The following is a 57,671-nucleotide window of genomic DNA, read 5'->3' on the forward strand; positions in this document are numbered from 1 at the left end:
TGCAACATACCACCCGCTATGTCCCTGTGGCGAGCGGGCCTGCCTTTGATGCCACGGTAAAGTGGTTCAATCGCGGCAAGGGCTATGGCTTCCTGTCGCGCGGGCCGGATACCCCCGATATCTTCGTGCATATGGAAACCTTGCGCCGCAGTGGCATTCGCGAGCTGCGTCAGGGCCAGAATGTGCGGGTGCGGGTGGGGGATGGCCCCAAGGGCGAAATGGCGGCAGAGGTCATCGTTCTGGATTCTTAAAACGGGCGCGTCTATGGTCGGCGATGGAAATCTTCCGTCGGTAGGGTAACTATGCGTCCGTTTTTGGCTGTTTGTTTTGCTTTTTTGTTCCTTTGTGCCTGTTCTCACGGTGGTTCGCATACGAACCTGCCGGTCGAGCAGATACAAATCATAGCAGCCAACAGCGCGCATAGCTTCTCGGTTGAAATTGCCGCTGACCCGGCTTCGCGGGCGCGTGGCCTGATGGAACGGACAGACCTGCCGCCCGACTCCGGCATGTTATTTGACTATCATAAGTCGCAGGACGTGGCGTTCTGGATGAAGAACACCCCGCTGCCGCTCGATATGCTGTTCATTCGGGCTGATGGCACCATTGCCGCCATCGTTGCCAGTGCCACACCCTATTCAGAAACCCCGATTCCTTCGGTAGAGCCGGTTCAGGCCGTGCTGGAGCTGAATGGCGGTCGGGCCGGCGAGCTTGGAATTAAGCCGGGTGACAAGGTTCTGTCGTCAATATTTGCAAAGAAGAAATGATACGGGTTGATGCGGGTACCGGCTTTCGTGTACCTGTTGCCTAACGTCGGGGCGTAGCGCAGTCTGGTAGCGCATCTGCTTTGGGAGCAGAGGGTCGGAGGTTCGAATCCTCTCGCCCCGACCATAAAATCAATAGGTTAGACCTCGCTGGCAGACCAAACCACGCGTCGTTCGCCCAGTTGATAGGGCTGAGGGAAGCCATATGCCTGAATGGCGTGCTGCAACGTGTGGCGATTCGAGAACAGGCCGCGCTGCACGAGATCCTTAAAGGTCAGGTACTGGTCGATCATGGTGCATCTCCATCCGGTCTGTGTATCGTATGGCTGTGTGGCATGATCCAGTAATGCGGGGCGTTCGCCCCATAGAATGGGCATATGTTTAAGGCATATTCTATGGGAGCATAACGCTGTGATACGTGTTTAGAAGGCAATATTGAGCTGGATTTTCCCGCAGTGGTCGATATAGCCAGCACGGAAATCACCGTCATAATTCGTTTTGAGGCTCAGCATACCACCGTGGAATAAGACCTGCCCGGCGTCGACCCTTGCGCCATTTGGTGCTAGGCGCTTAGTCGTGGATGTGAAGTTGTCGCCACTGAAAGCTTTGACATGCAGATTGTCCACTCCCGCGCCGTGTTCGCTGTAGGACCCATTATCCAGATGCAGCCAGTTGATGGTGGTCTGTGGCGTCTCGGTATCATTGGCGTAGCTGCTCGCCGCACCAGCATCGACAATAGTATAGCTCGTCCCTGCTGAGGTCTCGATTAGTGCCATTAATGCTTATTAAAAACGGGGTTTCTAAAATCTCGGGTCTGTCATTTTCTGGTTATAACGGTTTTTTCGGTACGAGATGAGATGCAATCCAGGCAATGGGTCTTATCGAAACGCGGGCTGAATGTGCGCAGCGTTGTCCGACAAATGCCGTTCTGTTCTGATACAATACTTCTGGTGTCATGCTGACACACGACTCGATTTGATATGGAACATAGTATTCGGGCTGTAATAACGGAGCTTAACTTCAAATTGATTGTTTGTCCCTATATCTCTTTGCGGGAAATATTGGATAAAACAAAATGGCCCGTCTTGAAGATAGCTTGCCGCCCTGGCAGCCGGAAAAATGCGCTACAGGCGAGATCGTTTTTAAGTGCATCGGGCGAGGCGTGGATGATGCCTTGCTGGATGCCTATCAGGCGGCCGATGCCACGTTGACCGCGTTACCGCCGGACGTTCTGGCGCGCGAACAGCGCAAATTCCAGCACATCGCCACGGGCGATTTGTCGGCGAACTACTTCAAGATCCAGGAAGAGATCACTAAGGATATCAGCGCTCGCACAACGCTGACGAATTATCTCGCCAACGTTTATCCGAATTATGCGGCGGGGCTGGTCAATTCTCTACTGGACAGCGATGCGCTGGACGAGGGGCGTCGTCCGGAATTCGTCAAAAGTTTGATGTATTCAGTGTTCACCGATGTCGCCGTTGTGGTGTATCACTTTGTGCAGGCCGAGCTGACTGAATTGACCATCAAGAGCATTGGTGAAGGTCTCTCTCTTCTGGCCAACGGCGATCTCACGCATCGCGTTGATGCCAATCTGACCGGCTCCTTCGCCAAGCTGAAGGAAGACTTCAACGCTGCTCTGGATCGCTTGCAGGACACCATGAGTAACGTGATGTCGACGACAAACCAGATAACCCGCGGTTCATCGGAAATCTCACGGTCGGCTAACGAACTTGCGCAACGCACGGAACAGCAAGCCGCCAGTCTGGAAGAAACTGCTGCGGCGCTTGAGGAAATCACCGCAACTGTAAAAAAGACGGCAGGTAATGCCCGCGAAGCGTCCAAGGGCGTGGCAACAGCCAAGCAGACCGCGGAAACGGGCGAGCAGGTGGTACAGACCGCGATCAAAGCGATGGATACGATTTCCAATTCGTCTAAGCAAATCACCGATATTATCGGTGTTATCGACGAAATCGCTTTCCAGACCAACCTGCTGGCGCTGAACGCTGGCGTTGAAGCGGCCCGCGCTGGCGATGCGGGCCGTGGCTTTGCGGTCGTGGCGCAGGAGGTTCGTGCGTTGGCACAACGTTCCTCGCAAGCGGCCAAGGAAATCAAGACGCTGATCAAAGCCTCAAGCGATCAGGTCACGCAGGGTGTCCGTTTCGTCGATGAAACCGGGCAGGCCCTCAAACGTATTGTCGAGCAGGTCGTCAATATCAACACGTTGGTCGGCGAAATGGCGCAAGCTGCCGAGCAGCAGGCTACAGGTATCGAAGAAGTCAATCAGGCCGTGACGCAGATGGATCAGGCGACCCAGAAAAATGCCGCCATGGTTCAGGAAACCACGTCTTCTGCGCGTGAACTGGCCAAGGAAGCCAATACCCTCGACAAGATGATGTCGTTCTTCTCGGTCGGTAACTAATGTCGGGGCATGTCCTGCGATAAGATGGGATGCCGATTGCAAAAAAACGCCTGCCCGGAAGTATAATCTCCGGGCAGGCGTTTTCATTCTCAGCGGTTACAGTCCGATCGAAACCCGCATGTAATAGGACCCGCCGTTAATACCGAACGGTGAGATGTGGGAATATTTGTCGTAATTGAGGTTCTGATAAACTGACGCGGCAATCTTGTCGGGATAGATGTTGAACAGATTGTTGGCACCCGCATCGAGCCGGATATGATCCGTCAACTGATAACCGACATCCAGATCGGTGATGACACGGCTACCGGTCCTCAGCATGTAATAGGGTTCCGACCAACCCTGCGCCTGTGTGGTGTTGGCGTACCAGGTGTTCCGCAGCGTCACATCCCATTGCCCCAGATGCCAGTTGGCCGCCAGCGACGCCTTGAACTTGGGTGTCGCTGTGGTGAGGTTGGTGCGCTGCACGGAATCGACCAGCGTCAGCCCGGCCTCGGTCAGCGCGGCTGACGCGGCATGAATATGGCTGATTGTGGTTTCGACATAGCTGAACGTGGCGTCCCAACGGATCTCGCCCCACTGTTCCAGCGGGGTGATGGTATTGGCGGTTACGTCCACCCCTTGTGTCCGGGTATCGACGCCGTTGGTAAAGAATACCGCGGCCGCATTGTCCGACGATACACCAACCGGGATCGACGCCCCGTTGGCCGTAATCGCCGCCAGTGCCAGATCACCATAGAGATACGCCGATTCAATGATGCGGTTATCGACATCAATGCGATAGGCGTCTGCCGTCAGATAGACCCCGGACAGCGGCTCTGCCACCACACCGGCGCTGTAGCTTACCGATGTTTCGGGTTTTAGATTGGGCGCGCCGAGGATTTTTGCGCCCGGGGTGCCGAGCGGTAACTGGATCGATGCTGCCCCTGTGGTCACCAGTGTGGCCGAGTAATATTGCTGGGCCAGTGTGGGCGCGTGGAAACCCGTGCTGGCGCTGGCGCGGAAGGCCAGTTCGGGGCTGATGTCATAGCGGGTGGCAAGCTTGCCGTTGATGCGATTACCAACCTGCTCATACTGTTCCGCGCGGCCTGCTGCGGATACTTCCCAGCTTTCGGTCGGGTGGATCGTCACATCGATATATTCGGCCGCACTGTTGCGGTTGGCGGTGACGGCGTCGGTAGGGCGGAAGCCGGGGAATGCCTGTGGCCCGCCTTCGTAATAGGAATTGGCTTCACCGGCCTTGATCTCATAGGTCTGGTAGCGGTCTTCAACCCCAAAGGACAGCGACAGCGGCGCGGCCAGCCCGATATTAAAGCCACGATGGATATCAAGATTGGTGGTCCATTCGCTGCTGTTAAAGCCACCGACAGAGAAGGCGCTTTGTGCATTGCCGGTATCGGCCAACAGGTCGGGGTTCACCGTGTGAATGTTATGCAGCGAGGAATTATCCCGCCCATAGGTGCTCGATAAGTCCCAGTTCCAGTCACCCTCACCGCGCAGGCCAACCGTGATGCTGAAATCATGTTCGTTGACAGTTTCCTGTGGCGAGAATCCGTCGGGGTACAGCGCATCGACGTCATCAGAAATCGTGCCCGGCTCCCGCGGATTTTCATAGGCGCGAGCCTGACGGGCGGCATAGGTGGCGAAGCTGTAGAGCGTTATGTCGGCCCCCAGCGGCTGGGTATAGTCGTAGCTGGTTGTAATCAGCACCGAATGCGGGTCGCCCTGCACCTTGGCAGGTTGCACGCCGCCGCTGTCTCCACTGCGGTTGGAAAAGCCATGTGAACGATAGCCGACGCTGACATGCAGCTGCCCATCGGTGCCGATGGCAAAACCATTATCGGCATCGGCCTGAAAAGTGGCCCCGTCGCCCTTGTAATAGGTGCCGCCCTGCACCGATACCGAGCCGGCATCAACATCATCCTTCAGGATGATGTTGACCACACCGGCAATAGCATCCGAGCCGTACTGGGCCGACGCGCCATCGCGTAATACTTCAATGTGCGAAATGGCATTCAGCGGGATCAGGTCCAGATCAACCGCATTGGAGCCCTGTGCCGGATCGGAGTCGGCGTAAATGCTTGCCGACAAATGACGGCGTTTGCCGTCCACCAGCACCAGCGTGTGGCTGGGGCTGAGCCCGCGCAACTGAAACGTCCGTGCCAGGGCACCAACGTCATAGCCAACTGCCGGGGCATTGACCGCGGGCAGGGTGTTCTTGAGTGCGTCGAGCACATTCCCGGTGCCGGTCGCGGCCAGTGTACCGACGCTGACAACGTCAATCGGGGTTGCGCTTTCGCGGGCATGACGGCCTTCTTCGCGCGTCCCGGTAACGACGACCACCTCGTTGGCAGCATCTTCGCCCGCGGCGGCTTCTGCAAGGGCGGGGATGGTGAATGCGCCAAGCGATGCCCCAACGAGCAAAGCCGTACGAAGGCGATTTAAACGAAGTTTAGTCATGGATGTCCTCAAACGTAAAACACATAAATCACTTAAAACGTGCATGAACCGGGCAGGGGGTAAGAAAATGCTGAAAGATACGAAGTGTGCGGACTTTTATCTGGTGACTATTTTTGCGGGTGTTGATGTGTGATGCGATCTGCGGATGATTGCCGCGGATGGCTATGCACAAGCCCCCAAAATGTCGTATCTGGCAGATATGCCCCCATGAACGTTCTGCATTTTCCTGTTAGGTCTTGGCGCGGATCGCAACGCACCCCGCGCGCTTAAAATGCACGACAGCAGCGCAGGTATAGTAACGCAAGCAAAAAAAGGCATATAAGATGCGGTTTATAAATATAATACAATGATGTTGTAGTTATACAACTTTATTTACGATAATTAATGGTCCAATTGGTATGGAATATTCCGCACTATGATGCCATACGGCAATGAGCGATAGGGCCTTGGTCTGCCAACCCCTGCCGGCAACCATCGCCAAATCAGAATTACCATCAATACCCACCGGTCTATGTCAAAGAGGGTTCCTAATATGAAATGCAAAACAGTATTGACCGTCGCTTGTCTGCTAATGTTGCCGGTAAGCGTCGCCACTGTGGCCGAGGCTGCCCCCGCCATCGCCACACACGCCACGGCACCGCTGGTTCTGATGACTGACTTTGGCCTTAAGGATGGCGCGGTCTCCGAGATGAAGGGGGTGTCTTATGGAGTTTCGCGCGATTTGCTGATTGCGGATCTGACCCACGAAATTCCTGCAGGCAACATCTGGGAAGGCGCCTATCGTCTGTATCAGACGGCACCGTACTGGCCCAAGGGGACGGTTTTCGTTGGTGTGATCGATCCCGGTGTCGGTACGACGCGCCGTTCGATTGTCGCCCATACTAAGGCCGGGCACTATTATGTGTTACCCGATAACGGCCTTTTGACGCTGATTGACGAAATCGAAGGCGTCGATGCGGTTCGCGTTATCAACGAGAAGGTGAACCGTCTGCCCGGTTCGGAGCAGAGCAACACGTTTTATGGTCGTGACGTTTTTGGTTACACCGGTGCGCGCCTGGCCTCGGGACGCATTACGTTCGAGCAGGTTGGTCCCCTGATGCCGGTCAGTCAGCTGGTTCGCCTCGACTATCAGCACCCGGTCAAAGACGGTGACAGTGTAAAAGGTATGATCCCGGCTCTGGATATTCAGTTCGGCAATATCTGGACTAACATTCCGCAAAATCTGTTTACGCAGTTCGGCTTCAAGCCGGGCGATCAGGTGAAATTCGAAATCTTCCATGACGGCAAGTTGGTTGACGCCGTTACGGCACCATTCACCAGAACCTTTGGCGATGTGCCGGTTGGGGCCCCGATGGTCTATATCAACAGCCTGCTGAATGTGTCTCTGGCTCTCAATCAGGGTAACTATGCGCACGATCACAACATCGCCTATGGCGCAGGCTGGTCGGTTCGTATCAGTCGCCCCTGATCTGGTTCTTACGATTTTATAAAGAAAACGGCTCATTCCCGGCGTGGAATGGGCCGTTTCTTTACTGCGGTGGTTGCGTGGCGACAAAATGTTCGGATTGCCCGTTATGCTGCCCGTTTTAACGCCAGCCTGCAGGCGCAGGATGGGCCAACCTGTCGAGCCGGTTCGTTGATCCTTCAATTGGCTGCATAAATTTTCTGTTTGTGACAATACGTGCATGTGTTTGTGGGTGTGGTTGGTGCAACACGTGCAAAAATCTTTCAGGTGGCGCTGTGCTCTGGTCTGTCAAGCTGATGGTGCGCGGTGCGTATGGGCGGCATCCTATTTGCAAGTGGTTTAGACTATGCCATCGTTACGCCCTGCCGGTTGAAGCGCGTCATCGGCATACGGAGAAAAAAGTATGATACGTTTGTTTTTATCCAGTCTGGCGTTGCTTTTTCTCGCCTTACCGGCCCAGGCTGCGGATAGTGCGGCGACAACCCACCATGACGGTACGTTTAACGGTCACGCCATCGGCTACAGTGCGACAGTTGCCTTAACCGGGGTTGCAGGTGCAGATGGTGCCGCCGCTGCCAGCCTCGGTTCGATCAGCTATGTCAAAGACGGTCATGATGCCGGGCGGCCGGTGATCTTCTTCTTCAATGGCGGTCCCGGCGCGTCTTCTTCGCCGTTGCACATGGCGCTAGGTCCGCGCCATATCGTTGGTGGTGAAGCGGGCCAGCATCTGGTTGATAACCCGGATAGTCCACTCGATTGCGCGGATCTGGTGTTTATTGATCCGGTTGGTACAGGCTTTGCGCGTCCGCTGCCCGGCAAGGATGGTGCAGCCTTCTGGCGGGTGTCTGCCGATGCAGCGGCGGTCAGCCATTTCATTGCTGACTGGCTGAAAAGTCACCAGCGCGAGGCCTCGCCGGTCTTTATCGCCGGTGAAAGCTATGGCACCAACCGTGCCGCCCAGATTGTTGCCACCCACAGTGGTTATACTATTCGTGGTGTGCTGCTGATTTCGCTCTATGCCGATCCGCAGGATGCCGATTTGCAGTCGATGACCTTACTGCCGAGCCTGGCATCGGTTGCGGCCTTTCATGGTCACAATGCATTGACCAAAGATCCGCAAGGTGCATTTGACGAGGCGGTAGAGTTTTCTCGCACGGTCTATCTGCCTGCACTGGTCGAAGGCAGTGCGATCCCAGCCGCTGAGAAACAGAAAATCGCAACAGAGGTTGCCAAACGTATTGGCCTTACGCCCGAGCTGATTGCACAAAAGGATCTGCGCCTAGATCCCTATGATCAGATGCTCAATATGCTGAAGGGGCAGGGGCTACGCACCGGGCAAAGTGATGCCCGCATCATCGGTAAGATCGCCGATTATGCCGACAAGAAGCCGCCCTTCGATGATCCGTCGATGTTTTCGCTTAAACCCGGCAGTTCGACCAAGGATATCGTGCAGGCCTATCTTACCGGGGAGCTGGGCTTCAAGACGACGGAAAGCTACACCACGCTCAATATGGAGGTGAACAGCAAGTGGCAATATGATGTCGATGACGCCATCAAAATGCCTGCCGCTCTGATCGGTACCGCCATGAAAAAGGATAAGGCGCTGCGACTGTTCTGGGCTGGCGGCTTGTTTGATTTAAGAACGCCACTGTATGGCGGTATCTATGCCCTGCGCCACGCCGGGATCCCGGCTAATCGCCTGACGATCCTGACACAGCCATCGGGGCATGGCGTTTACGAGGGCGATGAAAACCTCAAAGGCTTTACCAGAGCTGTGCGCCAGTTTGTAACTCAAAAATAAGCCTTTATTACATGAAAATAAAAACGACGCACCGCAAGATCTGCGATGCGTCGTTTTTATATACTACCCTTAAAGTTTGCAGGCGCTGTCAGCAACGTTTGCATTACGCACCCACTGATAGCCCGGTACATTGGCTCCATGGGGGGCATACGCGATGGTGATATCTTTGCCGGCACGGCGCACCGTCATTTGCATATGCTGGTGCCAGTGGAATAACAAATCGCTGACATTCGAGTACAGCAACACTTCATCGCCGTTTCTCAGGCCGGCTTTTTCTGCCGCAGATCCAGCCACCAGTCCGCTGACGATCTTCTTGTCACCCTGAAGGGAGCTTTCGCTGAAGCCCAGTTCAAATACCGGCAGTTGGGTTGGCTTGGCACTGAAGCAGGGACCAAGCATTCCTGGCGGCGGAATAATGGTTTTTCCGGCCACCATATCATCGTAATCACGCAGTGCTTCCGGGCCTAGTTTGGCGGCAATCATGTTGCGCCAGGTCGCAATGTCATAGGACTGCCCGGTTCTGTCCCGTTTGCTTAAAGCCTTGACGATACTGTCAAGACTGTCTTTCCCGCCGCTTGTACTACGGATTTTTGCATCAGTCACCGCAAGATACATTAGGCCGCGCCCATAGGGTACGCGTTGTGCCAGTGTTTCCTGCCAATAGTGTTTGGCCGCTTCACGGTTGGTCAGCTGCTGTAAGGGGTTGGTGTAATAAGCGGCGGCACGGTCGTTGAAGAAGGTCAAGAAATCATCGGCGCTCAACAGACCCGCGCGATAAGACAGTATCAGCGAATAATATTCCGCAGTTCCCTCGCTATACCAGGAAATGTCGCCATGGCTGCCGCTGAGCTCGGGCCAATTATGGGTCATCTCGTGGGCAAGCAGTTCTTTCAGGCCGAGATCGGTCAGTGCGATGCCGTCGCTGTAGCTGAACATGAAGGATTTGGTCAGTGCCGTGCCGTTCGATCCGCGATAGTGATTTTTGCGAATAATGATGCGGTAGGATTCGTTTTCATCATCGAAATATTTCGCCATATAGGTATAAAGCGCGTCGATAAACCCACCTATTTTGGCAACATCAAAGGAGGGGGTGCCCAGCCAGTACATGCCGAAATGGTTGCCCCCCATCGCCGGATAACTGCTTAGTGGCCCGGCAGTATAAAAGCTGTTGGCCAGAACATCTGCCGGGGCGGTTTTGCTAACGTCTCCTTCGCCAAAGCTCCAAACCCCGCGGCTGCCCGCTGGCATGGCGGAAAGATCCCAGTGCAGCGTGATATGATAAGCCATGTCGTTTTGCGGCAAGGCCAGAAATGTAAGCCCTGCACCGTTTAAGCCACCACTTTCCGCATGTAGATCAAATAGTGGTCCGGGCCGTGTGGTGGCGGATATTTTCCGCGGCAAGGCGCGGTAGTGGTAGGTGACGTCGCCAACACTGGCGCGGCTTGCATACCAACGCCGGCCATTGACGGATGGGGCAAAGGCGGAATCCTTATAGGATAGGGGTAGTGCGCCCTTGCTATCGATGGCCGAAAGCGTGTCGCCATCATAGTGCATGGCGGGAACTGAAACGATGTCGAGCGGCATGGCGAGAGCGGCGTCCCCCACTTTCAGGCTGGGCTGCTCAACGTTTAGTGTGACATCGATATAATCTACCGTCCCGTTGCTACTGTGGGGCTTTAAATTCAGATGCAAAAATGGCTCAGCCGCGGCGGGGGCCGCCATCAGCCCGGCCATCAGTGCCAACACAATTTTTATGCGCCATGGCAGCATGTCAGGCTCCTTCACGTTCAGGTTACTCTACCTCAAAATGCGAACGGGGCAGAAGCTGTATGCTTGCTGCCCCATTCATTATAAGCCCTCCGGCCGATCAGAAGTGTCGGCTGACAGAAATGCCGATTGTACGCGGTGTGATCGTTGCCGCGTTATAATCCCCCGTGCGGGTAACAACGTCACGTGAGGACGCCTGCATCAGCCCCTTCTGATCAAACAGGTTCTTGCTGTAGAGCGTGAATTCCCAATTGCCGGTATCAAAACCTGCGTGCAGATCAACTGTTCCATAGGCCGGCATGAAGAAGCGTTCGCCACCGGATGTCTTTGGGAACAGGCTGTAGCGCGAACCGATATAATTGAAGGTTGCTCCAACTATACCATCAATGCCTGTCATGATCGGAAATTTCTGGTCAGCCGACAGACTGCCAGACGTTTTGCTCGAATAAGGCAGGCGTTGTCCTTTGAGGCCGTACAGGCTCGAATTGTCGACATTCTGGGTCAGAATGGCGTCAGCATAAGAGAAGTTAGCCGTAATTGTCAGCCCGTCGGATGGTGTCAGGGTGCTGGAGAATTCGAAGCCACGGCTGCGGGCAGCGCCACCGTTCTGAACGTAGGAATAGCCGTCTGCCGTTGCCGCCTGAAGTTGGATGTTGCGCCATTCGATATTAAACAGCGAGACATCCAGCGTGAGCAGATCGGGCAGGATCACGCCTTTAAAGCCCACTTCGTAATTGGCCGTGCGGTCAGGCCCATAGCTGACTGGGGCATCGGGGGCAGAGTTTGGTCCGCCGGGGCGATAGCCGGTAGCAATGCGGGCATAGACCATCATGTCTTCGCTGATGTGATAGCGCGGCGTGATGGCATAGGTGAAGACGTTCGAGGAAGATGAACCTTGTTCATCGTCATCTGCCATCAGGCCGCCGTCGACCTCATGAAAATACTGATGTAGTGCGGCAATGCGGCCGCCAAGCTGCAGGTCAAAAGCCGGCGAGAAATGATAGGTGGCAGAAGCAAAGCCGGCATATTCCGTGTAGGAACTGGGGGCGTAGGCTGTGTCGAGCGACGGAAAACCAATGTCGGCCCCTGTTTTTGCGTCGACCGCATAAATCGTCTGATTGGACAGATAGGCTTCATGGGTGAAGAAGCCGCCGACCATCCATTCCAGATCGTCGCCCGGTTTAGAGGCTAGGCGGATTTCCTGAGAGAATTTGTTCGACTGAGAATAGTTCTTGATCGCCGTGCCGTAATCATCCGTCGATAAGCCAAACAATGGCAGATAATGACCAAAGGTCGCCGAAACGTCCTGCGGGCCATTAAATGCGGTACGGTTGAAGGCTGTGATGGCGGTAAAATAGGCAAAGCCGAGATTGGCCTTTAATGTGCCGCTATAAACTCCAAGATTCATATAGCCAAGGCCTGTGCCTGGAATGCGGCTCTGGGAGTAATAATCGCTGTTTACTTGCGAGCGGTCATAGTTGAGGTCGATACCATTGGTACCGCCGGATTTGCGCGTTTCAATAATGGCGGCCAGCTCATAACTGACATCTGGTGTAATCTGCCACAACAAGGCTGCACGGCCGCCAGTAGTTCGCGCGGTGTTGACGTTATGTTTGCCGCTTGTAATGTTATCGATATAACCGGGGTCAACGCGGTAGAAACTGCTGACTTGCAAGCCCAGTGTGTCTTCGATGATTGGCGTGGTGATGTAGCCGTGCATGCCATAACCGTAATTGCCATGGGCAACGGTATCAGCGGATACGCCCACTTCCCCCGACATCTCTGTCAGGCTGGGTTCTGTCGTAACATACCGGATCAGGCCGCCCATGCTTGATGCGCCGTAAAGTGAACCTTGCGGTCCACGCAGGACTTCGACGCCACTCAGGATGGCAGGATCAAGATCGGGGACTACGGTATCGTCAAGATTGGAGCCAATCGGAACGTCGTTGATAGTAATGCCAACGGTCGGATTGTTGCCGTTGCCGGTGGTGATGCCGCGGATAACCACGCCTGTGCGGCCATTGCCCTGCGATGAAATGCTGAGGCCCGGAATTGAGGACGCGTAATCTTCAAGATGTACACTGTTGGTCTGTGTCAGCTTATCAGCGGTTACCACAGAAATCGGAATCGCGACATCAATCTGGCGTTCGTTGGTTTTGGCGCCGGTAACAATAACCGTTTCCATCGTTTCAGAGCTGTCACTACCGGCAGCCTGTGCCATCTGTGGCAATAACAGTAAGGCGCTTGCCAGTGCCGTAGAAGCCAACAACGCTGCACTGGCCGAGCGATACGTAGCGGTTGTGGTAATGTGTTGTTTTATACGCACAGGGTACCCCCATCAAAAGACACGCCGATGGCAATCGGTATTATCGCGCTGACGCGCGGACCGTCTTTGCCGACACACAGCTATGGAAGTAGGCAAGTTGTGTGCCAGAATTAAAATGCATGGATACCCGGCAGAAATGAAAGCATCATGCGTCATCTGGCTCAGTGCGCAATAAAATGTGCTTTGTTTTGCCTAAAGTGCCAGCAGGTAAGCTTTGTGGCTGCCTTGTGAAAGGCAATGCCAGTTACTGGCTAGAAGGTTTATGCATAAAAACACGTATTGGGTGTTTTTTATCAGTGTAATTTATTGGGTGTGTTTAATCTTGTGGCAGCATACCTATTTTAGGTGTGCATATTTTTTGCGTTAAATGGCGGTAGGTGGAATATTTACGCTGCATACTGAGAAAAATATAAGGGCGGGGAGTTGTTTCATTCGCTCCCCGCAAAAGCTATGCATCGGCGCAACATTGATAAATATAAAATTCTCTCATTTGGTGTGTTGTTGCTGGCGTTTCAACAGAGCAAAAAAAAACGGCAACTCAGGTCAAAGCTTCGATTAATCGCTCGATATCGTCCATGCTGTTATAGACTGATGGCGAGACGCGCAGACGGTTGGGATAGAGTTGCGCGTTGATACCAGCCTTCTTAAGCGCGGGCGCAAATCGTTCTGCGGCATCTTTATAGGCGAAGGTCACAATCGGTGCGGTGGAATTGGCTGGGGTCATTGGTTGGAAGCCTTTTGCAGGCAGGGCTTGCTGCAATCGGCGGATCATCGGCACACGATGGGCCTGAATGCGTTCGACGCTGAGGTCGAGGATCAACCCAAGGGATTCTGCCAGCGCGATGATCAAACCATTGGCTACGGTGGCAACACCGAAATGACCCGACATGCCGCCAGCCTGAACATAATCGAACAGTTTTTGGCCTGGTGGGTCATAAGGAAAGGCATGATAGTTGAGATCGTCAAGCTGCATATAACCATAAAGTGTGCGCTGCATCCGTTCGACATGCTCGGACTTAACATAAAGAAAACCGGCACCTTGTTCGGCCATCATCCATTTGAAACCGGATGCGGCACAGAAATCGAGCCCGGTTGCCTTGACATCCAGCGGTACTGATCCTGCGGCTTGTACAATGTCGGCATAGACCAGTGCACCGCGCGAATGAGCCAGATCGCATAGTGCCTTCAAGTCGTGCTGAAAACCATTAATGTAGGAAACATAAGAGACCGACACCAAGGTCGTGTCGCGGCTAATCGCCTTTTCCATATCGTTTAGGTCAATGCGCCCGTCGCGCGCCGCTACGGTAACATGCGCCATGCCGCCTTTGGTCAGGCTCTCATATAAATAAAGTGAGCCTTCGAAATGCAGAATATCGCTCACCACTTTGGTGCCGGGCTTGCCCAACCCGAGTCCGCGGGCGACATAGTTTTCGCCATAGGTTGTGCTCGGCACCAAGATGACTTCATCCACATTGGCATTGATCAGTTTGGCAAAGCGTTCTGAGGCCAGCTTGCGCCCCGCTGGTGCTTCAGGCAGTGTCGATGGCGTTGTGATATAGGTACGCCGTTTGAGATAGGCCTCAATCACTTTGGCCGAGCGCACGGGTAGTGGATGTGTGTAAGCGCCATTGAGGTAAACGCCATCAAGGGGAAATTCATCCCGCCCCACCAGCGCCCCACCCGCTGGTACTTTTGTTCCTGCACCTGCGGCCTCAAGCAGCGGCAACGCACTCATAACACCCAACCACGACCGTCTGTTCAGATCCATTGCTGCCTCTAGCGTTGTTCTGAAGGAAAGCTTAGCCGCACAATGCAGCGGCATGCAACGGCGTAAGCTTTAGGCAGTGTAAAATCCCCCAGCATAAACCCTTCGCCTGATCGATGTTTATCACAAGCTTTATGCGTGACACACCGCAGGGTTGTTATCACATTTCTATATTAGGCTAGCATGCAGCGTATTTTGTCATAGAGTGTGCTTCGTCTTCATGTTCAGGGTTGGCTTATGCTTTTGAGGAAATTGACGACGTTTGGTGTGGCGTCATTTATGCTGGCGGCACTGATCGGCATCCCGCCGCTGCTGGCCGCCGAGCCGGTACCGCAAACTGTCAGTACACAGCATAATGCTGTCTTCGCTGGCAAACGCATTGCGTATGACGCTGTTGTCGAGCCCTTTGATATCGCTGGAAGGGCCGGGCACCCGGACCTGCGTTTGGTCGGGATATCTTACCTTGCGCATAAAGCCGGTAACCGGCCTGTTCTGTTTGCCTTCAATGGTGGGCCCATCTATGCCTCTTACGGGGTCCATATGGGGGCGTTGGGACCGAAGCGTGTCGTTATCGCCGAGGGCAAAGCGGATCCGGCAAATGCCCGTCTGGCAGACAATCCTGACAGTCCACTCGATTGTGCCGATATTGTGCTGTTCGATCCGGCAGGCACCGGCTTCAGCCGCACCCAAAATGGCAGTCCTGTGGATGGATATTTCTCGGTTGATGCTGATGCACAGCAGTTTGCCGACTTTGTTGCTGCATGGTTGGCCCGCCATCATCGTGACGGATCGCCGGTCTATATTCTGGGGGAAAGTTACGGCACCATTCGCGCCCCGGTCGCCGCAGCGCTGCTGCAGAAGCGCGGTATTACCCCGGCGGGCGTGATCCTGCTTGGTCAGGCGGTGAACATTATCGAATATTCGCAGCGGCCGGCCAATATCCTCAGCTATGTTGTTTCGTTGCCCACACTTGCGGCACTGGCGGTGCATTATGGTAAAGCGAGCACGAACGGCAAATCGTTGGCGGATTTCCTTGACGAGGTTTATCGTTTCGCTGGTGACAGCTATCTGCCTGCGCTCTATCAAGGTAAGGCCCTGGCGACAGAACGTCGTAAGGCTATTGCCGCGCAGCTTGCTGCCTATACCGGTATTCCCGCTGAGTTTTATCTGGCAAGCGGACTGACCATCACCAAAAATCAATTTCGCCGCGAGCTGCTGAAAGACAGCCATCAGGTGCTTGCCATGAGCGATGGTCGCTATAGTGCGCCAGCAGATCAAAAGACTGATCCGGCCGAAGGGATCGATGCGTCGTATTTCCGACTTGTCCGGCAGTATTTGCATCAGGATCTCGCCATTGCCGATAGTGACAGCTACACCGCCATGACGGTTGGCTCCGGTCATACCGACTGGTCATACGGGGCGGCGGCAACGCCATTTGACGATTGGCCCTATGACAAGCCGATCAGCGAACTGTTCGTTGCAAACCCGGCTTTCAGGCTGATGGTCGCCGGTGGTTATTATGATCTGCAAACCAGCATGGGGGCGGCGCGCTATCTTGTTGAACGCGCCAATTGGCCTGCAGACCGTGTTGCGCTGCATTTTTATCCCGGTGGCCACATGGTGTATTCGGTGCCAGAAAGTCAGCGGGCCTTTGGTGCCGATCTGCGACGTTTTATAACCTCGCCAGTCAAAGTCGCCCACACGGGGCGTGAGGGCTAGGGCGGTCATGATATGGGGCCCCACATGGCAGCTAATTGCTAACCTAGATCATTCTAATCGGGCGCAAGGGTAGATATTTTTTGGCCAACCCATTAAAACTGGTATCTCTAGGTTTACATGGCCCACTTGCTGGGTTGCCTCTTTCCGTGTGGCCCGTTTCTGTTCGCTTTTATAGGAAAATGACATGCACGCGATCATCGTTCGTCAGGAACCGAGTGTCACCCAGTCCGGTAAGGCCGCTGAGGCGCGCTGGCGCCTGAATTTCTCGGCCGATGCGCCCAAGACGACCGACCCGTTGATGGGCTGGACCGGTTCGTCCGACACCGTAACCCAGGTTGTGCTGCATTTTGCAACGCTGGAGGAGGCTAAGGCCTATGCGGACAGGCGCGGGCTGGCCTATGAGGTCCGGAATGCTGTGCCGGTAGCGCCCAAGCATAAGGCTTATGCTGATAATTTCCGCAGTGACCGTAAAATCGCCTGGTCGCATTAAAAAAACTATCGAATTTCTGACAAAATCCCCTTATTCAGGGGGGATTCGCCAGCCATGCGTGATTGGCAGCCAAACGTCTGGCTTTGGCCCCGTAGCTCAACTGGATAGAGCACCTGCCTTCTAAGCAGGTTGTTGCGTGTTCGAGCCACGCCGGGGTCACCAATGAAATCAATGGCTTAGGTTTATTTTTGTTGGGACTTGTATTGGTTGGAAATGCTCAGGGCCCCAATTGGGGCCCCAAAGCGTCAGCTTAGCCTGTTGGATACTGAGCTTGTTCTATGCTCATCCCCTTGCGACTCTGTATCCAAGTGTCGACTTCGTCAGCGTCCCACGTCACACGTCGTGCACCTAGCCGGTATGGTCTGGGGAAGCCATATTTATCGATTGCACGCTGTAGTGTAACGCGGTTGTTGAACAATCCTCGTGCAACTAGTGCTGAGTAAGTCAAGAAACGTCGCGGTATATCAGGCAAATTTCTCATTTGGTGCATGGTGGTGTGTCGTGTCGGTTGCTTTTTTTATAGAGGGCTAAGTTTTGTGTCTCCTCAATGGCGGGCACTTGGTGTGGCGCAGTCTCCAAGTGGGTTGGGCGTTGTCTCTAAATTCACGTGCCATTTAATGTTTGCGCGGGACCTCATTCTGCGCGCTTTTCCCCCCGCCTCGCCCGCGCGCTTTTCATGTCGGTTTTGTTGCACCCAAAACGCCCATCCGGGCAGGGGATAAAATTAGGTAATCCGTGCCTGATCAGGTGTCCCACTGGGGCTAAATCCGCGTTGCAGTTTGTTGCAGCATGATGGGTATTCAGGAATGTGTGTTTTGGTAGATTGTGTGTCGCGCAATTGATCTGGCTAGGTCGAAAAACAGATACGCGATTGCAGTGACGACCGTGAAGCGCAGTTTTTTTGTCGTGACCTTCAAATACGACATCTCCGCCTTGTTGTACCTGCTGCGTTTCGCTGTTGGCTGCATTTTGCTAAAGGTATCAAACAACTCGCATCTACAACCTTGAGTTTGCACTTATTGATGGTGTGCAACTTTGTGGCTTGTCATAGTTGCAATCCTGTCCATTTCATGTACTTTTAGTATAATAAAAGTGTGGGGTGGGGGATGCTGCGTAATTGCTATGTGTTTAGCTGCGCTGTGCTTGGGCAAAAGATACTTAAAAACACGAACGTAATTAGGCCGCGCACAATCCGGCTTAATAGATCCATAGCTGTGCGGTTTGCCGTCAGCGTGATGGCTGTGTTTGGGGTGTCTCTTTTGTCGCTGGCGGCTAGTGGCGCGGCGTTTGCTGCGAGCGCTCCACCGATGTCGGTTCCTGGAAAATTTAGCGTCAATTCCAGAGGGGCTGCAACATACTCAATTCCGATTACGACACCGCCAGGGACGGCCGGAATAGCTCCGGTGCTCTCGTTGGATTATTCGAGCCAAAGCGGCGATGGCATCGTTGGTCTTGGCTGGATGCTATCGGGGCTGGAAAGTATTGAGCGCTGCCCGCGGACCTTGGCACAAGATGGTGTGCATGGCGGGGTTAATTATGATGCCAACGATCGGTTTTGTTTCGAGGGGCAAAGGCTTGTTGCGGTAAGCGGTACATACGGCGCATCCGGCACAGAGTATCGTACGGAGCTCGAAAGTTTCTCCAAGATTGTATCTTACGGAACGTCCGGCACGGGGCCGACCTATTTTAAGGTCTGGACGAAGTCTGGCCAAATTATGGAGTTTGGCAATAGTTCAGATTCCCGGATTCTCACAACCTCGGGGTCGGGTACCGCCCGGTCCTGGGCGCTAAACAAAGTATCAGACGTAAAAGGCAATTATTATAGCGTTACATACATAAACGATACGACAAACGGTCAAACATATCCGTCAAGAATTGATTATACCGGAAACTCTAATACCAGCCTGTCGGCCTATAATTCGATACGTTTTGTGTACAACACTGCGCGTCCCGATAGTGCAACGCTTTACCATGGCGGGTCATATACAAAAACGACGGTGCTTTTAAGCAACGTGCAGGCCTATGCGGGCTCGTCACTGGTTTATGATTATCAGCTGACCTATGAGCTCGGTACGTCGACCAGGCATTCTCGGTTGACCACTGTGACTTTATGCGATGGTTCCGGAAACTGCCTCGCACCAACCACATTAGGATGGCAAGGAACCAGAGATGCTATATCCATTGCGGTCAATACATATGACTATAACTTGCCCAATGCGGTTTTGGGCGACTTCAATGGTGACGGGCTTGCAGACGTAATTTATACATCATCTACGGCGACAACGGATACATCCCCGGCAATTGCAACATTTGGAATGCATTTTGGAGCTGCGGATAGTGTATTTTCTCCGAATTTCTCATCACTTACAACATTTTCACCGACAGCGTCTTTTATAAAATCGTGTCCATATTCAGGTTGTACTCTATCCGGAGCGGCGCAGACTATGACTGCCATAGACGACACTGGGAGTGGCGTCCTAGATTTGATGTATGGTCAATTATATAAACGCTATGTGTATGAATATGCTGGCGGGATGGACGTCAGTATCGATGTGCTTGTTACACACCTGACCCAGAACGCTTTAGCAAATACGAATTCATTTAGCGGTGATAATATAGTCGGGTCACAGACATCATCTACCGATTTTAATTTGCCGTATAGCTATGCCGGTGATTTTAATGGGGACGGTCGTACAGAGTATGTTGGTGTTTTAAGTAGTGGAGATGGTACGTTTACAACGGATAGTAATCACCCATTACCATCTAACTTTTATACTTCTGGGTTTGATATGTTTTCGGGTGATTTCGACGGAGATGGTTGCTCAGATCTTCTGACGCAAAGTTCCAGTGATCATCTTATACGATATTATTGCAGCCCGAATGCAACATCGGCATCTGTGCCTTATTGGTCCGGCTCTCAGATTATTACTGGTGATTTTAACGGGGACGGTTTGACTGATGTTTTGGTTGTCCCGTCGAGTGGTTCTGGAACGTTATATTTTTCTACAGGGGCCGGATTGACGGACTCTGGTTTTACAGTGCCTAGCAGTTGGGCCGGAGCCTATAGTTATTTGCAAATGACGTTTAAAACAACTGGTGCCCATGAGCTACTGGCTGGTGATGTAAACGGAGATGGTAAGACTGATATTGTTGAAGTTTCGACTACGTCTATAAATATCTATCTGTCTACAGGAAATGGTTTCGTTCTTTCTTATACGCTCGCGGCCCCATCTTCTATTTCCGGGGTTGTTTTAGGTGATACCAATAATGATGGCATTCCCGATCTAAAAGTAGGTTTTACTGTTTACACCTTTTCGTATACGCCAGAGTTGCTGACGTCGATATCGAATGGGCTTGGTGCGACGACAACGATCACATATGATCGCCTGAACACGAATGGCAGCTTTTATACGAAGTGCCCAAACAATTCGAGTTCGTATATCTGTGGAGACAGCTACCCGACGCAGTCTGTCGACGGTCCGATCTATGCGGTCAGTCAGATCGCGACATCTAATGGTATCGGTGGTGTTTATAAAACATCCTATAGCTATGCTGGTTATAAAACGGATCTGAAGGGGCGCGGAAGCCTTGGTTTTGCGCGCGTTGTCGCAACGGATCAGCAGACCGGTATTGTACAAACAACGAACTACCATCAGGATTTTCCATATACGGGTATGGTCTCGTCGCAGACCAAGGTGGTGAACAGTGTCACACTGAGTTCTGTAACCAGTTCTTATGCAGATAATGGCCTTGGTAATGGCAGTGAGGGTGTTACACGACATTATGTGTCGCTATCGCAAAGTGCAGCGGTCAGTAATGATCTTGATGGCACCACCTTACCGACGGAGACTACAAGCTATACCTATGACAGTTATGGTAACGCACTCACGGTCAATGATGCGGTCTCTGATGGATCATCGAAAGTTACCACCAATAGTTACAGCAACGATGCAACGAATTGGCTCCTGGGTCGTCTAACGGGCACGAGTGTATCTCGTACAGTCCCGAGTGGTAACAGTGCGCTCAGTAACAGTGCACCGGCTGCCGCTAATGATAGTGTTTCGGCTGATACTAATATTGCAAAGACCTTCGATCCCCGAAGTAATGACAGTGATCCCAATGGTGATGCGCTGTCGATCATCGCTGTGAGTGCCGCCAGCCATGGCACCGTAGTCATTAATAACGGTGCCTCGCTAACCTATAAATCCGCGGCGCAATATGCTGGAAGTGATAGCTTTACCTATACGATTTCTGATGGGCATGGTCATATCGCGACAGCCAGCGTATCGGTAACGGTTACGGATTCTCCTCCTGTCGCGGCCGACGATGTTGTAGCAACGGATGAGAATACGGCGGTAACTTTTGATCCGCGCAAGAATGACAGTGATATTAATAATGATCCGCTGACTATAACGGCGGTTGGAACGCCGAGCCACGGCACGGTTTCGTATAGCGGTACATCGATAACGTATACGCCGACGACATATTATAGCGGGTCTGATAGCTTCTCCTATACGATCTCCGACGGTATGGGCCATACAGAATCGGCAACGATAACTATGCATGTTGCCATGGTGAACCAGGCACCTTCCGCTGCAAATGATAGTGTCACGACGAACGAAAATACGGCTGTGACGTTTAATCCGCTTAGTAATGACTCTGACCCAGATGCGGATACCCTGACCATTAGTGCTGTTGGTTCACCCAGCCATGGTGCCGTTACCAATAACGGTACGACCCTGACCTATACACCAAAGACCTACTACTATGGCACCGACAGCTTCACCTACACGATATCGGATGGTAATGGTCATACCGCGACAGCGACGGTGACGGTTACGATTGTAAATCGTGCACCAAGTGCGGCTAACGATACGGCTTCGACCAATAAGAATATTGCGGTGACCATATATCCGCTCAGCAATGACAGTGACCCTGATGGGGACACGCTTTCGATATCTGCGGTCGGATCACCCAGCCATGGCTCAGTCTCCAACAATGGTACGTCTCTGACCTACACCCCGGTGACGAACTATTCGGGAACGGATAGTTTCTCGTATACGGCGTCGGACGGGCAGGGGCATACGGCTTCGGCTTCGGTGACGGTGACGGTCAATTACACAAATGCAGCACCGTCAGCGGCAAATGACAGCGTTACGGTGAATGAGAATTCATCAGTAACGTTTGATCCGCGGTCGAATGATAGTGACGGGGACGGTGATACGCTGACCATATCGGCGGTTGGATCCGCGAGCCACGGTTCCGTTGTGAACAACGGTACTTCGATAACGTATACGCCGACGACGAACTACTATGGCTCAGACAGCTTTACCTACACCATATCTGACGGCAACGGCGGCTCGTCGAGCGCGACTGTTTCGGTAACAATATCCCGCGTCAACATTGCTCCAGTCGCTGTTAATGATAGTTGTTCGGCGAAACAGCAGGTTCCGAGTAATACGTATTATGGGACCTGCAACGTATTGGCTAACGACACTGATGCTGATGGGGACACTCTGACAATTGTATCTGTAACGCAGCCGTCAAAAGGGTCCGTTGGGTTCAGTGGGAATCTAATTGTATATGTAAATTCTAATGGCAGCTCGGGGTTTCCAGCAAAATTTACTTACACGATCTCTGACGGGAATGGTCATACCTCAACCGCTACAGTAACGGTCAATTAATAAAGAATGGCCTCGTTTTTTATTCTGATAATTGCATATGGGGGCGAGATGTTGTGTGAGGCTAGCAGAAGGGTTGTCCACTATCTGATAACTCTTAGTATGTTTTGTCTGTGCCTGGTTACGATGCAGGCCACATATGCCGACACCCAGTCTCGGTCATCGAGTTTTGCGTATGATACATCGTCTGGATTGTTGACGCAGGAAGTGCTGCAGCCTGACGACAGCAGTCACCGGGTTCAGACCGATTATACTTATGATGCCTATGGGCATCGTGTTACGGCCACGGTAAGCGCCTCTGGCGTTACGACGCGCAACACAGCCGCTGGCTATGACGGCCAGGGGCAGTTTCAGACATCGTCCACCAACGCGCTGTCGCAAAGCGAGAGCTGGACCTATGATGCCCGCTTTGGGCTTCCCCTGACCCATACAGACCTCAACGGTTTGGTCACACAGTGGAGCTACGATGGTTTTGGCCGTGTCACGCAGGAGACGAGGCCGGACGGTTCTAAAACCCTGTACACCTATATCAACTGTGCCAGTACCAGCTGCACACTCACGGCGGCGGCAACGGCGGTTTCGGCAATATCTTACGGTGCTGATGGCAGCACGATTACCAGCCCGCGAACGACCGTTTATTACGATATGCTTTCGCGGCAGATCGGCACCGAAACGCAAGGTTTTGATGGCTCGTCGATTTTAACCCAAACCGCCTATGATGCGAATGGTAATGTGGCGCAAACCAGTCGGCCATACTTTGCGTCGGGTGGTTCACCCAAATGGACCGTCAATACTTATGACGTGCTTGGCCGTGTCACGAAGAATGTTACGCCCAACGGTGGCTATGCTGCGGTCACCTATCACGGTCTGACGGTCACATCGACCAATGATCAGGGTCAAACCACCACAAAGATTGTGAATGCGCAGGGGCAGACAGCGGCCATGCTGGATGCGGGCGGCCATGCCACGACCTATATCTATGATGCGTATAACAACCTGACGTCCGTTACGGATCCAAACGGGAACACCATTACCAACGGGTATGATGTTCTTGGCCACAAGACCTCTATGTCTGACCCGGATATGGGCTCGTGGAGCTATGGTTACGATGCCCTTGGTCAGATGGTCAGCCAGACCGATGCCAAGGGGCAGACCACATCGCTGGCTTACGATGTGCAGGGCCGGGTAACCGCCCGTTCTGAAAGTGGTCAGTACTCAAGCTGGACCTATGGGGCATCCAGTGGCAGCCATAATGTCGGCAAACTTGTCGATGCCAGGTCGTGCACGGATTCCGGCTGCTCGTCGGTTATCTCCGACAAATCGGTCGCCTATGATGGGGTGGGGCGACCGGGCTCTACCGCCACAACGGTGGACGGCACGGGGTACAGTTACACTTTAAGCTACGATTCCGCTGGCCGCGTCTCAACGGTGACCTATCCGTCGGGTTTTGTGGCGCAGTATGTCTATAACAGCTATGGCTATCTGGCCCAGATCAAGGACAGTTCCAGTGGCACCACCTTGTGGACGGCGAACAGCCGTGATGCGGAACTGCATCTGGTATCGCAGACGGCGGGTAACGGTGTCACGACCAGCCAGACGTTTGATGCGACGACGGGGCTGCTGACCAATCAGCGTGCCGGTACGAACAATGCGGTTGCCGCGTATGACTATACGTGGGACACGCTGGGTAACCTGACCTACCGGTCTGATGATTTTAACGGCGTGTTCGAATATGCCTGCTACGACAGCCAGAACCGGCTGACGAACTATGCCTCAGGCACCGGGGTGAGCAGCTGCACATCATCGGGTGCCAAATCGGCGACATATGATGCGATCGGCAATATCACCTACAAATCGGATGTTGGCTATTACGGCTATCTGGTGACTGGCAGCCGCCCGCATGCGCTGGCGTCGGTAACGGGGACTGTGAACGGCACCGTGAATCCGTCCTACAGCTATGACGCCAACGGGAACATGACATCGGGTGCTGGCCGGTCGGTGAGCTACACCGCCTTCAATATGGCGGCCACCATCACGCAAGGCTCGGCCACGGTAAGCTTAAGCTATGATGCCGACCATGTGCGGGTGAAGATGGTCGCATCATCGGGCACGACGTACTACCTGAACGATCCGGCCAGCGGTGCGATGAGCGAGAAGCAGGTCTCCGGCAGCACGGTGACCTGGCACGACTATGTGCAGGCCGATGGTAAGATGGTGGCGGTAAAGTTCTCGGGCGGGATGGCGGCGGTGCGCTACTTCACCACCGACCATCTCGGCTCGGTGTCCGTGGTAACGGACGAGAGCGGTACGGTGGTCGAGCGTGATGCCTATGACGCCTGGGGCAAGCGGCGTGTGGCGGCGACGGGTGCGGATGATACCGCCTGCAGCCTGACCAGTCTGACGACGCGTGGCTACACCGGGCATGAACAGATGGACAGTGTGTGCCTGATCAACGCCAATGCCCGCATTTATGATGCGGCGCTGGGCAAGTTCCTGTCACCGGACAGCATGATCCCGGATCCGTACGACAGCCAGAGCTATAACCGATACACCTATGTCAACAATCGCCCACTCTCTGCGACGGATCCAACGGGGCATAATACTGATCCAATACCTTATGGGGATGTGCCTACTTGTACTTCATGTCAACAAGCGGCTCTAAACGAAGCGTTTATCGCGCAATTAACGCATGATTTTAGTGGGAGTGTAAGTGTTTTGGGATCAACGAGAACACTTGATACGTCCGGGGGGATCTCGACGCCTTCTGTAACTCAGCAAGCTACTGGGCAACTTCGTGTCATTACAGGTAACACAAATGCAGGGTTAGCGAAGTTTAATACAAAAAACATGAGTAAAATGTCCGCAGGTGGTTCTGCGGTGAAAAATTCTGATGGAAATGTAACAGAAACTGCAGCGATGGTATCCGGCAAGGAGAATAGGCTTACAAATGTTGTGTATAATGAGACCGCTAGCTTAAAGCCTGATCCTGACGCAAATGCAGGTGAAAAGGGTAGTGCAGAAGATTTAGCTGCCGGGCGTCTTGCAGTAGCCGAAATTGCAAACCGTGTAATTGATGATGGGTATCCTAACCGTGTGGCATCTTCAGTCCTTACAGATAGAGAGGCTGCTGCGTTGCAAAGTGGTAATCCCGGGGCTGTTAGTGCTTTCACGTCCTCGAAATTTGCTGCCGACCAGGCCCTTGCTGGATCTGACACCACTGATGGTGCTACCCAGTATAGGACCAGAGTTGGATCTGATGTTACGACCCCGGTTGGTAGGTCTTCTATTAATCCGGGAACCCCAGTTTCTCTGTATTTCGGCCCATTTGTTGAACAAAATCACAAAGTCGTTATTGTAATCGCTCATTAAGGAGGTGGGTTATGAAAAAAATCGTACATTTTGTTTTGTTTTATTTTGTTTTTTATTCGTCATTTTGTTTTTCTTATGGTGCAGGGGTGTTAAATATAAATGATAAGCAAGTTAAATTAATAACGGAGTCTGTAGAGGATGAGATATATGATTATGGATATTATAAAATGTTTTCCAATGTTGGAAATAATGTTGGATCTTTAAATGATTTTGTGGTTCGCGTTCAAATATATGTAAATCCATTATACAATTTATCAGATGGGTATGGTGAGGTAATTTATAACTATATGCCTTTTGGTGAGGTGTATCGTTTGTATTACTTAGATGAAAAAAAAGGAGTGGTGCTTGATGGTAACCCGCAAAATAATTTTCCACTGTCTCAACCAAGCCATAAAACCGTTTTTATGGAATCTTCCGAGGTATATAATATGAAATCGAAATGGTATAAAAAATATTTTTTTGTACATGTAAATCCTAGCAATGAAATCATAAATGAATCCATTGAAAGGCAAAAAAAACGCGTAGGATTTTCTGATTCTGAATATAAAATAAAAAAATAGATTTGTATTATTACATGCTAATATATTCTTTCATTAGTGGTTGCCGCGTATGACTATACGTGGGACACGCTGGGTAACCTGACCTACCGGTCTGATGATTATAATGGCGTGTTCGAATATGCCTGCTACGACAGCCAGAACCGTCTGACGAACTATGCCTCGGGCACCGGGGTGAGCAGCTGCACATCATCGGGTGCCAAGTCGGCGACATATGATGCGATCGGCAATATCACCTACAAATCGGATACAGGCTATTACGGCTATCTGGTGACTGGCAGCCGCCCGCATGCGCTGGCGTCGGTAACGGGGACTGTGAACGGCACCGTGAATCCGTCCTACAGCTATGACGCCAACGGGAACATGACATCGGGTGCTGGCCGGTCGGTGAGCTATACCGCTTTCAATATGGCGGCCACCATCACGCAAGGCTCGGCCACGGTAAGCTTAAGCTATGATGCCGACCATGTGCGGGTGAAGATGGTCGCGTCATCGGGCACGACGTACTACCTGAACGATCCGGCCAGCGGCGCGATGAGCGAGAAGCAGGTCTCCGGCAGCACGGTGACCTGGCACGACTATGTGCAGGCCGATGGTAAGATGGTGGCGGTGAAGTTCTCGGGCGGGATGGCGGCGGTGCGCTACTTCACCACCGACCATCTCGGCTCGGTGTCTGTGGTAACGGACGAGAGCGGTACGGTGGTCGAGCGTGATGCCTATGACGCCTGGGGTAAGCGGCGTGTGGCGGCGACGGGGGCGGATGATACCGCCTGCAGCCTGACCAGTCTGACGACGCGCGGCTTCACCGGGCACGAGCAACTGGACAGTGTCTGCCTGATCAACGCCAATGCCCGCATTTATGATGCGGCGCTGGGCAAGTTCCTGTCACCGGACAGCATGATCCCGGATCCGTACGACAGTCAGAGCTATAACCGCTACACCTATGTCCGTAACAGGCCACTCTCTGCAACAGATCCAACCGGGCATACGGATGTAATTAATGAAATTGTTCCAGGTGATGGTTATCGGGATAGCCCATCGATTACGGGTCTGTTTGCACAATATTTCTTAAGCGACATGGCAGTTGCTTCTGCAGGGGCGTCGCTCGCGTTAAATGGGGTGCTAACAGCATCTGGGTATGGGCCTACACCAACAGCGGCACAGGTGGCAGGCAGTGTTATTGCTGTCCGCGCAGGTCATGCTGCCAGTGGTGGGTGGCTATACAAGGTTACCTGGACGATCAATAACAGTGACGGTACAACCTCAGAGGCCAGCATGATTGTCGCTGGTGACGTTGATGCCGGTGGCTATGCGCACGTCTTACCATTAGGCAATCCTGATTTCGGTGGTGGTGAAATTGGGAGCCAGGATAGTTCGACTGGTGACACAAATGGGGGGCTACAAGACGCTGTTTTCCGAGGTGGAAACTCAGCACAAGTCACGCGCTTCTTCAATCTGTCCTATCGTCAACTGAGCGCAGAAGCGAAGAAACGGAAAGTTCCAGAAACGTGGATGGTCGGATTGGGGGCGTTCGAAAGCGGTTATTTGGACGATCACAATGTACGTCTGAACAATCCTCTTGGTCACACTGAAGCTGGAGGAAACAATATTAGGTTTCGATCTATCGACAGTGCCGTGGATTTATTTGATAGCCTATACGGCGAGCAGATAGAAGGTGCACGTAGCCCGCAAGATTTTGCGCGTCGTCTAGAAGGGGTTTTGAATGGCGTAAAAATGGATGGGTGGAATAAGTACAATTCTGTTAATCCCGTCTGGGAGCAACGCTTGATCGGTGTGATAAACTCGGTCGGCGCCCACCTAGATGCGTGGAAAATCGAATTTCTTCGTGAACTTTGAACGGGGCAGTCTATGAGAAGCGGAATCTTTATCTTTTTGTTTTTGGTCTCCAGCGCTGCTGCTTGTGCCCATGATCAGGCTTATAGAAACGATACCTACAAGTTTGGGATCTCTGTTCCGGAAGGTCTGACGGTTTGCAAAACTCCGGCACCGGGTGTGAACCATGGCATTGTTGTGTTGTTGGATAGTTCTGATTGCCTGAAGCAACAGGATGTCGCACGGATCGATTTTTTTGCCGCTTATAATGTGGCCTATGAAGCAGAAACAACAGTCGCTCTGGCGAAAAATATTTGCGAAAGCAAAGTCGGGGTGCCGTCTGATTTGAAGCGTAATGGAGTTGTTTTATATCGCTGTTCCACAGAGCCAGAAATTAAGCAGACCAAGTATTTTGCCGTGCGGCCAGAGGTTGGTAAGTGGGTAGGAGACTGGGTTGAATTTGACATATCGGTCTACTGTCCAAACCGAACGTGTGACACAGTGCTCGTCAAGCGTGTGCTCTCGGGGCTGCGTCTGAAGTAGCTGATGCGGTGAAGTTCTCGGGCGGGACGGCGGCGGTGCGCTACTTCACCACCGACCATCTCGGCTCGGTGTTTTCAGAACCACTTGCATCCTAACCCCAAAACAAACAACTCGCATCTACAACCTTGAGTTTGCACTTATTGATGGTGTGCAACTTTGTGGCTTGTCATAGTTGCAATCCTGTCCATTTCATGTACTTTTAGTATAATAAAAGTGTGGGGTGGGGGATGCTGCGTAATTGCTATGTGTTTAGCTGCGCTGTGCTTGGGCAAAAGATACTTAAAAACACGAACGTAATTAGGCCGCGCACAATCCGGCTTAATAGATCCATAGCTGTGCGGTTTGCCGTCAGCGTGATGGCTGTGTTTGGGGTGTCTCTTTTGTCGCTGGCGGCTAGTGGCGCGGCGTTTGCTGCGAGCGCTCCACCGATGTCGGTTCCTGGAAAATTTAGCGTCAATTCCAGAGGGGCTGCAACATACTCAATTCCGATTACGACACCGCCAGGGACGGCCGGAATAGCTCCGGTGCTCTCGTTGGATTATTCGAGCCAAAGCGGCGATGGCATCGTCGGTCTTGGCTGGATGCTATCGGGGCTGGAAAGTATTGAGCGCTGCCCGCGGACCTTGGCACAAGATGGTGTGCATGGCGGGGTTAATTATGATGCCAACGATCGGTTTTGTTTCGAGGGGCAAAGGCTTGTTGCGGTAAGCGGTACATACGGCGCATCCGGCACAGAGTATCGTACGGAGCTCGAAAGTTTCTCCAAGATTGTATCTTACGGAACGTCCGGCACGGGGCCGACCTATTTTAAGGTCTGGACGAAGTCTGGCCAAATTATGGAGTTTGGCAATAGTTCAGATTCCCGGATTCTCACAACCTCGGGGTCGGGTACCGCCCGGTCCTGGGCGCTAAACAAAGTATCAGACGTAAAAGGCAATTATTATAGCGTTACATACATAAACGATACGACAAACGGTCAAACATATCCGTCAAGAATTGATTATACCGGAAACTCTAATACCAGCCTGTCGGCCTATAATTCGATACGTTTTGTGTACAACACTGCGCGTCCCGATAGTGCAACGCTTTACCATGGCGGGTCATATACAAAAACGACGGTGCTTTTAAGCAACGTGCAGGCCTATGCGGGCTCGTCACTGGTTTATGATTATCAGCTGACCTATGAGCTCGGTACGTCGACCAGGCATTCTCGGTTGACCACTGTGACTTTATGCGATGGTTCCGGAAACTGCCTCGCACCAACCACATTAGGATGGCAAGGAACCAGAGATGCATTCTCTGTAAGTACGTCTGCAATGAATTCGAGCACGGACGGTCTTGTGTTTGGAGATTTTAATGGTGATGGCTTAGATGATTATATCGCTATGTCAGGTACTGATACTGTCAATGGAACGACCGCTGTTGCTACATTAAGTTTGCATACTGGGACCTCAAGCGGCCTTTTTACATCGTCTGATAATATCTCGACGTCGACTGCTACATTTACGCGTGCATATTGCCCATACTCTGGATGTTCGGTTACTGGGAAGGCACACCCATTACTGGCAATCGATACGACGGGAAGTGGTGTTGTAGATCTACTATTTGGGCAGATTTATTCGAACTATATATACGTAAATAATGGATCTGTAAGCTTTTACATATCAACGTATATGGTGCATTCTGTTCTTAACAGTAGCAAGGATGGTACTGTATTTAATACGAGTACTTTAATTGGCTCTGGGGAAAGTGGTACTACAAGTTGTTGCCATCCGGCATTTAGTTATGCTGGGGATTTTAACGGTGATGGTCGTAGTGAATATGTTGGCGTTTTAAGTAACGGTGATGGAACATTCTCATCGGATACAGCCCACCCCGCACCAAGTGCACTTTTTCAAAGCGGTGCGGGTGAAGTTTATACTGGTGATTTTGATGGTGATGGTTGCACGGATCTATTAATCCAAACATCAAGTGCCCACGGCGTCTCCTATTATTGTAATCCGATTACATCATCGACTAGCTTATCTGATTGGTCTAGCTCACAGATCGTTACGGGAGATTTTAACGGGGACGGTTTGACCGATGTTCTTGTAGTCCCTTCAAGCGGTAGTGGGACGCTTTATTTTGCAAGTGGTTCTGGTTTTGTAACCTCAAGTTACACAGTTCCTTCAACATGGATTGGTGCATACAGCTTTCTAACGTTATCCACGTCTAGCTCAGGTCATGAGCTACTGGCTGGTGATGTAAACGGAGATGGTAAGACTGATATTGTTGAAGTTTCGACTACGTCTATAAATATCTATCTGTCTACAGGAAATGGTTTCGTTCTTTCTTATACGCTCGCGGCCCCATCTTCTATTTCCGGGGTTGTTTTAGGTGATACCAATAATGATGGCATTCCCGATCTAAAAGTAGGTTTTACTGTTTACACCTTTTCGTATACGCCAGAGTTGCTGACGTCGATATCGAATGGGCTTGGTGCGACGACAACGATCACATATGATCGCCTGAACACGAATGGCAGCTTTTATACGAAGTGCCCAAACAATTCGAGTTCGTATATCTGTGGAGACAGCTACCCGACGCAGTCTGTCGACGGTCCGATCTATGCGGTCAGTCAGATCGCGACATCTAATGGTATCGGTGGTGTTTATAAAACATCCTATAGCTATGCTGGTTATAAAACGGATCTGAAGGGGCGCGGAAGCCTTGGTTTTGCGCGCGTTGTCGCAACGGATCAGCAGACCGGTATTGTACAAACAACGAACTACCATCAGGATTTTCCATATACGGGTATGGTCTCGTCGCAGACCAAGGTGGTGAACAGTGTCACACTGAGTTCTGTAACCAGTTCTTATGCAGATAATGGCCTTGGTAATGGCAGTGAGGGTGTTACACGACATTATGTGTCGCTATCGCAAAGTGCAGCGGTCAGTAATGATCTTGATGGCACCACCTTACCGACGGAGACTACAAGCTATACCTATGACAGTTATGGTAACGCACTCACGGTCAATGATGCGGTCTCTGATGGATCATCGAAAGTTACCACCAATAGTTACAGCAACGATGCAACGAATTGGCTCCTGGGTCGTCTAACGGGCACGAGTGTATCTCGTACAGTCCCGAGTGGTAACAGTGCGCTCAGTAACAGTGCACCGGCTGCCGCTAATGATAGTGTTTCGGCTGATACTAATATTGCAAAGACCTTCGATCCCCGAAGTAATGACAGTGATCCCAATGGTGATGCGCTGTCGATCATCGCTGTGAGTGCCGCCAGCCATGGCACCGTAGTCATTAATAACGGTGCCTCGCTAACCTATAAATCCGCGGCGCAATATGCTGGAAGTGATAGCTTTACCTATACGATTTCTGATGGGCATGGTCATATCGCGACAGCCAGCGTATCGGTAACGGTTACGGATTCTCCTCCTGTCGCGGCCGACGATGTTGTAGCAACGGATGAGAATACGGCGGTAACTTTTGATCCGCGCAAGAATGACAGTGATATTAATAATGATCCGCTGACTATAACGGCGGTTGGAACGCCGAGCCACGGCACGGTTTCGTATAGCGGTACATCGATAACGTATACGCCGACGACATATTATAGCGGGTCTGATAGCTTCTCCTATACGATCTCCGACGGTATGGGCCATACAGAATCGGCAACGATAACTATGCATGTTGCCATGGTGAACCAGGCACCTTCCGCTGCAAATGATAGTGTCACGACGAACGAAAATACGGCTGTGACGTTTAATCCGCTTAGTAATGACTCTGACCCAGATGCGGATACCCTGACCATTAGTGCTGTTGGTTCACCCAGCCATGGTGCCGTTACCAATAACGGTACGACCCTGACCTATACACCAAAGACCTACTACTATGGCACCGACAGCTTCACCTACACGATATCGGATGGTAATGGTCATACCGCGACAGCGACGGTGACGGTTACGATTGTAAATCGTGCACCAAGTGCGGCTAACGATACGGCTTCGACCAATAAGAATATTGCGGTGACCATATATCCGCTCAGCAATGACAGTGACCCTGATGGGGACACGCTTTCGATATCTGCGGTCGGATCACCCAGCCATGGCTCAGTCTCCAACAATGGTACGTCTCTGACCTACACCCCGGTGACGAACTATTCGGGAACGGATAGTTTCTCGTATACGGCGTCGGACGGGCAGGGGCATACGGCTTCGGCTTCGGTGACGGTGACGGTCAATTACACAAATGCAGCACCGTCAGCGGCAAATGACAGCGTTACGGTGAATGAGAATTCATCAGTAACGTTTGATCCGCGGTCGAATGATAGTGACGGGGACGGTGATACGCTGACCATATCGGCGGTTGGATCCGCGAGCCACGGTTCCGTTGTGAACAACGGTACTTCGATAACGTATACGCCGACGACGAACTACTATGGCTCAGACAGCTTTACCTACACCATATCTGACGGCAACGGCGGCTCGTCGAGCGCGACTGTTTCGGTAACAATATCCCGCGTCAACATTGCTCCAGTCGCTGTTAATGATACCTGTGATGCAAAACAACAAGCCCCGAGTACAACTTACATCGGGACCTGTAAAGTGCTTGCTAATGACACAGATGCTGATGGGGACACTCTGACAATTGTATCTGTAACGCAGCCATCAAAGGGGCAAGCTGCCATGGGGTCGACGTCAATCATTTACGGCAATTCCAATGGTAGCTCTGGAACGTCAGTGACCTTTACTTACACGATCTCTGACGGGAACGGGCATACCTCCACGGCAACGGTAACAGTAAAGATGTCATCTTGAGGTTATCTGGGACGTCTGGTGAGAAATGACGAAGGTTCCGCATATCCTGGATAGTGGTGCGGAATTTTCGGGGGGAAATAATAAGGCGTAAAGCCATTCTTGGGGGGCGTAATGTTAGAACAAATTGGTGATACCAAAAAAATCCCCCCGAGCCTTTGGCGTTGTGGACAGATATTGGTTGCGATCAGTATCGGTATTATTGGGCTGGTTCGGCCTGCTTTAGCCGACACCCAGTCTCGGTCATCGAGTTTTGCGTATGATACATCGTCTGGATTGTTGACGCAGGAAGTGCTGCAGCCTGACGACAGCAGTCACCGGGTTCAGACCGATTATACTTATGATGCCTATGGGCATCGTGTTACGGCCACGGTAAGCGCCTCTGGCGTTACGACGCGCAACACAGCCGCTGGCTATGACGGCCAGGGGCAGTTTCAGACATCGTCCACCAACGCGCTGTCGCAAAGCGAGAGCTGGACCTATGATGCCCGCTTTGGGCTTCCCCTGACCCATACAGACCTCAACGGTTTGGTCACACAGTGGAGCTACGATGGTTTTGGCCGTGTCACGCAGGAGACGAGGCCGGACGGTTCTAAAACCCTGTACACCTATATCAACTGTGCCAGTACCAGCTGCACACTCACGGCGGCGGCAACGGCGGTTTCGGCAATATCTTACGGTGCTGATGGCAGCACGATTACCAGCCCGCGAACGACCGTTTATTACGATATGCTTTCGCGGCAGATCGGCACCGAAACGCAAGGTTTTGATGGCTCGTCGATTTTAACCCAAACCGCCTATGATGCGAATGGTAATGTGGCGCAAACCAGTCGGCCATACTTTGCGTCGGGTGGTTCACCCAAATGGACCGTCAATACTTATGACGTGCTTGGCCGTGTCACGAAGAATGTTACGCCCAACGGTGGCTATGCTGCGGTCACCTATCACGGTCTGACGGTCACATCGACCAATGATCAGGGTCAAACCACCACAAAGATTGTGAATGCGCAGGGGCAGACAGCGGCCATGCTGGATGCGGGCGGCCATGCCACGACCTATATCTATGATGCGTATAACAACCTGACGTCCGTTACGGATCCAAACGGGAACACCATTACCAACGGGTATGATGTTCTTGGCCACAAGACCTCTATGTCTGACCCGGATATGGGCTCGTGGAGCTATGGTTACGATGCCCTTGGTCAGATGGTCAGCCAGACCGATGCCAAGGGGCAGACCACATCGCTGGCTTACGATGTGCAGGGCCGGGTAACCGCCCGTTCTGAAAGTGGTCAGTACTCAAGCTGGACCTATGGGGCATCCAGTGGCAGCCATAATGTCGGCAAACTTGTCGATGCCAGGTCGTGCACGGATTCCGGCTGCTCGTCGGTTATCTCCGACAAATCGGTCGCCTATGATGGGGTGGGGCGACCGGGCTCTACCGCCACAACGGTGGACGGCACGGGGTACAGTTACACTTTAAGCTACGATTCCGCTGGCCGCGTCTCAACGGTGACCTATCCGTCGGGTTTTGTGGCGCAGTATGTCTATAACAGCTATGGCTATCTGGCCCAGATCAAGGACAGTTCCAGTGGCACCACCTTGTGGACGGCGAACAGCCGTGATGCGGAACTGCATCTGGTATCGCAGACGGCGGGTAACGGTGTCACGACCAGCCAGACGTTTGATGCGACGACGGGGCTGCTGACCAATCAGCGTGCCGGTACGAACAATGCGGTTGCCGCGTATGACTATACGTGGGACACGCTGGGTAACCTGACCTACCGGTCTGATGATTTTAACGGCGTGTTCGAATATGCCTGCTACGACAGCCAGAACCGGCTGACGAACTATGCCTCAGGCACCGGGGTGAGCAGCTGCACATCATCGGGTGCCAAATCGGCGACATATGATGCGATCGGCAATATCACCTACAAATCGGATGTTGGCTATTACGGCTATCTGGTGACTGGCAGCCGCCCGCATGCGCTGGCGTCGGTAACGGGGACTGTGAACGGCACCGTGAATCCGTCCTACAGCTATGACGCCAACGGGAACATGACATCGGGTGCTGGCCGGTCGGTGAGCTACACCGCCTTCAATATGGCGGCCACCATCACGCAAGGCTCGGCCACGGTAAGCTTAAGCTATGATGCCGACCATGTGCGGGTGAAGATGGTCGCATCATCGGGCACGACGTACTACCTGAACGATCCGGCCAGCGGTGCGATGAGCGAGAAGCAGGTCTCCGGCAGCACGGTGACCTGGCACGACTATGTGCAGGCCGATGGTAAGATGGTGGCGGTAAAGTTCTCGGGCGGGATGGCGGCGGTGCGCTACTTCACCACCGACCATCTCGGCTCGGTGTCCGTGGTAACGGACGAGAGCGGTACGGTGGTCGAGCGTGATGCCTATGACGCCTGGGGCAAGCGGCGTGTGGCGGCGACGGGTGCGGATGATACCGCCTGCAGCCTGACCAGTCTGACGACGCGTGGCTACACCGGGCATGAACAGATGGACAGTGTGTGCCTGATCAACGCCAATGCCCGCATTTATGATGCGGCGCTGGGCAAGTTCCTGTCGCCGGACAGCGTGATCCCGGATCCGTACGACAGCCAGAGCTACAACCGATACACCTATGTCAACAACCGCCCGCTCTCAGCCACAGATCCAACAGGGCATATGGAGACTATTACGGTAACAGGGGAGCGCTGTGGCTCATGTTATGCGGCGTTGGGAGAAGCTTCATTGGCCGCATTAATATATTCGTTGGGTACTCCAACATTCTCAATGTCATATATAAATCTGGTTGCTCCCGCATCTCAGCAACAACTATTTGAGAATGTTAAATCTGCTATAGGTGGTGCACAGAAAAGCTACGCACAGTCTGGAAAGAATTTAGAGAACCAAAAGAGACGTTCTCTCTTAATTACAACGCATACAAATGCGGATGGAACGGTTACTGGCACTGCAGAAATTGTGGATGGCGATTCTGCTAGCTGGAACTCGATTATCAATGTGTTGGGTATCCCTAATTTTGGGGGAGGGGAAATCGGAAGTGAGCTTGATGAGATTGCTTATCAAGGTAGTCAGCCAGATTCAGTAGATAATTTTGTACATCATAACTCTAGGGTTAAGGTTGATTATAATTCCGGTAATAATACTTTAACGTTATCTGGTGGTGTTTATGATAACGGGACTGGAAGAGCTAAGAAGTTTATTGTAGCGGTGGAAAACGGGTGGTCTGGTGATTTCGAAGCGGGCAATAAGAAGATTAAGCTCGTTATAAGTCTGTCAATTTCTAGCGGTCCGTATTCTGCATTGGTGAGTTTATCTAATTGCTCAAATGATGGCTGTTTAAATGCAAATTATAAAGCTGACAAATCTGTAGTGGCTAGAGCAGAGCGTGCGGGAGGGTATATTCAATTTTCAGATAGTACAAATACAAGTACGTATGTACACGAATTTGGACATATTTTGGGTTTGTCAGACCAGTTAAATAGTTCTTCAATAATGTATTGGCTTAAAACTAATAGATATAATGCTTCTTCTGCGGATATACAAATAGTTTCTGAAGAGTATATGAAGTGGAAGTGATGAATTAATATATGGGGTCGTGATATGAGAAGTGTTATAAATGTGTTGTTGGTGTTTTTGTTTGCGTATCCATCTTACAGTGCATCGGTTATGAGCTATGACGATGTTCCTGCATTTGTACATGATGGCGTTAATAAGTTTATTGCATGCTCTAAATTAAATAATATAGATATAGTAAATGATAGAATTAAAGTTAATGGTATTCCGCAAGATGACAATTTTATGTTTTGTGGTGCGCAAATTATTTGGAGAGGTAGTCGAGTAATACATGAAGTAAAATCGTGTATTGAAATGATGGACGTTCCTGCTGTCGAAAAAATTCTAAATGATAGACATGACGGAATTGTTTTTGATAGGTATTTGATCAACTTTAATTGTCACTCAAATTATATGATTGGAGTAACGGTTGATGTGAGAAGTGGGCGTGCAATAGTATCTAGTGTTGGTGAGGTTGTGAATTGATTTGTCTTTCCTATGGCGCGCTGGGTAACCTGACCTACCGGTCTGACAATTATAATAGCGTGTTCGAATATGCCTGTTACGACAGCCAGAACCGGCTGACGAACTATGCCTCTGGCACCGGGGTGAGCAGCTGCACATCATCGGGTGCCAAGTCGGCGACATATGATGCGATCGGCAATATCACCTACAAATCGGATGTTGGCTATTACGGCTATCTGGCGACTGGCAGCCGCCCGCATGCGCTGGCGTCGGTAACGGGGACTGTGAACGGCACCGTGAACCCGTCCTACAGCTATGACGCCAACGGAAACATGACATCGGGTGCGGGCCGGTCGGTGAGCTATACCGCCTTCAATATGGCGGCCACCATCACGCAAGGCTCGGCTACGGTAAGCTTAAGCTATGATGCCGACCATGTCCGGGTAAAGATGGTCGCATCATCGGGCACGACGTACTACCTGAACGATCCGGCCAGCGGTGCGATGAGCGAGAAGCAGGTCTCCGGCAGCACGGTGACCTGGCACGACTATGTGCAGGCCGATGGTAAGATGGTGGCGGTCAAGTTCTTAGGCGGTTGTAGCTCTGGGCGATAAAATCTTAAATTTTATCAGGGCGTTATTGCTAAATCAGTTGGTGTATAGTTAACATACTTTGACACATATACCTGTATTCTCATGCGTAGCGATATTCGGCGAGTACTTCTGATAGACCAAACGGTTTCAACCTGCGGAGCCGTGCGCCAGCGGCTGCATAAGCGCTTGGTCCGTATTCTTATCCGATGCCCGCGACCCTTGCGCAGACCTTTGTTGAAGCCACGTCCACGTACGCGTGCCATCATCCGCGTAACCGTTCTGCATGTGGTCCTGCTGCTTTTCTTTTTACTTGGTTTGCATATCTATGTTGTGAAACCACCCCAAGTGTATGAAATGACACTCGGTGGCCCGGTTGGCGACAGTAGTAAGGCCAATCCACCTGAATTTATTGAACCGAGCCTGCCGACGGTTCTGCCGCCGGATATCCCAAGCGATATGACGATTGATGCCAATATCGGTGCCTCGGCGGCTGGGTCGCCGAACGTTACCAGACCGGCGGAGGCGATTTCTGAGGCACACCTGTTCCCGAAAGTGCCAGATGCTTTTAAAGGTATGCGGCCACAACCCGTTCGTTTGGTGTTGGTTATTGCTGCCAACGGTCAAATCTCTGATGCGCAGGTGCAGTCATCCTGTGGATCTGCGGAACTTGACGCTGTCGCGGTTGACTGGGTTATTCGGCACTGGCGTTATCGCCCCGCAATGCGCAATGGTATGGCGGTTTCGGAAAACACGACGGCGATATTACTATTTCACGTCTGATTGCCTGCCTGTTATCACAAACAATATAGGCACATTTTAAGTGGACTATAGCCAAACCTACATTCTGATTGGGCTGTTATGTGCAGCCCCTTTTATTGGTAGCTTTCTTGGTGTGGTTATTACGCGCTCTATTTCTGGCGGCAGCATTCTCTGGGGGCGGTCGCAATGTGATGTTTGCAGCCATCCCCTCTCACCAGCAGATTTGGTGCCAGTTTTTAGCTGGTTGGTTTCTTGCCGCCGTTGCAAATATTGCTCAGCACGGCTTGGGTGGTTTTATCCCGTCATCGAATTGGTTGCCCTCATTCCGGTTATCTGGTCGGCCATTTATATGAACGGTTGGCTACTTATAATGAGCTCAGTGTTAGGCTGGATACTCATCTGTCTGGCTTGGATCGATTGGCGCACATATCGGTTGCCAAACGGTCTGACTGGCACACTGATATTTCTGGGGCTTTTGTGCGCGTACTGGTTTGATCGTGATGATTGGTGGGCGCATCTGGCCGGGGTGGTTATCGGTTTTGTATGTTTTGCGTTGGTTGCTTTGGGGTATCGTGCGCTGCGTAAGCGTGATGGCCTCGGTCTTGGGGATGCCAAGCTACTGGCAGGGTTGGGGGCTTGGGTCGGCTGGACCGGTATCCCAACGACGGTCATTTTTTCAGCTGCGATTGCGTTGCTGTTTTTTAGCGTTCGTGCCGCCTGCAAGCGGTGCAGTGTGACTGATGCCTTACCCTTTGGGCCATTTCTGGCTGCAGCAGGGTGGTTGGTCTGGATGTACGGCAGTATTGAAATCAGTTGAGTCGTGTAAAAATCTCTCTATTAAGCAGTTTTATTGTGAAATTCATCTCTTTTTGTCACGGGAGTTTTTTAATATGTCAATTTTAATATGTGTGACAAAATGAGACATATTGCGATTGTAACAGCTATGTGACCTTGCCTCGTTAACTGTTTCGGGGTGGGGAATGCCAGTGTGTTTTCGTGGCGTACTGAGTTGCGTCTCAAAGTTACTTGTTAGAAAAATACAAGCAACGATTTGCCTTGCTATTGCTGCGTTCGCGACACCTGCACTGGCGGTTTCTTCTCCCTTAATGGCGGTTCCTGGGCTGTTTGATGTTAGCTCGACAGGTGGCGCAAGCTATAGCGTCCCTATTACATTGCCCCCAGGTACGGCGGGTGTGGTTCCGCAACTAAGCTTGGGATATTCCAGTCAGTCAGGTGACGGTTATGTCGGTTGGGGGTGGGGGCTCTCCGGGCTTCCATCGATAACGCGCTGCCCAAGAACCTTGGCGCAGGATAGTGTTCATGGTGCGGTTACATACAGTTCTACAGACCGTTTTTGCCTTAACGGTCAGCGGCTTGTTGCCATCTCCGGTACCTATGGTTCTGATGGAACCGTATACCGCACAGAAATCGATAATTTTTGGAAAGTCGTTTCCTACGGTACCGCAGGTAATGGGCCATCTTATTTTAAGGTCTGGACCAAAAACGGCCAAGTTATGGAATTTGGCAATACAACAGATTCAAAAATATTAGCCGTTGGTTCTTCTACGGCACGTGTGTGGGCTTTGGATAAGGCTACAGATACAAAAGGTAATTATTATTCTGTCACTTATGTAAATGATACAACGTACGGTCAATATTATCCGTCACGAATTGATTATACAGGAAATTCCAATACGGGGTTAGCAACATACAATTCTGTGCAGTTCTCATATACAACACGTATAGATACTGCGCCAACCTATCAGGCAGGTTCCCTGCAGCAAACGACAGTTCTGCTTTCTCATGTCAAAACGTATCAAGGGTCTAGTTTAGTATTAGATTATCAGCTTGGTTATCGTGCCGGGACGACAACTGCTCACTCCCGCCTAACATCAATTACACAATGTAATGCCTCTGGCTCTTGCTTGGCACCTACAACATTTGGTTGGCAGGGTGGAACTGGTACATTAAACGCAACATCCCAGACAAACACATCTATAACGTCTCAGTCTTTAACCAGCCAAGTTGCATATGGCGACATAAATGGCGACGGGTTAACGGATGTCATTTCTTCTACTGCCGATGTGACATGTATTGCTGCATACAAGAATGCATACATATCTGTTCCGATAACCGTTCTTCTTGGCAGTAATTCTGGGACGTATACATCTCAAAGTATAACGGCGTCTTATGGTGGAACTCAGCCAGGTAGTGGACCTTATTGTGGGAATGGTCCGACGTATAGATATGTAGTCGCCTTGATGGATTATAATGGTGATGGCGTAAGTGATTTTATACTAGGGCAACATTTCACCAGCTTAGGCACTGCGTATATGGTTGGTACCGTTAGCGGTATGTACTATTACAATATGCATAATAGTAACCTAAGCGCATTTTCTGAAGTTAGTGCCAATAATGTATCGTATTTTAATTACGGAAACCCGCCTACTACTAATGTTATCGATATTAATGGCGATGGTCTGGAAGAGTACCCAGGCTATGTTAGTAATGGTGATGGTACATTCACTGCGTCGTCTACAATAAGTAGTTCTGGGTATCCTGGTGATTTTAATGGTGATGGCTGTACGGATATGCTTGTCCAGGCAAGTGCCACACATGAAATAGAATATTCCTGCAATCCATCCGTTTCAAAGACTACCGTTACATATTGGTCTGGCGCCACCATCGTTGTCGGGGATTTTAACGGCGATGGTATGGACGATGTGTTGGAAATTCCAACGAGTGGTAATGGAACACTCTATTTGTCAACGGGTACATCGTTAGTTGCGACGAGTTTCACTGTGCCTTCCAGCTGGGATAGTGGCTATAAAATACTGGCCGGTGATTTTAACCATGATGGAAAGGATGATATTGTCCTAATCAAATCCGGAACGACTGGCGGCACTCATGATGTTTATTTGTCGACAGGGGCTGGATTTACTTTAGCGGCGTCTTTGACGAACTCTGCTAAGGGAACGTATCCGCATGTTGCTGATCTGAACAATGACGGTGTGCCCGATATTACTGCTGATAGCACGATATATACCTTTGACACCGTGCCCGAGCTTATGACGACCGTTTCAAACGGAATTGGTGGCACAACCACCATTTCTTATGATCGCCTGAATCGAAACGGAACTTTTTATACTAAAGGTTCCGATGCCAGTTACCCCACGAAAGACTATGACGCCGCAATGTATGTTGTGTCCGGTGTAGCTGTTTCGAATGGTATTGGTGGAACGCGTTCTTCAACATATGCCTACTCAGGCGCAAAGCGTGATCTCAAAGGGCGTGGTTTCTTAGGTTTTTCTACGATCACGTCGACGGATGTGCAGACTGGTATTGTAACCAAAACCACTTACCATACGGATTTCCCATTTCTTGGGCAGGTATCTTCACGCGTATCTACGGTAAATGGCGTTACCCTTTCGTCCACGGTCAATACATTCGCGGATACGTCGGAGGGAACGGGCACTGAAGGTGCAACCTATTACTTTGTCTATTTATCACAAATGGTATCGTCTGGTACGGATCTGAATGGTACCGCGCTGCCAACGACTACCGTCAGTTATACTTATGACAGCTACGGTAATGTGCTGACACAGGCGATTTCTGTTTCAGATGGTTCCTCCAGCACGACGACGAACACGTATACGAATGATACCACGAACTGGATTCTTGGCCAGCTGGCAACAGCTGCTGTTGCAAATACGGTCGGTTCTTCGTCGGTAACCCGGCATCAATCATTTACGCACGATTCTTCCTCTGGTTTGGTCACGCAGTCCGTTGTTGAATCCGGCGATACGTCACACCAGCTGACGACTAGCTACACCTATGACAGTTACGGTAACGTCACAGCAACGACTGTGTCTGGCTCTGGTGTATCGTCTCGCACAACCACAAACAGTTTCGATGGCTATGGCCGGTTTATGACTGGGGCGTGTAATGGTGCCAGTGAATGCCACGGTTATTCTTATGACGCAGCATCAGGTGGGGTGAGTGGGGATACAGATCCCAACGGTCTGACCACGTCAGTGACATATGACGGTTTTGGTCGCCCCGCTTTGGTGACTAAACCAGATGGCACTAAGGTCTCCACAAGCTACGCCTACTGTTCTGGCGTGAATAGTGGTAGTGCCAGTTGTCCAACCTATGGCGCGTTTGCGGCTATCAGCGTTCCTCAAAATTCGAGTAGTTCGCAGAATAGTGCTAGTACAACCGCTTATTATGATGCGTTAAACCGTCCGATTGCCGCAGATACTCAAGGCTTTGGTGGAGCCAGCATTCGTCAGGCAAAAAGTTATGATGCTTATGGCCGTGTATCTGCGACTAGCCGCCCATATTTCGTCAGTGGGGGAAGCGCTAAAAACACTACGTACAGCTATGATTTGCTGGGCCGTGTCGTAAGTGCGGTTGAACCGAGTGGAGCCACGACAACATACAGCTATAGTGGTTTGACGACGACGGTTACAAACGCAAAAAGCCAGGTAACGACTACCGTAAAGAACGCTCAAAATCAGGTTGCTTCAGTAACTGATGCCTTAAGCCATACAACCAGCTATACCTATGATGCCTTTGGTAATTTGGCTAAAGTCGTTGATCCATCCGGAAACATTGTTTCCAATAGCTATGACGTGCGTGGTAATAAGACGGCCTCGTCTGATCCTGACATGGGAAGTTGGGCGTATTCTTATAATGTGTATGGAGAGCTAACCAGCCAGACAGATGCAAAGGGGCAGACAACCACGCTAAGCTATGATTTGGCCGGTCGTCCCACAGCGCGAAGTGAAAGTGGGTTATACAGTACATGGTCCTACGGTAATTCGAGTTCTGGTCATAATGTCGGCGTTCCGACAGAGATGAAGGCGTGTACTGCCTCTGACTGCGGTACTATCACGGCTGATCGTACGTTTTCTTATGATGGCTACGGTCGTCCGGTGACTAGTAATTTGACGACTGGCGGAACGACCTATACCTACACCCTGGGTTACGACAGCAATGGTCAGTTGTCGTCTGTTAGCTATCCGTCAGGGTTCGTCGCGGCGTATACCTATGACAGTTATGGCTATATGACGAAGATTGCCGACGGCAGCTCTGGAGCTGCGTATTGGACTGCCAATGGTCGAGATGCTGAATTGCATCTGCTGAGTCAGGCTTTTGGCAACGGGGTAACGCAAACAGATACTTTTGATGCTAATACTGGGCTGATCAGTAATATTCGGGCTGGTTCCAGCAATTCCGTGGCGCAATTCGATTACACCTTCGATCTGCTGGGGAACCTTACCTATCGTACAGATAATTATAACGGTTTATTTGAATACGCTTGTTATGACAGCTTGAATCGTCTGACGAATTATACGGCGGGGGCATCAGTAACCAGTTGCACATCGTCGGGTGCCAAGACCGTTGCCTATGATGCTGTCGGTAACATCACCTCCAAGTCGGATGTTGGAACCTACAGCTACCCGTCGGCAGGTTCCGCGCGCCCACATGCGGTGACATCGATTACGGGCACAGTAAACGGCGTGGTCAATCCATCTTACAGTTACGACGCCAATGGCAATATGATTAGCGGTGGCGGGCGCACGGTGAACTACACTGGCTTCAATATGGCAGCTACGATTGCGCAGGGAACAACGTCTGCGGCGCTTGTTTATGACAGCCTGCATAGTCGTGTGCAGCAGACACTGACCGTCGGATCAACGGCAACCGTGACGACATATTTGAATGACCCCGCCTCCGGTACGATGAGTGAGAAGTCTGTCGTCAGCGGTACGACGACATGGCATGACTATGTCGTCGCCGATGGGAAGATCGTGGCGGAGAAATTCTCTGGCGGCACATCCGCAGTTCGGTACTTCGTATCCGATCACATTAGCTCTGTTGCCGTGGTGATGGACGAGAGTGGCAGTGTGGTTGAACGTAATGCCTATGATGCCTGGGGAAAGCGCCGTGTGGCTGGTACTTGGGCTGATGATGCGGCCTGTTCGCTTTCCAGTGTAACCTCGCGTGGGTTTACAGGGCATGAGGAGATTGATGCTGCCTGTCTGATAAATGCGAATGCCCGTATTTACGATCCCCTTATTGGGCGTTTTATGTCCCCGGATACGATCATTGCGCAGCCATATGATGGTCAGAATTTTAACAGATACACTTACGTTGATAATAATCCGCATACATTTACGGATCCGACAGGGCATGATAAATGTGACAGCCCGGTACCTGGCTGTGTATCGGTTAGTATCGGAGCTGGGTTATCTGCCGAGGCGGTAAATAAGATGAACTCCGCCATTTATTTGGGGAATTTAGGTGCAGTTCGGGATCTTGGGACTGGACTTGGGTTGTTAAATACGGCCAGCGAAACAGGATATTTATCGGAAGGACAGTTGCAGCAGTTGTCCTCGATTTCGACGGCTTATTTCGGTGGGGCAACTGCAACTAACGGTTATGTTAGCGAACCTTTGTCGGTTGTAGCCAGCACACATGCTGAGGTTTACAATAATTATCTTATGTACAGTAATGCGACAGTTGTTGTTGGGGATCATACGGGCACATTCGCCAGTAATGGTAATGAGTTAGCGTATGGTACTGTAGAATACTGGGGAGCTTCTAATTACGCTTCGATTATGAATGCCTCAGGTGTGTTGCAAAATATGCTAACGGTTCAAGACGTTCTGACGTCCGCGTTCATCGCGGTCGTCGCTCGTAACAATAAAGATGTTCGGAATGTAATTGGTGGTGTTGACAAAACGTTAGGTAGAATTGCAATCGGTTTTGACGTGGCTACAAATGGATACAGGGCAATGAAAGAGATTATGTCTGGCACAGACGCATCCCTTTCATTGTATCAAGCTGCGGGGCGTGTGTCTGTGGATGTTGGGGCAGGTCTCGGAGCTGCTTGGGTGGTGGATGTGGCCGGTGGGGCCGCTCTCGCGAACCCCGTTGGTTTGGCAGTCGTTGGTGTTTTGGCTGTTGGTTTGGCCGGATATGAACTCAATGAGAGTGGGGTTGGGGATAAAGTTGGAAACTCAATTGGGCAATTGTTATATGAAGGTCAGAACGCGTTAATTAGAAAGTGAATTGTTACTCTAGTATATAATGGGTGTTGTATGGAGTGCGGTGCAGTGGATAAAAAAATAATAGCGCATTTCTCATCAATGAGAATTGTTCTTCCTGTAATTTTATTTTCTTTTCTTATTTTTATGGTGACTAAGGAAACGTTTTTTGGAGAGATGTTTTCTAGGGTTACGCATTTTAATATTAGGACGCCGGTTTATATTTTAATATATTGTTCGTATATATATTGTGTGTTTTATTTGATTAGTATGCTTTATTGTGTTTTTTTTAAGCGTATGGCAGTCTTTTGGTTTGAAGATGGAAGTTTTGTTTTTTTAAATCGACTCGTTTTTTGCTTGTATGCTAATGATATTTTAAGTGTTGATGTGTCACGCATTCAGTTTTCAATTTTTTCAAAACGTAATGTTATTGTTTTCCATTTAAAGTCCGGCGGAGAAAAGTATCTCAATTGTACTGGCTTCGTTGAAGGTCCGGATGTATTAATAAAAGAAATTATACGCGCGATGTATTGATACGGTTTTGCGGAATGGTGCGCGCGTTTTTGTTTCTGGAGGGGTGAGCGTTGCTCATCGGGGGCGTGGGGCGTAGCGAAGAGTATATCCAGTTTCAGGAATTCCTTGTTGCGCATCAGCTTTTGTCATCTGATGCAGTAGAACGTGCGTGCAAAATTTCCCAGGAAAGTGGTGAACGGTTTGAGGCGGTCCTTACACGTCTTGGTATTTTACAAGAGACGGTACTGGCTAAGGCCCTAAGTGACTTTCTGGAAATTCCCCTCTGCGCAGCCGACCAGTATCCATCATCCCCCGTTCTTGAAGACCTGCTGAACCGAAAGTTTCTACAGGATGCTCAGTTCATCCCGCTGGAAGATCGTCCGGACGGCATAATCGTGGCGATGGTCCATCCGCTGGATGGCTACACGCGTGACGCTATCCGTTTTGCGGCAGGTAAGCCCGTATCTGCATCCGTTGCGCTGCCAGCTGACTGGGAAGCCGCTCTGCTGAGGCTTTATGGCGAAGGCCGTGCAGACGATGCCGGGTTGGCGGATCGGCTGCAAGAGAGTGCCGTAAACGGTTATGTCGATGATATTGACCGTCTAAAAGACATATCCAGTGATGCGCCGGTTATTAAGCTGGTCAACCAGTTGATCGGTGATGCCGTAGAAAAGCGCGCTTCAGACATTCATATCGAGCCGATGGAAAATAGCCTTTCTATCCGGTTGCGTATTGATGGGGTGCTGCATCCGCTTCCATCGCCACCCCGGCAGCTGGCGTCTGCGATTATCTCCCGCGTCAAGGTAATGGCGAAGCTCGATATTGCAGAGCGACGCTTACCTCAGGATGGCCGTATCGTTATGGCGGTGCGTGGTAAGGATATCGACTTTCGTATATCCACAACGCCGACAATTCATGGCGAAAGTGTTGTTCTGCGTATTCTGGATCGTGGGCAGCTGGCCCTTGATTTCAAAACGCTTGGGTTTGATGACGCTCTGACCCGGCGTATGCGAACCCTGCTTGGGATGCCACACGGTATCGTGCTGGTGACTGGTCCAACCGGCAGCGGCAAGACAACCACGCTCTATGCGGCGCTACTTGAACTCAATACGACCGATAAGAAACTGCTGACCATTGAGGATCCGGTCGAATACCATCTGGATGGCGTCAATCAGGTTCAGGTGAAGCCCCAAATCGGGCTGACATTCGCTGGTGCATTGCGATCATTCCTGCGCCAGGATCCGGACATTATGATGATCGGTGAAATCCGGGATCTTGAGACTGCGCAGATTGCTGTTCAGTCGGCACTGACAGGTCATCTGATCCTGACGACGCTTCATACCAATGATGCGACCAGTGCGATTACGCGTCTATTGGATATGGGGGTGGAGGATTACCTGCTGACGTCTACCGTCAATGGTGTTGCTGCTCAGCGGCTGGTCCGAACGCTGTGCCCGCATTGCCGGGAACCATACGCTCCGCTACCCGAAACGATCGATAAACTGAAATTGCTTTCCTATACTGATGATCGGGTAATTACCCTCTATCGGGCTAAGGGATGCGATCTGTGTGGCCATACAGGGTACCGTGGCCGCAGCTCGATCGTGGAAATCTTTGCCATTGATGACGCTATTCGACGGATCATCTTAAAAGGGGGCGATGCCGCAACACTCCAGGAAATCGCATTGTCGCATGGTATGGAAACTATGCGGGACCACGGCTTCCGGAAGTCATTAGCAGGCATAACCACGCTTGAAGAAGTCTTTCGTGCCACCGGGGCAGCCTAGGACATGACAGATTTTCAGTATAAGGCAATGGATCCAACCGGGCATGTCGTAAAAGGGGTTCTGTCTGCCGATTCTGAAGATATGGTCGTTCGGCGTGTCCGGGCGAGTGGGTTATACCCGATATCTACCCGGTTGGCAGGCTCGTCGCCTTGGCAGGATATCCTGCAACTAAATTGGAAGATTTTTAAAGGTACACCGTACCGTAGCTTGAGCGTCGCTACTCAGGAGCTGGCGTCCCTTCTTCAATCGGGTTTGGAGTTGGATCGTGCTCTTGGCGTTATCGGCGATTTGCGCGGTGCCGGTTCCGTAGGTATCGCGTTTCTAGATGCGAGAAAGCGCGTACGAAATGGCTCAAGTTTAGCCGAGGCACTAGCCCAAGAAAGCGTATTTCCAAAGTTTTATATTGGGATGGTTCGCGCCGGGGAGCTCGGTGGTACGCTTGGGGCAACGATACAACGCCTAGCCGATTACCTAAAACGCAGTTTTACTGTTCGGGAGGCGGTTTTATCTGCTCTGATATACCCGCTTATTCTTGTTATAACGGCAGGTGTTTCGATCAGTATTATTCTTTTCGTTGTGCTGCCCGAGTTTGAGCCGCTGTTTGCCAATGCAGGGCATTCCTTACCACTTCCTACGCAAATCGTTATGGGGATTGGTAATGCTCTAAGGCATTATGGTTGGATCCTGTTGCTGATTTCATTCGGCGGATGGATGCGGTTTCGGGCGTTGCTGAAGCGTGATGATTATCGGCGCTCGTTTCATGCCTGGCTGTTGCGCGCTCCTGTTTTTGGAACACTTATAACAGACCTGGAAATTGAGCGGTTAAACCGGAGCCTTGGGACGTTATTGAATGCGGGCGTCGCTTTGCCTAACGCCCTAATGCTTTCCCGCGAAGTTTTGTGGAATGATGAGATATCCAATCTTATCCATAGAACCGCCACCGGGTTGCGTGAGGGTGATACGCTGGCACAGCACTTGTCACGGTCTAAACTGTTCCCGCCGACGACGTTGGACCTTATTCAGATTGGTGAAGAAACGGGACAGCTTGCCGAAATGCTAATTAGGCAAGCGGATCTCAGTGAGCAGCACATCAAAAATCAGATAGATCGGCTGATTGCACTTATTGTTCCCACGCTGACAATCGGGTTAGGTATTGTTATTGCTGGCCTAATCTCGTCCATGCTGGTTGCAATCTTAAGCATCAACGATATAGCCCTGGGTTAAAAGTCATGAAATGCAAACACTATAAAAAAGCCATCCGGCGTTTCTTCAAAGCGGAGCATGGGTACACGCTTATGGAGCTTCTGGTTGTGCTGGCAATCCTTGGCTTGCTTGCTGCAGTAGCTACGCCCTATGTCACGCGCTATCTGGACGAAGCTAAGGTTCGGACCGCGAAAATGGAGGTTGCTAATATATCCTCCTCCCTTGATCTGTTCCGGTACGATGTGGGGCGCTATCCAACGACACAGGAAGGGCTTAATGCTTTATTGAAAGCCCCGCCGGGAGTGGAAAACTGGAATGGGCCATATATCAAAAAAACAAATGGCTTAAATGATCCTTGGGGGCATCCCTACGTTTATCGGAATCCTGGGGAGCACGGAGAATTTGATATTTCAAGCAACGGTGCAAAGGGAAATCTCAGTGGTGGTAAGCCAGAAATTGCCAACTGGTAGGCGTTGATTTCACATACATAATAATAAAATTCTGGTGGGGACTGGGGTGTTGTAATGTTCTGGGGTGGGGGGCGCTCAAATTATTTAGCAACGAGCAAAGGCTTTACGTTGCTTGAGGTCCTTGTTGCGTTGGCGATTATGGGAATATCGCTAACGGTACTATTTACAATTTTTTCTCAATGCATAGAGCGAACTCGCGAGGATACCCGTCGGCTGGAGGCGCGGAACCTTTCACAGTCACTTCTTTCGCAGGCTTTAAAATTACCTCCAGAAAAGATGGCTAATGCCACTGGCGAAACCGCTGATGGACTGCGTTGGCAGGTTAAACTGGCTAATTATGGTAGTGATGCGGATTGGTCCGCATGGCAAAGTGCACCTAAAGCCGTCATCGTTTCTGTTCGGTGGATTTCATACGGTAATGAACGCTCTATGACGCTAACGAGCTTGCGTCTTCTGCCAAGAGAGTAGGGCGCATGCTAAGAGTAATTAGAAAATACCCACAAAATTTAGGTTTTACACTTATTGAGTTGCTCGTCGCGATGACGTTACTGGGGCTGCTCACAATCGCTTTGTCCAGTAGTTTGCATTTTGGAACGCGGGTTTGGGAAAAGTCTGAGCGGTCGCTTATGGGGCAAGAAAATATTCGCGAACAGCAGATGATGCTTGCGGACCAAATTTCACATCTATACCCCCTTATGATTAAGGGGGGGGCTTCTGATGCACATGTTGCATTTTTAGGTCAGCAGGATAGGCTAACCTTTTATACCAATGCCGGAACTACATCTGGGAATTTGATACGCGTTGAGATTAAAAATAACGATGGCAATGACGGCATTACAGTTACCCGCACCTCAACACCCGAGTTGTCAACACTGAATGGTTCACAAACCATACTGCTCCGAAGAGTCAAGAATGTATCGATTTCGTATTTTGGGATACAGAAAGATAATGAGGCTCCTGCGTGGTTCCAAACTTGGGAAAATCAATCGCGTCCACCAGAACTCATTCGGATACGCATAGCATTCCTACCTGGGGGCGCGGCGGTGTGGCCGGATCTAATTGTAGCAACGCATGTGTCAGCGGATGTCGGTTGTAGTTTTGACGCGCTAACAAAATTTTGTGGGGGGCGATAGTGGCCGAAAGCGCATTCGAAAATCGTATTGAAACTAGTATCACTACGGCTCAAATAGTTTTGAAGCATTGGTCCGTAGAGTTGTGGACAATGCTACAGGAAATATCGCCCTGGAAGCTCGTAGATAGAAATCGTGAATGCATTATCACCTTTTATAATGATTGCATTTCAGTAGTCGCATTGATCGATGAAAAAACAGAAGAAATTGCTAAAATTCCCTACAGCAATTCGGTAAGCGCTACGGATGTCCTTTCGGTATCTCATATTATAAACGCCAACGGTTTGCGGCGTGATGTAACTGTTTTTATCCCAACGGACGAGACGCTGCGACCGACAATCAAAATGCCTGCAGTAAGGAATAGCGTTTTAAAGCGAGCACTGCCGTACGAGATTGAGCGCGTTACTCCACTACCTTTAGCGGATTTATATTATGATTTTTTAATCGGTGAAACTGAAAAAACATCCCATACGACGGATGTAACCGTAAGGTTGGTGAGGAAAACATATATCGATAAGGTCGTTAGTTTTTGTCGATCTGCTCGTCTCAATATCGCTGAGCTTGCGTTCGAGAATGATAAGGTGACGGCCAACCATACGACATTTCCTATCGATAAAACGGCGTACTTTAGAGCAGTCTGGAACAGGTATCGCTTTATTCTGTTGGCTATGGCTGCAGTCATATTATTTATAATGGTTTCTATTGCCGCGTATGAACGAGATAGCGCTAGGCTAAAAGCTATTGATGACCTGGTCGCGGATGCAGGTGACCGTGCTGCGAGAGTTGAATATTTACAGCACAAGATCGATGCCGCTACGAGAGAGTTAGGTTCAGCGACGGATAAGAAGAAATCATTTTTGTTCATAGCGGGCTTTAAGAAGCTTACGGATGTGATACCGGATGGCGCATGGATTTCGGAGCTAGAGCAAGACGGTAATAAAATTAGAATACAAGGTGCCGCTCCGTCTGCATCGATTTTGATTGGAGCTATAGATCATTCGGGATATTTCCGTAACGCGGCATTTGAAGCTCCGGTGGTTAGAGATTCCTCCAATAATACGGAGCGGTTTAATATTTCATTTGAAGTTGTTGGGGGAAAGTAATGGTCGATATTCCACCGATTTTCCTCGGGAGAAAAGCTGCTATTACAGCTCTACTTTTGGCTGTAATGATGGTTGTTGTTTTCGCGGTTGTTCCGTTCTGTGCGGCTTTTTATGCGCAGCGGGAAGAGATATCTGCATCGCTCCACAAGCTTGCCTATTACCAAGCCGAAATCGCAGAACGGTCATCGCGAGAGGCTGAGTTTAAGTCCGTAATTCAACGTGGTTCTACGAGCCCTAGTTTGTTTCCAGGCGAAAGTGCTTCGCTGGCTCAAGCAAAACTGCAAGGTGATGTCAAAGACATTGTCGAATCTAATGGTGGTGAGGTCAGAAGTGCACTGATCATTCCAAACGCACCTGCAAAGATGATCGACACGGTATCTGTGCAATATGAACTTTCAGTTCCCATAACCCGTCTTAAGGATCTGACATATTCTATTGAGAGCCATATGCCCTACTTGGTTGTTGATCACATCAGTATTATGGCACCATTAAATTGGTCAAACACTGACCCCAAAGCACCGGAGCCTCGGCTGCAAGTTCGCTGGACTGTAAGCGGATTCCGGTGGGCAGGAGGTAAGTGATGTTGGCTCAAAGTAGTGTTCAAAAACTTATAGTTAGCATCTGTTTCGCGGAGGTGCTGACGGTATCTTATTTTGCTATAGCGCCGCTGCCGGAGATCATTCCGCCAAAAGTGTCTCTGCCTAAAAGGGCCGATATACTTCAGGGAACGCCTTTTTTTATGCCGCCACCGAGTGATACGTTTTCATCTATTAATGATAGGCCGTTGTTTAATCCGCAACGCACACCATTAAAATCCGATGTCTTACCCTCAGGAGGTTCAGGAACCGAAGCGATTCCTTCCGTCGTCGTTGTCGGGGTTCTTTTGGATCGTCATACAAAAATGGCGTTTCTTAAATCGCAAAATACGATGTTTGCGACAACGGTTGAGGTGGGATCTGTCCTAGACGGCTGGGAAGTCACGGATATAGCCGAAGACCATGTAACGATACGAAATGGTTCTACGGAACATGAAATTCCGCTGAACTCTGTCCGTACGCAAAATCCTGCTACAGGAATGAATATTCCGTCAGCGCCGAAGCCCCAGACAAATTACACCGATATGCAAGTCAAGCCAATCACTGATCAAACCAAGGGCGGCACACCCATTAAGCCGCCATTTGTAAAATCAGAAAATTCGCAAATACCTCCGTCTACATCAGTTATCCCTGCTCCAGGCAATGATCCGCAGGTAAACAAGAATTAATGAGGCCGTTAATGTGCGCAGATAACCATTATGACCGCCCATATCGGGGGGCATCAAATAAATACATATGCAGTTTTATTCCTCTGGTAATTGTTCTTGCCCTGACCGGATGCGAAGTGGGTGATAAGGCTGCACCGACGTCACCTGCTGTATCAACGGCGACTTCACCTGAAAAGCCGGTCGCTTCTGTAGATCCAGATCCTAATCCACCTGCATCTGTGGTGAAGCCTGAACCAAAGGTGGAATTGTTCCCAGGGACGGGAAGTTTTGTTGGCCGCCAAGCTTCGGGTAATCGCGGAGGAGCAAGTGTTGGCACTCAGGGTGATATAACCCTGAATTTTATTGGTATGGACGTTCAGGATGTCGCTAAAGTTATATTAGGCGATTACCTGAAGCTCAATTATGAGATCGCGGCCAATGTGCAAGGCAGCATAACGCTGCAAACAAGCAAGCCGTTACAGCGGTCACAAGTGTTGCCGGTTCTGGAGCAAGTATTACGCCTGAATGATATGGCTCTGGTGCATACAAACGGCATATACAAAGTCGTTCCTCTCACCAATGCGCACAGCACTAGCGGCCCTATTAATGGCCCTGGTAGCCATGTGAGGGGGTATGGAATTGAGGTGGTTCCAGTTCATTATATTAGTGCATCAGAGATGCAAAAGTTACTGGAACCATTGGCCCCTGTACAGGGGACCATTCATGTTGATGCCGCCAGGAATATTTTAATTATTGAAGGCACTGAGGATGAAAGGCAGACGTTACGTGAGAATGTCGCGTTGTTTGATTCCGATTGGCTGAGCGGCATGTCTTATGCGCTCTATACTCCGAATTACACAGACGCAGGCGAGCTGACTAAGGAACTTGAACAGATCCTTGGTGGAACGAGCAGTCCTATTGCTGGTGTCGTTAAGCTGGTTCCCATTGATAGATTGAATGCCATTCTCGCGATATCGCCTCAAGCTCGGTACCTTGAGCAATTAAAGGCATGGGTTTCACGTTTGGATCGTCCTGGGCAGGGTAGCGACAAACGCGTATACATTTATTACGTCCAGAATGGTCGGGCTACAGATTTGGCCGCGACGATTTCAAAGGTTTTGTTTGGTACCAGTGGATCGCAATCTGCATCAGGCTCAAACAGTCGATCTGCTTTTATTGCTGACAGCACGCCGTCACAGCAATCCGTGATGGGTAAATCTGGAATGCCACAGTCGAACCAGGTGGCCCTGCCTACCGGTTCCATGACGAGTATGTCCGGTGCAACGATTACCGCAGACGAAACTAATAATGCGCTGGCGATTTTAGCAACGCCTGCTGAATATAGCGTTATTGAATCTGCACTACACCAACTTGATTCTGCTCCTATGCAAGTGTATCTGGAAGCTGTCATTGCAGAGGTAACTCTTACAAACGACTTTCAGTTTGGGGTTCAGTATTTCTATAACCCAGGAAGCGGTAGCAGTATGACGCTTTCAAACTCTTCAACATCTGCTATCGCGCAATCATTTCCTGGTTTTTCTTACCTGTTCACGCGTGGCAGTAACATCAAACTTATTTTGAACTCTTTGTCGACGCGTACTCATGTCGAGGTGATTTCATCGCCGCAGATTATGGTTCTCAACAATCAGACGGCAACGCTTCAGGTCGGTGACAAGGTTCCAATTGCAACGGAGCAGACCGTCAGCACAGTGACCTCCTCTTCCTCGATCGTAAACTCTATCCAATACCAGGATACGGGTGTCATTTTGAAGGTTACGCCCCGTGTCAATCGCAGTGGCATGGTGATGATGGATATCTCTCAGGAGGTCAGCGAAGTCACAACGACAACGTCGTCAGAAATTGATTCCCCGACTATCCAGCAACGGAAAATCAGTACAACGGTTTCAGTGCCTGAGGGGGAAACTTTCGCTTTGGGTGGTCTGATAAAAAACAATAAGACGCAATCGAAATCTGGTCTGCCTTATCTGCAGCGAATTCCGTACCTTGGTAGTATTTTCGGTGATAATGAGGATAATTCTACCAGAACCGAAATGATGGTTCTAATAACACCACACGTTATCAATAGTACGGATAAGGCCCGGGCGGTTACCGCAGAACTTCGGCGTAAATTAGCAGAGGTTCAACCTCTGCTTGATCAGGTGCATTAGTCCATGCTCAAAGCGTTGTTTCATGCTGAGCGGGGGTGGGCTCTGGTGTCGGTGTTATGGTGCGTGACCATCTTGTCTGCGATGGCCGTATCTGCACAGATGCTAACCCAAGCTTCCGCTCAGATGGAACAACGCTTTGAAGAACGCGCCAAAGCCGATGCGGTACTGGACGCGGCAGTTGCGCGTGCTGTCATTGGCATTAGTGATCAACGTGTTGAGAAGCGATGGCGTGTTGATGGAGCTCCGATAGATTTTCGCTTTCAAAATAATCAGATTGAGATCCGCATACAGGATGAGCTTAGTCGGATTGACCTGAATGCCGCAGATGGTTCTATGCTTAATCGGTTGCTGCTATCTGCCGGAGTACAAAATGATACGGCTCAGATATTAACAGACCGAATTTTGGATTGGCGCAGTCCGAGTGGTGTTCAAAGTGGTAGTGTTGCCAAGCAGGCAGATTATGCTGCCGCAGGAAAGCACTATTATATTCGTCATGGGCCATTCCAGAGTGTTTCGGAATTGCAAATGGTGCTCGGGATTACGCCGGAACTGTTTAAGAAAATTGAGCCCGCATTGACGGTCTATACGGGCCGCCCTGCATTCGATACGCAATTTGCGCCGGAAGAAGTGCTCCGTGCACTTTATTTGTATGAGCCAGGTAAGATCGAAGAAGTTATCAGTAAGCGGCAACAAAATAGCGATGACGGGATTGGGGCTCCCCCAGGCATCCTGAGTTCCGCAGCCACGCTTGCTGGGCGGGCGTTCACAGTTACTACGAAGCTATATATCGGCAAGCATCTTTACGTACGCAAAGCCGTCGTGGAACTGACCGGCGACAATAAACGGCCATACTTTTTTTTGGCATGGCTGTAAAAAGGGAAACGGGGTGCAGAGCGACCGTTCAATCATTGCGTTTGAGCGGTCGCGTCCTTGACTGTTTCTAGTGCTTTTTGATGATATATCTCGTCCGGTTAGGGGGGGGGATTGCGGTAGGGTGTCTGAATTGCGATGCTGAACTTAGCGCCGCATAGTTGGTTGTGCGGGCAGGGCAACGACCTCGCCGTCTTTGCCGCTGGTTATTATCCGCATAATTGTCTTCTCCAAGCGTTCGATCGCATCGCGCTTTTCGGCCATGTAGTCCCAGCGGTCATACACGCCTTCCACCCCTTTAATTTCGTGGCTTAAGACCCGTTCGCTGATGTCCGGGCGTATCCCGGCGCGCATCATCAGGGTTTTGGCCGTGCGGCGCAGATCATGTAGCCGCCACCACAGGGCTTTAATGTGTTCCTGGGCGGTTTCATCTGCGCTGTGGGTGCGGATAAGCCCGGTGATCATGACCAGTTTCTGAATGGCATCGTCATCGCCGCGGCTTTGCGCTGTTTCGTTCAGGGATTTCAGCATGGCGTTGTCGAGATAACGCTTGGCTTGGCCATAGCCCGAAAAAGGGGTTTTGCCATTGGTGGTGAACACCAGATCGCATTCATTGATGACGGGCAGCGCGCGAATGATCGTCTGCGCCTCTTGCGACAAGGGGATCTTTCGCATCTTTCCGCCTTTGTCACGGCTGGCCGGAATAGTCCAGACCCCGTCCTGGCTGATTTCTGAGCGCCGCATACCAGCAACGGCCGTTCTACGCTGAGCTGTTAGCAACAGCACACGAACGTAGGCGCCAAATATATAGGGGGTACCAGGCTGGCGCGTGTCGCGCTGGGCCGCTGCCCAGAATGCTCGGATCTCGTCGTCGGTCAGAATGCGTTCTCGGGCACGCTCCTTATCGCTGGTGCGGCGCATCCCCATCACAATCGGTGAGATGAAGTCGTCATCGCGTGCGGCATACCAGTT

At 50.9% G+C, this 57,671-nt stretch carries 38 protein-coding genes and 2 tRNA genes (2 of these 40 running past the window's edge); 32 read left to right on the forward strand and 8 right to left on the reverse strand.

The annotated features are described in order from the left end of the window. The 3 genes from ACZ5RI_RS08765 to ACZ5RI_RS08775 all read left to right on the forward strand — a co-directional run. Positions 1 to 251, forward strand: the final stretch of a protein-coding gene (locus ACZ5RI_RS08765; protein WP_464511307.1) for a cold-shock protein. Its footprint begins 322 nt before the window's first position; the window shows 251 of its 573 coding nt (coding positions 323–573); its start codon lies beyond the left edge, outside the window; it ends in the stop codon at positions 249 to 251. Between the two features lie 222 nt (positions 252 to 473). Continuing rightward, the gene (locus ACZ5RI_RS08770) at positions 474 to 764 is read left to right on the forward strand and encodes a DUF192 domain-containing protein (protein WP_464511311.1); all 291 of its coding nucleotides are present in this window, start codon (positions 474 to 476) and stop codon (positions 762 to 764) included. 47 nt (positions 765 to 811) lie between these two features. Then, positions 812 to 888, forward strand: a tRNA-Pro gene (locus ACZ5RI_RS08775). Positions 889 to 901: 13 nt separating this feature from the next. On the opposite strand, the gene ACZ5RI_RS08780 is transcribed toward ACZ5RI_RS08775, so the two are convergent. Further along, on the reverse strand, positions 902 to 1,054 hold the full coding sequence (locus ACZ5RI_RS08780) for a helix-turn-helix transcriptional regulator (protein ID WP_464511316.1): 153 nt from the start codon (positions 1,052 to 1,054) through the stop codon (positions 902 to 904). 129 nt (positions 1,055 to 1,183) lie between these two features. Then, positions 1,184 to 1,537, reverse strand: coding sequence for a hypothetical protein (locus ACZ5RI_RS08785; protein WP_464511319.1), 354 nt, complete (start codon positions 1,535 to 1,537; stop codon positions 1,184 to 1,186). 299 nt (positions 1,538 to 1,836) lie between these two features. Here ACZ5RI_RS08785 and ACZ5RI_RS08790 point away from each other — a divergent pair, with 299 nt between their 5' ends. After that, a complete protein-coding gene (locus ACZ5RI_RS08790) occupies positions 1,837 to 3,183 on the forward strand; it encodes a methyl-accepting chemotaxis protein (RefSeq protein ID WP_464511322.1) in 1,347 nt (448 codons plus the stop codon). Between the two features lie 96 nt (positions 3,184 to 3,279). Here ACZ5RI_RS08790 and ACZ5RI_RS08795 read toward each other — a convergent pair whose 3' ends face one another. After that, positions 3,280 to 5,640, reverse strand: coding sequence for a TonB-dependent receptor plug domain-containing protein (locus ACZ5RI_RS08795; protein ID WP_464511326.1), 2,361 nt, complete (start codon positions 5,638 to 5,640; stop codon positions 3,280 to 3,282). Between the two features lie 571 nt (positions 5,641 to 6,211). On the opposite strand from ACZ5RI_RS08795, the gene ACZ5RI_RS08800 reads away from it, so the two are divergent. Further along, positions 6,212 to 7,108, forward strand: a complete 897-nt coding sequence (locus tag ACZ5RI_RS08800; RefSeq protein ID WP_464515577.1) for an SAM hydrolase/SAM-dependent halogenase family protein — start codon at positions 6,212 to 6,214, stop codon at positions 7,106 to 7,108. A 400-nt stretch (positions 7,109 to 7,508) separates the two neighbouring features. After that, positions 7,509 to 8,906: a S10 family serine carboxypeptidase-like protein gene (locus ACZ5RI_RS08805; RefSeq protein WP_464511329.1), complete on the forward strand. Its 1,398-nt coding sequence runs from the start codon at positions 7,509 to 7,511 to the stop codon at positions 8,904 to 8,906. A 69-nt stretch (positions 8,907 to 8,975) separates the two neighbouring features. Here the strand turns inward: ACZ5RI_RS08805 and ACZ5RI_RS08810 are convergent, their stop codons facing one another. The 3 genes from ACZ5RI_RS08810 to ACZ5RI_RS08820 all read right to left on the reverse strand — a co-directional run bounded on the left by ACZ5RI_RS08810 (position 8,976) and on the right by ACZ5RI_RS08820 (position 14,734). Next, positions 8,976 to 10,676: a M61 metallopeptidase family protein gene (locus ACZ5RI_RS08810; protein ID WP_464511333.1), complete on the reverse strand. Its 1,701-nt coding sequence runs from the start codon at positions 10,674 to 10,676 to the stop codon at positions 8,976 to 8,978. 97 nt (positions 10,677 to 10,773) lie between these two features. Then, positions 10,774 to 12,999, reverse strand: a complete 2,226-nt coding sequence (locus ACZ5RI_RS08815; protein ID WP_464511337.1) for a TonB-dependent receptor — start codon at positions 12,997 to 12,999, stop codon at positions 10,774 to 10,776. Between the two features lie 538 nt (positions 13,000 to 13,537). Continuing rightward, positions 13,538 to 14,734 carry an aminotransferase class V-fold PLP-dependent enzyme gene (locus tag ACZ5RI_RS08820; RefSeq protein ID WP_464511341.1) on the reverse strand — a complete coding sequence of 399 codons (1,197 nt, stop codon included), beginning with the start codon at positions 14,732 to 14,734 and terminating at the stop codon, positions 13,538 to 13,540. A gap of 267 nt (positions 14,735 to 15,001) precedes the next feature. On the opposite strand from ACZ5RI_RS08820, the gene ACZ5RI_RS08825 reads away from it, so the two are divergent. From ACZ5RI_RS08825 to ACZ5RI_RS08835, 3 genes are all read left to right on the forward strand, one after another. After that, entirely contained in the window at positions 15,002 to 16,483 is a 1,482-nt protein-coding gene (locus tag ACZ5RI_RS08825; protein ID WP_464511345.1) for a S10 family peptidase, read from the forward strand. Between the two features lie 184 nt (positions 16,484 to 16,667). Then, complete coding sequence (locus tag ACZ5RI_RS08830) at positions 16,668 to 16,973, forward strand: NADH dehydrogenase ubiquinone Fe-S protein 4 (protein ID WP_464511349.1); 306 nt, start codon at positions 16,668 to 16,670, stop codon at positions 16,971 to 16,973. An 85-nt stretch (positions 16,974 to 17,058) separates the two neighbouring features. Next, a tRNA-Arg gene (locus ACZ5RI_RS08835) sits at positions 17,059 to 17,135 on the forward strand. Positions 17,136 to 17,223: 88 nt separating this feature from the next. Here ACZ5RI_RS08835 and ACZ5RI_RS08840 read toward each other — a convergent pair. After that, complete coding sequence (locus ACZ5RI_RS08840) at positions 17,224 to 17,463, reverse strand: helix-turn-helix transcriptional regulator (RefSeq protein WP_464511353.1); 240 nt, start codon at positions 17,461 to 17,463, stop codon at positions 17,224 to 17,226. Positions 17,464 to 18,280: 817 nt separating this feature from the next. On the opposite strand from ACZ5RI_RS08840, the gene ACZ5RI_RS08845 reads away from it, so the two are divergent. From ACZ5RI_RS08845 to ACZ5RI_RS08955, 23 genes are all read left to right on the forward strand, one after another. Further along, entirely contained in the window at positions 18,281 to 22,657 is a 4,377-nt protein-coding gene (locus ACZ5RI_RS08845) for an Ig-like domain-containing protein (protein WP_464511357.1), read from the forward strand. A 123-nt stretch (positions 22,658 to 22,780) separates the two neighbouring features. Further along, positions 22,781 to 26,023, forward strand: coding sequence for an RHS repeat-associated core domain-containing protein (locus tag ACZ5RI_RS08850; RefSeq protein WP_464511360.1), 3,243 nt, complete (start codon positions 22,781 to 22,783; stop codon positions 26,021 to 26,023). 11 nt (positions 26,024 to 26,034) lie between these two features. Further along, the gene (locus ACZ5RI_RS08855) at positions 26,035 to 26,583 is read left to right on the forward strand and encodes a hypothetical protein (protein ID WP_464511362.1); all 549 of its coding nucleotides are present in this window, start codon (positions 26,035 to 26,037) and stop codon (positions 26,581 to 26,583) included. A 36-nt stretch (positions 26,584 to 26,619) separates the two neighbouring features. Then, on the forward strand, positions 26,620 to 28,437 hold the full coding sequence (locus ACZ5RI_RS08860; RefSeq protein ID WP_464511366.1) for an RHS repeat domain-containing protein: 1,818 nt from the start codon (positions 26,620 to 26,622) through the stop codon (positions 28,435 to 28,437). 12 nt (positions 28,438 to 28,449) lie between these two features. Beyond that, positions 28,450 to 28,956: a hypothetical protein gene (locus ACZ5RI_RS08865; protein ID WP_464511371.1), complete on the forward strand. Its 507-nt coding sequence runs from the start codon at positions 28,450 to 28,452 to the stop codon at positions 28,954 to 28,956. 428 nt (positions 28,957 to 29,384) lie between these two features. Next, on the forward strand, positions 29,385 to 33,770 hold the full coding sequence (locus ACZ5RI_RS08870; protein ID WP_464515578.1) for an Ig-like domain-containing protein: 4,386 nt from the start codon (positions 29,385 to 29,387) through the stop codon (positions 33,768 to 33,770). A gap of 111 nt (positions 33,771 to 33,881) precedes the next feature. Then, positions 33,882 to 37,364, forward strand: coding sequence for an RHS repeat-associated core domain-containing protein (locus ACZ5RI_RS08875; protein WP_464511375.1), 3,483 nt, complete (start codon positions 33,882 to 33,884; stop codon positions 37,362 to 37,364). Between the two features lie 90 nt (positions 37,365 to 37,454). After that, positions 37,455 to 37,826 (forward strand): hypothetical protein, encoded by a 372-nt coding sequence (locus ACZ5RI_RS08880; protein WP_464511379.1) that lies wholly within the window; start codon positions 37,455 to 37,457, stop codon positions 37,824 to 37,826. Further along, on the forward strand, positions 37,823 to 38,419 hold the full coding sequence (locus tag ACZ5RI_RS08885) for a hypothetical protein (protein WP_464511383.1): 597 nt from the start codon (positions 37,823 to 37,825) through the stop codon (positions 38,417 to 38,419). Before ACZ5RI_RS08880 ends, ACZ5RI_RS08885 begins: the two co-directional genes overlap by 4 nt. Positions 38,420 to 38,632: 213 nt before the next feature. Further along, positions 38,633 to 39,178: an energy transducer TonB gene (locus ACZ5RI_RS08890; protein WP_464511387.1), complete on the forward strand. Its 546-nt coding sequence runs from the start codon at positions 38,633 to 38,635 to the stop codon at positions 39,176 to 39,178. 40 nt (positions 39,179 to 39,218) lie between these two features. Further along, positions 39,219 to 39,974, forward strand: a complete 756-nt coding sequence (locus ACZ5RI_RS08895; protein WP_464511391.1) for a prepilin peptidase — start codon at positions 39,219 to 39,221, stop codon at positions 39,972 to 39,974. A 163-nt stretch (positions 39,975 to 40,137) separates the two neighbouring features. Continuing rightward, entirely contained in the window at positions 40,138 to 46,236 is a 6,099-nt protein-coding gene (locus ACZ5RI_RS08900; RefSeq protein ID WP_464511395.1) for an FG-GAP-like repeat-containing protein, read from the forward strand. A gap of 30 nt (positions 46,237 to 46,266) precedes the next feature. Further along, positions 46,267 to 46,746: a hypothetical protein gene (locus ACZ5RI_RS08905; RefSeq protein ID WP_464511398.1), complete on the forward strand. Its 480-nt coding sequence runs from the start codon at positions 46,267 to 46,269 to the stop codon at positions 46,744 to 46,746. A 65-nt stretch (positions 46,747 to 46,811) separates the two neighbouring features. Further along, a complete protein-coding gene (gspE, locus tag ACZ5RI_RS08910; protein ID WP_464511402.1) occupies positions 46,812 to 48,512 on the forward strand; it encodes a type II secretion system ATPase GspE in 1,701 nt (566 codons plus the stop codon). 3 nt (positions 48,513 to 48,515) lie between these two features. After that, the gene (locus ACZ5RI_RS08915) at positions 48,516 to 49,736 is read left to right on the forward strand and encodes a type II secretion system F family protein (RefSeq protein WP_464511406.1); all 1,221 of its coding nucleotides are present in this window, start codon (positions 48,516 to 48,518) and stop codon (positions 49,734 to 49,736) included. 5 nt (positions 49,737 to 49,741) lie between these two features. Continuing rightward, positions 49,742 to 50,185 (forward strand): type II secretion system major pseudopilin GspG, encoded by a 444-nt coding sequence (gspG, locus tag ACZ5RI_RS08920; RefSeq protein WP_464511410.1) that lies wholly within the window; start codon positions 49,742 to 49,744, stop codon positions 50,183 to 50,185. A 54-nt stretch (positions 50,186 to 50,239) separates the two neighbouring features. Next, positions 50,240 to 50,653, forward strand: coding sequence for a prepilin-type N-terminal cleavage/methylation domain-containing protein (locus ACZ5RI_RS08925; protein WP_464511414.1), 414 nt, complete (start codon positions 50,240 to 50,242; stop codon positions 50,651 to 50,653). Positions 50,654 to 50,658: 5 nt separating this feature from the next. Then, positions 50,659 to 51,318, forward strand: a complete 660-nt coding sequence (locus ACZ5RI_RS08930) for a prepilin-type N-terminal cleavage/methylation domain-containing protein (protein ID WP_464511418.1) — start codon at positions 50,659 to 50,661, stop codon at positions 51,316 to 51,318. Further along, on the forward strand, positions 51,318 to 52,418 hold the full coding sequence (locus ACZ5RI_RS08935; RefSeq protein WP_464511422.1) for a PilN domain-containing protein: 1,101 nt from the start codon (positions 51,318 to 51,320) through the stop codon (positions 52,416 to 52,418). Before ACZ5RI_RS08930 ends, ACZ5RI_RS08935 begins: the two co-directional genes overlap by 1 nt. After that, entirely contained in the window at positions 52,418 to 52,999 is a 582-nt protein-coding gene (gene gspM, locus ACZ5RI_RS08940; protein WP_464511426.1) for a type II secretion system protein GspM, read from the forward strand. The genes ACZ5RI_RS08935 and gspM overlap by 1 nt, the downstream gene beginning before the upstream one ends. Next, complete coding sequence (locus ACZ5RI_RS08945) at positions 52,999 to 53,682, forward strand: hypothetical protein (RefSeq protein ID WP_464511431.1); 684 nt, start codon at positions 52,999 to 53,001, stop codon at positions 53,680 to 53,682. The genes gspM and ACZ5RI_RS08945 overlap by 1 nt, the downstream gene beginning before the upstream one ends. Before the next feature lie 11 nt (positions 53,683 to 53,693). After that, entirely contained in the window at positions 53,694 to 55,829 is a 2,136-nt protein-coding gene (gspD, locus tag ACZ5RI_RS08950; RefSeq protein ID WP_464511435.1) for a type II secretion system secretin GspD, read from the forward strand. A gap of 3 nt (positions 55,830 to 55,832) precedes the next feature. Then, positions 55,833 to 56,702: a type II secretion system minor pseudopilin gene (locus ACZ5RI_RS08955; RefSeq protein ID WP_464511438.1), complete on the forward strand. Its 870-nt coding sequence runs from the start codon at positions 55,833 to 55,835 to the stop codon at positions 56,700 to 56,702. Between the two features lie 144 nt (positions 56,703 to 56,846). On the opposite strand, the gene ACZ5RI_RS08960 is transcribed toward ACZ5RI_RS08955, so the two are convergent. Next, on the reverse strand, positions 56,847 to 57,671 hold the 3' portion of the coding sequence (locus ACZ5RI_RS08960) for a tyrosine-type recombinase/integrase (RefSeq protein ID WP_464511442.1). It continues 567 nt past the right edge of the window; only the last 825 of its 1,392 coding nucleotides appear in the window; its start codon lies beyond the right edge, outside the window — the gene reads right to left on this strand; the stop codon is at positions 56,847 to 56,849.

It is taken from the genome of Micropepsis pineolensis, assembly GCF_055392125.1.

Bases quoted from the DNA above. Each gene is read 5' to 3' on its own strand.
- ACZ5RI_RS08805 (WP_464511329.1), top strand. From the start codon at position 7,509: ATGATACGTTTGTTTTTATCCAGTCTGGCGTTGCTTTTTCTCGCCTTA.
- ACZ5RI_RS08850 (WP_464511360.1), top strand. From the start codon at position 22,781: ATGCAGGCCACATATGCCGACACCCAGTCTCGGTCATCGAGTTTTGCG.
- gspD (WP_464511435.1), top strand. From the start codon at position 53,694: ATGTGCGCAGATAACCATTATGACCGCCCATATCGGGGGGCATCAAAT.
- ACZ5RI_RS08930 (WP_464511418.1), top strand. From the start codon at position 50,659: ATGCTAAGAGTAATTAGAAAATACCCACAAAATTTAGGTTTTACACTT.
- ACZ5RI_RS08800 (WP_464515577.1), top strand. From the start codon at position 6,212: ATGTTGCCGGTAAGCGTCGCCACTGTGGCCGAGGCTGCCCCCGCCATC.
- ACZ5RI_RS08880 (WP_464511379.1), top strand. From the start codon at position 37,455: ATGAGCTATGACGATGTTCCTGCATTTGTACATGATGGCGTTAATAAG.
- ACZ5RI_RS08825 (WP_464511345.1), top strand. From the start codon at position 15,002: ATGCTTTTGAGGAAATTGACGACGTTTGGTGTGGCGTCATTTATGCTG.
- ACZ5RI_RS08915 (WP_464511406.1), top strand. From the start codon at position 48,516: ATGACAGATTTTCAGTATAAGGCAATGGATCCAACCGGGCATGTCGTA.
- ACZ5RI_RS08785 (WP_464511319.1), bottom strand. From the start codon at position 1,537: ATGGCACTAATCGAGACCTCAGCAGGGACGAGCTATACTATTGTCGAT.
- ACZ5RI_RS08830 (WP_464511349.1), top strand. From the start codon at position 16,668: ATGCACGCGATCATCGTTCGTCAGGAACCGAGTGTCACCCAGTCCGGT.
- ACZ5RI_RS08770 (WP_464511311.1), top strand. From the start codon at position 474: ATGGAACGGACAGACCTGCCGCCCGACTCCGGCATGTTATTTGACTAT.
- ACZ5RI_RS08790 (WP_464511322.1), top strand. From the start codon at position 1,837: ATGGCCCGTCTTGAAGATAGCTTGCCGCCCTGGCAGCCGGAAAAATGC.
- ACZ5RI_RS08865 (WP_464511371.1), top strand. From the start codon at position 28,450: ATGAGAAGCGGAATCTTTATCTTTTTGTTTTTGGTCTCCAGCGCTGCT.
- ACZ5RI_RS08795 (WP_464511326.1), bottom strand. From the start codon at position 5,640: ATGACTAAACTTCGTTTAAATCGCCTTCGTACGGCTTTGCTCGTTGGG.
- ACZ5RI_RS08900 (WP_464511395.1), top strand. From the start codon at position 40,138: ATGCCAGTGTGTTTTCGTGGCGTACTGAGTTGCGTCTCAAAGTTACTT.
- ACZ5RI_RS08855 (WP_464511362.1), top strand. From the start codon at position 26,035: ATGAAAAAAATCGTACATTTTGTTTTGTTTTATTTTGTTTTTTATTCG.
- ACZ5RI_RS08945 (WP_464511431.1), top strand. From the start codon at position 52,999: ATGTTGGCTCAAAGTAGTGTTCAAAAACTTATAGTTAGCATCTGTTTC.
- ACZ5RI_RS08810 (WP_464511333.1), bottom strand. From the start codon at position 10,676: ATGCTGCCATGGCGCATAAAAATTGTGTTGGCACTGATGGCCGGGCTG.
- ACZ5RI_RS08925 (WP_464511414.1), top strand. From the start codon at position 50,240: ATGTTCTGGGGTGGGGGGCGCTCAAATTATTTAGCAACGAGCAAAGGC.
- ACZ5RI_RS08820 (WP_464511341.1), bottom strand. From the start codon at position 14,734: ATGAGTGCGTTGCCGCTGCTTGAGGCCGCAGGTGCAGGAACAAAAGTA.
- ACZ5RI_RS08955 (WP_464511438.1), top strand. From the start codon at position 55,833: ATGCTCAAAGCGTTGTTTCATGCTGAGCGGGGGTGGGCTCTGGTGTCG.
- ACZ5RI_RS08780 (WP_464511316.1), bottom strand. From the start codon at position 1,054: ATGATCGACCAGTACCTGACCTTTAAGGATCTCGTGCAGCGCGGCCTG.
- ACZ5RI_RS08870 (WP_464515578.1), top strand. From the start codon at position 29,385: ATGTCGGTTCCTGGAAAATTTAGCGTCAATTCCAGAGGGGCTGCAACA.
- ACZ5RI_RS08875 (WP_464511375.1), top strand. From the start codon at position 33,882: ATGTTAGAACAAATTGGTGATACCAAAAAAATCCCCCCGAGCCTTTGG.
- ACZ5RI_RS08840 (WP_464511353.1), bottom strand. From the start codon at position 17,463: ATGCACCAAATGAGAAATTTGCCTGATATACCGCGACGTTTCTTGACT.
- ACZ5RI_RS08845 (WP_464511357.1), top strand. From the start codon at position 18,281: ATGTCGGTTCCTGGAAAATTTAGCGTCAATTCCAGAGGGGCTGCAACA.
- ACZ5RI_RS08905 (WP_464511398.1), top strand. From the start codon at position 46,267: ATGGAGTGCGGTGCAGTGGATAAAAAAATAATAGCGCATTTCTCATCA.
- gspM (WP_464511426.1), top strand. From the start codon at position 52,418: ATGGTCGATATTCCACCGATTTTCCTCGGGAGAAAAGCTGCTATTACA.
- gspG (WP_464511410.1), top strand. From the start codon at position 49,742: ATGAAATGCAAACACTATAAAAAAGCCATCCGGCGTTTCTTCAAAGCG.